Source organism: Oceanobacillus bengalensis, from assembly GCF_003628445.1.
GTDB lineage: Bacteria > Bacillota > Bacilli > Bacillales > Amphibacillaceae > Oceanobacillus > Oceanobacillus bengalensis.
The window spans coordinates 57,672-106,267 of record NZ_RBZO01000013.1 but is presented as its reverse complement, the minus strand read 5'-3'; the positions used below and the strand labels follow the sequence as shown (position 1 = coordinate 106,267).

Here is a 48,596-nt window from a genome sequence, read left to right as displayed (position 1 = left end):
TGCGGGAAAAGCACGTGTCCGAAGACCAGGAAGAAGCGTTCTTGGCGTCACGAGGGGGCTGAGGCCGTGCCCGCGGAAAGCGTACTGCCCGCAGCGGAAATCAACACGCACTTACCGCGCAGTTTACATCAACTACGAATTAAATTTACAATAGAAAAATGCAACGATTTTTTAGAAAACAGGCGATTAATAACAACAATGAATAGAATTAAGGAAGAAGAGACGTGCACGTTTCTTCTTTTTTTGATGTTTTAAAATTAAACACTTTATACGGTTTTAGGACAAATTGCTCAATTTTATATAAAAAAAGTGTTGCAAATAACAATATATTAATATATTGTAGTATATTGTAAACGAAAACATACATAAATGTTTCATTTTGAAACGAATAGGGGGAAGTAACATGAAGATCAAAGCTACATTAGAAAGAATTCCTGGGGGAATGATGGTTGTACCGTTGTTACTTGCAGCGACAATTAATAGTTTAGCACCAGATTTACTTAGAATAGGTAATTTCACACAAGCGTTATTTGTAGATGGGGCAAGTACATTAATTGCATTGTTCCTACTATGTACAGGAGCACAAATCAACTTCAGAAATGTTGGAGTAAGTTTAGGTAAAGGTGCAACATTACTCGCAACAAAATGGTTAGTTGGTGCAATCGTAGGCTTACTAGCATTCATGCTTATGGATGAAAACGGTTTATGGATGGGTCTAGCACCGATAGCTATTATTGCTGCCATGACTAATAGTAACGGAGGACTCTATGTTGCATTGGTTGGTCAATACGGTGATAAAACGGACCGTGCAGCTTATTCTCTATTAGCATTGAACGATGGACCATTTTTCACGATGGTTGCTTTAGCAATTTTTGGTGCTATGGGATTTGTGGATGGAATGTTTTCTTTTGTCTCATTTGTATCTGTATTATTACCTATCATTGTAGGGATGATCTTAGGTAACTTAGATGAAGAAATGCGCAAGTTTTTAGATAAAGGTAGCTCAATGTTAATTCCTTTCTTTGCCTTTGCACTTGGAATGGGAATTGACTTTGGAAGTATTATCGAAGGTGGTCTTGCAGGAATCGTATTAGGTCTATTAACTGTTTTTGTTACAGGTACGGCAGGCTACTTTGTATTCAAAGCCTTTAAATGGAATCCAATTGCTGGAGCTGCTGAAGGTTCTACAGCAGGTAATGCAGTGGCAACACCTGCAGCGATTGCAGCGGCAAGTACTGCATTTGCTGCCAATGTAGAATTAGCTACGATTCAAGTTGCTGCATCAGTTGTTACTACAGCTATATTACTACCGTTTTATATTGGGTTTTTAGTAAAACGTTTGGAGAAAAAAGGCGTAAAAATACCTGATGACTATATTATCGAAGAATCATAATACCTCTAAAAGGAATTTAAAGTAGAAGAGGATGAGAAACAACATGAATAGAAGTATAGGAATTATTGCTGATGATTTAACAGGTGCAAATGACAGTGGGATACAGTTTACGAAAAAAGGTATGACAACATCTGTATATTTTCAGCTTCCTTCTAGTAATGACAACCTTGACAATAGCATTGTCATTGATACGAATTCACGTGCTTTATTAAAAGAGGAAGCTATATCTGCAACAAGACAAGCATCCTTGTTTTTAAAAAATGCAGGGTACAAACATATTTATAAAAAAATGGATTCTACTTTAAGAGGGCATATAGGCTCAGAGCTTATGCCATTAAGAGAAGTATTTCATCCTGAACTCGTTGTAATTGCTCCAGCATTTCCTTCTTTAGGAAGAACAACAAGAAATGGCATACATTATGTTAATGGAGAAGAAATAACAGAGACGGAATTCTCTAGAGATCCAAAACATCCAGTTACTACGTCCTATATTCCAGAACTAATACAAAATGAAACTGGAGAAGTTGTTGGTTTAATTACAAAAAGTATGCTTGAAGAACAGCTTTCAACATTCAGAGAAAAGATACAAGCATTTATAAATAACAAAGTTACCTTTGTTGTGTGCGATGCAGAGTCGGAAGAAGATTTGCTAAATGCTGCAATCAAAATTGATTCTGTAACAAAAAATGTTATTTGGGCAGGTTCGGCAGGTCTTGCAGAAGTTCTGCCTGAAGTACTTGGAATACATGGGAAAGTTGATAAACCTTCCATTTCGACTACTTCACAAGTAATGACGGTTTGTGGTAGCTTGTCTCAGGTTACTCAAAATCAAGTAAAATTTGCCATTAGTCAATCGAATGTTTCTGCTATTAGGATTGATACAACTCAAATTTTCCAGGAGAACTGGAAACAATATCAGAATGATTATATTAATGAATGCTTGAAAGAGTTAAAGATTGGAAAAGATATTGTTATCTATGTACCTTCAGATAATCAAGTAAGAGAATTAGTACAACAAATTGGTAAGGAATTGGGTTTGAGCGGGAATCAAATTGGTGAGCGAATTTCGGGAGCACTTGGACAAATAGTTACTGAGGTATACGAAAGTTATCAGAACATATCTGGTTTAGTATTAATTGGTGGAGATACATCAAAAGATACGTTGAAAAATCTAGGTGGAATTGGTATTCGACTAATTAAACAAGTAGAAGCAGGTATTCCACTTGGGTCATTAATTGGTATCAAGAGGGTATTAAATGTTGTAACAAAAGCTGGTGCTTTTGGAAAAGAAAATTCGATTTATCATGCAATGCAGGACTTGAAGGGAGTTAATAATAATGACTAAAAAACCAATTATCGGCATAACAATGGGTGATGCTGCAGGTGTTGGCCCAGAAATCATTGTAAAAAGTTTACAAAATGAAAACTTATATAGTCAGGCTTATCCAATCGTAATTGGTGATGCGAAAATGCTAGAAAGAGCTGCTGATATTCTAAAGGTAGACACAACTATTCGTAAAATAGGGATGGATGCTGATTTTACCGAAGTATCATATGGAGAAATCGCATGTGTGGATTTAGACATTTTACCTATTGATCTTCCTTTTGGAGAAGTATCTGCTCAAGCAGGTCATGCAGCTTTTGAATATTTACGAAGTGCGATTGAACTTGCTAACAATAATAAAATTGATGCAATTTGTACTGCACCTTTAAATAAGGAAGCATTACATAAAGGTGGACACTTGTATCCGGGGCACACAGAAATCTTAGCTGAATTAACTGGTACAAAAGATTTTTCAATGATGCTATCATCTCCTAAACTAAAAGTTATTCATGCAACGACACATGTAGGACTTCTAGATGCGATTAAGATGATAAACCCTGAGCGTGTATATAATGTAATAAACTTAGCCCACCAAACACTCTCTAAATCTGGTATTACATCACCAAAAATTGGTGTATGTGGCATAAATCCTCATGCAGGAGAAAATGGATTATTCGGTTATGGTGAAGAAGAAGAAAAGATTATTCCTGCTGTTGAACGTGCACAAGAAGAAGGAATTAATGTGGAGGGTCCACTACCTGCGGATACATTATTTTTCCGTGCGCAACGTGGAGACTTTGATATTGTAGTTGCTATGTATCATGACCAAGGCCATGGTCCAATTAAAGTGTTGGGTCTTGAAGCAGGGGTTAATATTACTGTAGGTCTTCCAATTATTAGAACAAGTGTTGACCATGGTACAGCATTTGATATCGCTGGAAAAGGTATTGTAGATGAAAGAAGTTTATTGGAAGCACTTCGACAAGCAATTGAATTAGCACCTGAAAGATAATAAGTATATAATAGGTGATGGTGTAGTACACTGCCACCTATTATTTTGGTTAAATTTATAGGTGAAAAAGGAGATAGTTTAATGAGCAACATCTTAATAATCAAAGGACCAGAATTATATAAGAACAAGTATATTAGTAGCTTACGAGAAAAAACAGAGCATTCTATAAAAACCCTGAATTTTACAACGATTAATAATCAGGTTCCTACCGAAGATAATAATCCTGATTTAGTATTAGTAGATTTGGAAACGAATATTAATCTACCGCAGTTGATACATTATTTTAAGGGTAAGAAAGTAAAAATAGCAGTATCTGCGTCTGATACTAGTGAAGCAAGTATAAAGGATCTGTTTATGTTAAATATACAAGGTTATTTATTTCATAAAATGGAGATAAGTGAAGTAAATGATGCATTTGATTACATCCTAAAGGGGTTAACATACGTCCATCCTAATTTATCTACAATCCTACTAAAAGATTATAGGAAAATGATGGAAATAAATAGACCCGATGATCTATTGTCTCAACGTGAATGGGAAATATTAGAGTTAATTACGAAGGCGCACACAAATAAACAAATGGCAGATGAATTACATATATCAGATAGTACAGTAAAAAATCATGTGAATTCTATACTTAAAAAATTTAATGTAAGTGATCGTACAAATGCAGTATTAAAGGCGATAAAAAATAATTGGGTCTCTCTATAATCGCTTTTCATTGAAAGAACAGCATCCCAATTCATAAAAAGCAAAGGGATGCTGACTGGTAATTGAAAGTCTTACAATAGGGAGGAAAAGCAGAAATTATACTACTTTCCTATCCCAATGGCGATGCTCTGCAATTGCCTGAACGAACGTTTCGACAAATGTATTGCCATTTCCTTCAACAATGCCAGGATTTCCGAGCATACTATTCTCCTCTAGCCATTTTACTCCGTCAAATGAAGCACCGATCGGCTTATAGTGTTTAAAAGCTTCCTTCACAAAGTAATTTGCCTTGTTGTAAAACGTATTGTCGATATCGTCGCCACCGATGATATAGATTCCATCGTATAATACTGGATCTGTAGTTGTAAATGTGTGATCTACCATGAGATCTACATTATTTTTCCCAGTTACGACCCCTTGTTTACCGCTTATAATTTCATACGCAACTCCTGCTAGGTTCAATCCTTGCAATATATCTTTCACTTCTGCATCATGAAAGCCATTGTGTAAAATGACACCAATTTTTCGGCCCACTGCTGTCTTAATGGTATTTTCTTGGCTTAGTGCTGGTGATGCTTTTGTAACCGTGGATTCTTTGCCGGTTGGAGGAGTTGCTCCTAGATTGTATGCGATTTTGGTTGCCATATTTAAGTCTACATTTGCGAACATATCTACCACTTGCTGACGGACCTTCTTATCTTTTACATGTCCTACCTCAAAGCTAAAGGCATCAATAATATGTTGTTTTTCATTAGGGCTCATACTATTCCAAAACAATTTTGGCTGGGAGAAGTGATCACTGAAGCTTTCACTTCGAGACTGAACAATACTTCCTTCGACTTTCTCCTGGTAATGAACAAAGCCTCCCTCTTCCTCTGTCGCTGGAGCTGGAGTATTGGCTGCTAATGAATTGTTGTGATAGGCAACTTTTCCGACATTAATGGTTTGCCTATGGTAGCCATCGCGCTGGTTATTATGAAATGGACATACGGCCTTGTTGATCGGGATCTCGTGAAAGTTTGGACCACCTAATCGAATAAGCTGTGTATCTGTATAGGAAAATAAGCGTCCCTGTAATAATGGATCATTGGTAAAATCAATTCCTGGAACAACATGTCCAGGATGGAAAGCAACTTGCTCCGTTTCTGCAAAGAAATTATCAACATTGCGATTTAGCGTTAATTTTCCAATAATCTTTACTGGAACATCTTCCTCAGGCCAAATTTTGGTCGAATCAAGAATATCGAAGTCGAAAGCAAATTCGTCTTTCTCTTCAATAATTTGCACACCTAATTCAAATTCTGGGAAATTCCCCATTTCAATAGCATCATATAAATCCTGACGATTAAAATCCGGGTTCTTTCCAGCAATTTTTTGCGCTTCATCCCATACGAGGGAATGAACGCCAAGCTTTGGTATCCAGTGGAATTTTACAAAATGGGCTTTGCCCCCGTCATTCACAAAACGAAATGCGTGAATACCGAAACCTTGCATCATCCGATAGCTTCTTGGGATTGCCCGTGGAGACATTAACCACATCACTTGATGTGCAGATTCTTGATTGTTTGCAACGAAATCCCAAAATGTATCATGTGCACCAGATGCTTGGGGGATCTCATTATGTGGTTCAGGTTTAATTGCATGAACGATATCTGGAAATTTCATTCCATCTTGAATGAAGAAAACAGGCATGTTATTCGTAACTAAATCATAATTTCCTTCATCTGTATAAAATTTTGTAGCAAAACCACGCACATCACGAACCGTATCCGCCGAACCACGAAATCCAACTACTGTTGAAAAACGGACAAATACTGGTGTTTTTACGTTCGGGTCCTGTAAAAATTTAGCCTTTGTATAGGGCTTCATGGATTCGTACACTTCAAATTCCCCATGTGCAGCAGTACCTCTTGCATGTACCACTCGTTCTGGAATTCGTTCATGGTCAAAATGAGTCATCTTTTCTCTGAAGTGAAAGTCTTCCATCAATGTAGGGCCACGCCTTCCAGCAGTTAAAGAGACCCCGTCCTCAGATACTTTAAGTCCTTGATTAGTTGTTAGTTTCTTGTTTGCATCATTAACGCGAAATTGTTCTAGCTGTTGGTGTTTTTTATTATTTTTATTCCCTATAGGTTTTTCACTCATCGACAATTTCCTTTCTTTTAGCAGTTACTATGTAACTTTCCCAAATAGTGGTTTTTTATGAAAAATATAAAGTTAGTTTTAAGGTTATTAATGTATTGTTAAACAATTGTTCTGTTTCTGTAAATTTAGATTATTCCGCAATGAATTATGGTTAAATAGCAAATGTAAAGGAGGCTAGGACATGGGGCAGGTTGAATTGATGAATATTTCAAAGTCCTACGATAAGCAAAAAAACGTATTGAATGAAATTAATTTATCCATTGAAGAAGGAGAATTTTTTGTACTAGTTGGACCTTCTGGGTCTGGGAAAAGTACATTGCTTCGAATGATTGCAGGGTTGGAGGATATTACAGCTGGTACATTGAAGATTAGCGATCAGGTTGTGAATCACCTCCCGCCGAAAGATAGAAATCTATCGATGGTTTTTCAAAATTATGCGTTGTATCCACATCTTACCGTAGAACAGAATATTCTATTTGGATTAAGAGCAAAGAAAGTACAGAAAGAGGAGCAACAATTAAGACTAACCGAAACTGCTGCAATGTTAGGGCTAAGTAGTTTGTTAAAGCGGAAGCCTAAAGAACTTTCTGGCGGACAGCGTCAACGAGTAGCACTAGCTAGGTCGATTGTTAGTCATTCACCGCTTTGTCTAATGGATGAACCATTGTCTAATTTGGATGCAAAACTTCGTGCAAATATGCGTGTTGAAATAAGAAGATTGCAGAAGAAATTAGGATTGACGATGGTTTATGTGACACATGACCAAGTGGAAGCAATGACGATGGGAGACAGAATTATGGTTCTTAATGATGGGAAAATCCAACAGGTTGGAAAACCAATTACGCTATATAATGAACCTGCAAATGTGTTTGTCGCTTCTTTTATTGGTTCACCTAAGATGAATATGGGTAAGGCGAATTTCTCTTCAGATATGAAACAATTAGTAATAGAACATGAGCCACATATTGATATAGACCCTGCAACCGTTAGTAAAAGACTAAAGGAAGCAAGTATAACGATTGGAATAAGGGCGGAGCATATATTTCCAGGTACACCAGATAATACGACACATCATGTAGAAGTTGTCAATGTAGAGCACTTAGGGAATGAAACGACGATTGCTTTTGAAATAGCATCTGATTTATGGACTGCGAAATGGCCTGGGCAATGGGCAATAAATGTTGGGGATAACGTTCCAGTTAGCATTACAGGCGAATATCTATGTTTTTTTGATACTGAATCAGGTGATTTAATAAGACCAGCAATGGCAGGGAAGAGCCAAGAGGTTATTGCGATATGAGCATGAATAGTGTAGCAATCAGGTCTCATGAGTCTATGGAACTTATCTTTGAGCAAGCGAAAAAGAGACAACGGATGAAAAGCTGGATAAAAGGAATGCTTTTTCTTTTACCTTCAATTGTTTTATTTGGTGTATTTTTGTTCTACCCTTTGTTACGGACGATTTATTTAAGTTTCTTCTTAACGGATGCTAGTGGAGAAACAACCGTATTTGTTGGGTGGCAGAACTATATGAATATATTTACCTCACCAATCTTCTTGCAAAGTATGAAATCAACCTTTCTGTTCGTACTTTACACGGTACCTATTACGGTATTCATTAGTCTTTTCTTGGCCATTATTGCGAATGAGAAATTAAAAGGGACGGGCTTCTTTCGGACAATCTTTTCCTCATCAATGGGAATATCGGTCGCTGCAGCATCTGTTTTCTGGCTATATTTATTCAATCCAACGATGGGTGTTTTAAACCGGATATTAGAGTTCTTTGGAATGGATGCGATTGGGTGGTTAACCAATCCTGACTGGGCACTATTAGCGGTTTCTGTAACAACCATCTGGATGAATATTGGTTTTACCTTTTTGATATTACTTGGTGGGTTACAGTCGATTGATTCCTATCTTTATGAAAGTGCTGATATTGATGGTGCAGGCTACTTTTATAAATTAAGAAGAATTACGATTCCGATGCTATCACCAACATTGTTCTTTGTTGTGACGGTAACAATCATTAATGCCTTCCAGACTTTTGGCCAGATTGATATTTTAACACAGGGTGGACCTCAGAATGAAACGAATTTAATTGTTTATTCCATTTACAGGGAAGCTTTTGTGAATTATCAATTTGGATCTGCAAGTGCACAGGCGGTTGTGTTATTTATTCTAATTCTCTTAATGACCGCATTGCAGTTTAAATTTGGTGAAAGGAAGGTTCACTATCAATGACCATGTCAACCGGAAAGAAAGTTGTTTTCTATGTATTGCTTATTCTTTCAGCCACAATCTTGTTTGCTCCAACAATCATGGCAATTGTGATGAGTTTTATGACAAACCAAGATATTTTAACTGGAAGTTTCCCGAAGACATTAACATTGGACAACTATGTCAATGCATTTGAACGATTTCCTTTATTTCAATATTTATTTAATAGTTTTGTCGTTTCCATTATGATCATGCTTGGTCAGTTAATCTTATGTAGTTTAGCTGCGTATGCATTTGTTTTCTTAGAATTTAAAGGTAGAGACCTATTATTCTATGTATTTATTGCAACGATGATGGTTCCTTTTGAAGCATCTATTATACCAAATTTCCATATCATCCGTGATTTGGGATGGATAGATAGCTATCAAGGTCTTACCGTTCCATTCTTTGCCATGGCATTCGGTACTTTTCTGTTAAGACAGAACTTTAAGATGATACCAAAGGAATTAAGAGAGGCAAGTCAAATTGCCGGCATGGGTGATTTTCGCTTTTATCTAACGGTTGTGCTACCAGTGGCTAAAACTAGTTTAGTAACGTTAGGTGTATATGGATTTCTTACATCTTGGAATATGTACTTGTGGCCGCTTTTAGCTACGACGAATGATTCGGTGCGTACCGTGCAAATTGGATTAAAACAATTACAAACCCAAGAGCAATTAAACGAATGGGGTGTCATTATGGCGGGAGCTGTTATCGTAATTATCCCTACTTTAATCTTATTGTTCCTAGGTCAGAAACGACTACAGCGAGGTTTAGCAGAAGGTGCTTTGAAGTAATGATTTAGCAAATAAAAAAAATAGGGAGTGTAAAAATTTATGAAGAAGCTATTCGTATTACTAATGTTAGGACTTTTATTGTTCGTCGCTGCTTGTAGTTCAGAAGGGGCTGCATCTGAAGGGGAAACAGATGATAGCGAATCTAATGGCACAACTGCTAATACTGACACAGCAGAAGAATCTAGTGAACCGCAAGAAAAGCAAGTAGTTACATTCTGGCATTCGATGGGTGGCGCTGGACAAGAGGCTCTAAATGCAATTGTTGAAAGTTACAATAACTCTCAAGATAAGGTGCAAGTGAATGCAGAATATCAAGGTTCATATGATGAGGCATTAACTAAGTTTAATGCTGTTGCAGGTACGGATAGTGCACCAACAATGATTCAAACCTTTGAAATTGGAACCATGTCAATGATTAACAGTGGAAATATCGTGCCAATTCAGGAATTTGTTGATGCAGATGGTTATGACATGAGTGGGCTAGAGGAAAATATTGTAAATTATTATTCATTAGATGGTGAGTTTTATTCGATGCCATTTAACTCATCAACACCTGTAATGTACTATAACAAAGATGCATTTGAAGCAGCCGGATTAGATCCAGAAGCGCCACCTGAAACATTTGAAGAAGTAGAAGCAGCAGGTAGAGCAATTGCAGAAGCTAATCCAGATATGAAAGGTTTTGCACTGCAGGCATATGGCTGGTTATGGGAGCAGCTACTTGCAAACCAAGGTGCATTATTATTGAATAATGACAACGGGCGAACAAACACACCGACAGAAATTGGTTGGACAGAAGAAGAAGGAAAGTCCATTTTCCAGTGGGTGGAAAACATGGTAAATGATGAAACATTTGCAAACTATGGTACGAATGGTGATAACATGGTTGCTGGTTTCTTAGCTGGTGATGTTGCGATGTTCTTACAATCTTCCGCAAGCTCTAGAGATGTCATTGATAATGCACCATTTGAAGTAGGGATTGCATTTTTACCACATCCTGAAGATAAAGAACGCAGTGGTGTTGTCATTGGTGGAGCGAGTCTATGGATGATTGATGGGAAACCTGAAGCAGAACACGAAGCGGCATGGGATTTTATGAAATATTTGCAGACACCAGAAATTCAGGGCCAGTGGCATGTTGGAACGGGTTATTTTGCCATCAACCCAAGTGCGTATGATGAACAAGTTGTCATTGATGCTTATGAGGAAATGCCACAATTACAGGTAACGGTTGATCAATTACAAGAAACACAATCTTCCTATGCAACACAAGGAGGACTCATGGATATGATTCCCCAAGGACGTAAAATCATGGAAACTGCACTTGAAACGGTTTATAACGGTGGTGAAATAGATGAAGCATACGATGCTGCTGTTGAACAATTTAATGCAGCTATTGAGCAAGCGAATGCAGCTCGTGGTGAATAACTGGTAGAAGTCGAAAGAGAATCGGGCAATTCCTTGCTTTATTCTCTTTCACAATTACATCGTATAGGGAGGAATTATCAATGACAGAAACAAAAATTTACGGTCACCGAGGTTGTATGGGAACGTATCCTGAAAATACATTATTAGGTTTTAATCAGGCGATCCAGCAAGGAGTAGATGGGTTAGAATTTGATGTGCATATGACAAAAGATGGGGAAATTGTTGTCATTCATGATGAACGTTTAGAACGAACAACAGATGGGAAGGGCTTTATAAAAGACCTTACATTGGAAGAGATTAAGCAGTACAGTGCGGGTTCAGTTTTCGCATCTTTTCCAAATTATATGGCGGAGTGGGACCTAGAACGTGTTCCTACGCTTCAAGAAGTTTTGGAAAACACCCCACCTCATATTGAACTAAATATAGAATTGAAGACATATTTGGTTGAGTATCAGGGAATAGAAGAAAAGGTGCTTTCCATTGTGAAGCAAAATGGTAGAGATCGGAATGTAATATATTCTTCCTTTCATTTACCAAGCTTGTTACGTATGAAAAGGTTTGACCCAACAGTTAAAATTGCTTGGTTGTTGAACCAAAGAATATTGCATCCTTATGATTACATGGAAACATTTCAGATGGAATCATTGCATTTATCAACAAAGAGTGTTTTAGCAAATGTCCATGAATTAAAACCTCTTTTACAGCAAATACGTGTATGGACAGTAAATAGTGATGATGAGATAAAGCAATTGTTAGATTTACATGTTCAATCAATTATTACAGACTATCCAGAAAAGGCTCTATTTTTTAGAAGTGAGCGGAAGTCATTTGTTTAAGAAAACGAGACTTTTCCCGTTAATTGCTGTTTTGGTCGTTTTATTATCAGCATGCGATACACCTGAACGTGAAGAGGAAAATCGTTCAACAATGTCTTTTGTTGCCAATTCCACGGATGTTGAAGACCTAGTTGGAGCCCCGATGGTTATTGCACATCGTGGGGCGAATGATCGTTATAATGAAAGTACGATTACCGCGTATAAAATTGCAGCGCGGGATGGTGTTGACGCGCTGGAAATTGATTTACGGATGACAGCAGATGGTAGATTGATTGCCATGCATGATGAGACAATAGATCGAACGACGGATGGGAATGGTAAGGCAGAAGCGTATACATTAGAAGAAATAAAGGAATTTGAAACGGTTGAAGTGTTTAATAATCAAACGACAGTTGAAGTTATTCCTACACTTGAAGAAATCATTGATACCTTTAGAGATACAGAGCATTATTATATTGAAACTCGTTTAGTTGATGGACAACCCGTAATGGAGGATTATCTGGTTCGTCTATTGGATGATTATGAATTAATTTCACAAGGACTTGTAATCATTCAATCGTTTTCAAAACAAAGTTTAGAAAAGGTATATAACCTTGAGCCTAGTATTCCGTTAACGCTATTGTATAGGAAGGGTAAATTTAATTTAGAGGATGCAAAATCTGTTCCTTATCCGTTTATCGGTATTGAATCTACGGATGTATCACTAGAAGTTGTAAATGAATTGCATGAAGTAGGGAAGAAGGTACATGTATATTTTACGAATAATGATACACAAAAAGCAGAGCAAAAAAGAGTAAAAGCATTTCAGGTGGATGGTTATTTTACGGATTATATTGAATATACGAAGGAATTGCTTGAAACAGAAGATAGCTAGTAATGGAATACTAAATATGAAATCCTTACCATCTCTACTTTGTAGTAGGGATTTTTTTCCTGTTTTGGAAGAAGCTTTTAAGTCTATTATCTCTATGAAATATATTTGTAACATTACACTAACAGTCATGACATTTGTTGATGATATACTACCTATACTAGAAAATGATATAGACTTTAACCAATTGGATTTTCCAGTTGTGTGAAGTGGAAAGTAGGAGAAGTATGAAAAAGACTGTAGTAGTAATGATGATATTTACTATAATTTTGGGTAGCATATCTTTTGGTATTCCAACTAGTGCAGAAACTTCAACTAATCTAGATTCCATTCAGAATGAACGAGCAGGAATTAAAGAAAATCTATCAAAAGCTGAAAGTGAAGTTAGTGATATTTTAATAGAAATAGAGAATTATAATGTTGAAATTGACCGCCTTAACGAGGAACTTGCGGCGAATGAAGCGTTGGTAGCGGACACGGAAAAGGATATTGAGGATACGATTTCTGACGTGAAACGATTAGGGGAAGAAATTGTAGCCTTAGAAAATGCAATAGCAGAGCGCTATGATATATTAAAGAGTCGTGTTGTTTCCTATCAACAATCAGGTGGATCAATCAATTATTTAGAAGTTATATTTGGAGCAAATAGTTTTGGTGAGTTTATTAGTCGGGTATCTGCGGTGAATCGGATTGCTGAAGCTGATGCAAATCTGATGGAGAAACAAGAAGAAGACAAGAAAAAGGTTCAGGAAAATCAAACAATCGTTATGGATAATTTGGATGAATTAAATGGATTAAAACAGCAATTAGATGATACGAGTGCACTAATCAAAGAACAAAAGGCTAAAAACACACAACAAAAAGCAGCACTTAAAAATAAAGAGGAAGAACTAACGACGAGAATTGCCTCTTTAGAAATGGAAGACAGTAAGTTGTCCAGACTTGAGGCTGATGCTAAAGCAACAATAGAGGCAGAAGAAAAGAAAGCACGTGAAAAGGAAAAACAGACAGAACTTGTGCAGCTAAGTAAAATAGAGAAAAAGGACACGCCTAAAACGGAGAAAAAAGAAGAAGGACCAGTAGTCAAAGATTCTGAGAAGGGTACGACTTTTTCAGTTGTTTCTACAGCGTATACTGTTGATAGTGCGGGAGGATCTGGCCGGACATATACTGGAATTAATTTAATCAAGAATCCGAATGCAAAAGTGATTGCTGTTGACCCGAAAGTTATCCCACTAGGAAGTGTTGTACATGTTGAGGGATATGGTTATGCCGTAGCCGGTGATATTGGCAGTGCGATAAAAGGAAAGAAAATCGATGTTTTCGTCCCAACAGCGAAAGAAGCAGCAAACTGGGGTGTTCGCACAGTTAATGTGACTATTTGGTAACAAGCACTAAAAAAACAATGCCAGGCATCTTATGTGTGCCGGGCATTGTTTTTTTAGTTGTGCATATGTTGATGGGAGTGCACTTTATTCTCGTGCTTTTGTTGACATAAGATGGAGTCTTCATGAGAATGTTCTGCACTTTCCATCTGGATGGTTACATGCCCAATTCCTTTATGTTCTAGTTTGTGCTCAATCGTTCGAAGCAATGCCTGACACTCTTGTATCGATAAATTGTTATCTACCACTGCATGGCAGGAAAGTGCATTTTGCCCGCTTGTAATACTCCAAACGTGGAGATCATGGATACTATCGATTTCAGGAGTGCTTTCAATAATGGAAATAATTTCTTTGATTTCGATGTTCTTTGGGGTACCTTCCATTAATACTTGAACGGCATCTTTTGTCACTCGCCACCCGCTTACCAAAACAAGTAGGGCCACAATAACACTTGCAAGTGGATCAGCCCAGCCCCATCCAAAAAACATGATTACGAGTGCTGCAACAACTGCCCCAACCGAACCTAACATGTCACCGATAACATGAAGGAAGGCCGCACGTAAATTTAAATTCTCTTTCGTATCTCCACCGCGTAAGAGTATCCAAGCAACGAGGATGTTAACGAGTAATCCGATGAATCCTATCACTAACATTCCAGTTGAAGCAACCTCAGGGGGATTAGTGAAACGATGAAAAGCCTCATAAAAAATAAAAAGTGCGATAATGATAAGTGTGACACCATTAAAAACAGCTGCTAATATTTCAAAACGTTTGTACCCATAGGTCTTGCTGTAATCTGCAACCTTTTCCCCCAATGTAAAGGCTAATAACCCGACACCAAGTGAGATTGCATCACTAAGCATATGTCCTGCGTCACTTAAAAGGGCTAGACTATTTGTTAAAAATCCGCCGATTGCCTCGATAATCATATATGTCGTAATAATGATAAAGCTTATCATTAGTGCTTTTTTATTGGCATGATGTGTATGATCATGACTGTGGCTGTGATTGTGTCCCATAATTATACCTCCCCATATAATTATTTATATTAGTATATATTCATATAATAATATTTGAGTGCTTGTTTTTATACAGTATTATAGGTGACTAGCATGTTCGATGGTTTTGTTTAAGGGTGTTCATTACAGGCTCATCATGATGAGAATAGTGTTTGTGACACAATAAATAGTGTTTCTTCGTCTAAGTTATTATGATTTACTTTTCCCTCCATTATTAATCCCTCATTTTTATGTATCGATATATGAGCATCTTATCATGTATTGATGTAAATATCAAGGTGCTCAAACAATTCGAAGCACCTTTATCCTTTTACAAACTTTCAATTAAAAGACTTACCCCAGTAAAAAGTAAGATAACATAAATAATCTTTTGGAAAAGGCTTTGATTTATCCATTTAAAAATAAGTTGTCCTAGATTTAATCCTATTAATACCAATGGTAAAGCAAGCCCACTTGAAATCCAAACGGTTTTGCTTGTTCCAACAAAGAGCACCTGGATCACTAAACTGACAGAATAGATGAATAGATAAAAGGCCAGCGTAGTCCCTCTAAGTTTCGCCTTTTCTGTAGAAGTTCCTGAAAAATAAAGCAATAAAGGAGGACCGGGCATCCCGATACCAGTTGTTAATGCTCCTGATAATCCCCCTACCATAAAATCCCGGCTCTTCGTTTGGTTCATTCGAAATTGTAACATCAAAAGAATCGTTAACAATAAAATGATAATACTAATGCCGAGTTTTAATTTAGTAATATCTACTAATAAGAAGATGATTATACCTATTGGTAAGCCAATCCAACTGCTAACGATCAATCGTTTTAAAATAACAAAGTCGATATCTTTCTGAATTTTAGCTATCAATGCCACAGAGATAATAAGAGAAGCAAATAAATTAATCTGTATTGCTTCTCTTGGTTCAAATATCATAAGTAAGAATGGTGTAGCCAAAATCGAAAAACCAAACCCTGTACTCGTTTGCAGAATAGATGCAATCAAAATGATAAAAACAAATAGAAACATATCCAAAAAAGCACCAACTTCCGGTGCCTGTCACCTGTCGAGAATTGTTGTGAAGTGTCGAAATATGGACGATGCCAGGCACCCTATTCGATGTTGTTTTCTTTTCTCTTTTGTTCTTCAATTATTTCATCGTCCTCAGCATTGTCCCGTGTTACTTTTTGTGTTAGGATTGCGCCTACTGCTACCAATAGCATAACTGCCACATAGTAGCCTTTCTCATGTAACTCCATATCAGCGTTATAAAGTCCAACTAAAAATAAGGCAACACCAGCTGCTAAAGTAAAATACGATAAAAATGTAAAGGCTGGTGTATTTCTCCTTCTGTGTCTTGTCATGATAAGACCTCCCAATAGTTTACCATAAATATATACTTATTAACCGAAGAAAAAAGAACCCAGAGCAATGTAGTTTATTACGATTTATGCCGCTTATAAAATGTGATTTTACTGTGTCATATTATAAAATTACTGTAAAACGGAAAAATACGATAGTAAGAGATACGTAAACAAAAATGCTTCTGTTATAATAAGATAACAATAATAAGGGAGGTGCCTGTCACTTGTCGATAAATGTCGAAAACGCAAGCGGTGAAAGGCACCTTAAAAGGAATGATAGGATTGGCTGAGACACATACCTTCTCAAAGGGTGAGGAAATTGCAAATGCAACAATCCATGGAATAGGAGCGGCGCTAAGTATTGCTGGATTAGTCGTATTGATTGTGTTTGCTTCGATACATGGAACCGCTTGGCATGTGGTTAGTTTTACGACTTTCGGAACGACGATGTTTCTTTTATACACATCATCAACACTTGTTCACGCATTACCAAAAGGGAAGGCAAAAGATTTATTTGAGATATTTGATCATTCTTCCATTTACTTATTTATAGCAGGTTCTTATACGCCGTTTACATTAATTGTCATTCAGGGTGCATTAGGGTGGACGTTATTCGGAATTGTATGGGGGCTTGCGGTTGCTGGAATTGTTTTTAAGTCCTTTTTTGTTAAAAAGTACCTCTTCACTTCAACGATTCTTTATGTTGCAATGGGCTGGTTAATTACAATTGGATGGAAACAGATTGTGGCAAATTTACATCCAGACGGGGTCGTTTTACTGGTAGTTGGTGGACTTTGTTATACGATTGGTGCAATATTTTATGTGTGGCGCGCGTTCAAATACCATCATGCAGTATGGCATCTGTTCGTACTTGCTGGAACAATTGCACACTTTTTCTGTGTGTTGCTTTATTTGTTACCAAGATAGACCTAGATAAAAATAGGAACAGAAGTTATAACAACTCTGTTCCCTAACTTAAAAAAAGGAGGTCGTCATTATGCAAGGAACAAAAAGAGATAATATTAAGATAGGACTAAAAGTGAGCGTGGTGCAAAAACAGGATCAACGCAGTGGGAAACTGACAGAGGGTGTTGTTTCTAGAATACTTACAAATTCTCCCACACATCCACATGGAATTAAAGTGATGCTTGAAGGTGGGATTGTTGGTAGAGTGAAGGAAGTAATCGAATCAACCAAATAAATATACACGGATTGAAGGCCACTGCAAGTACATTACTTCGTAGTGGCCTTTTTTCTTGTATCTGTTTCGATTTCAACAGGTTGATCAATAAACTTAAAATAAGGTAACAGAATCCCAATTATGGATACGGAAGTAATAACCGTACCAATAAACAGGTACAAAGGTCGAACTCCCCAAAGTACACTAAGTGTTCCACCAACTAATACTCCAAGTGGCATCATTCCTCTAATGATCAATAGACGTACGGAGAGAACTTTTCCCATTAAATGGTTTGGTACGGTTTGTTGACAAATAGTTAAATTATGGATATTGAAAATTGCCATGACAATACCAGCAATTATCTCTGTTGAAATTGCAATAACGATAGAATGAGTGATTCCTAGATTGATATAGGTAAGGCCACCAATCAATAGTGAACCAAGCATAAGTACTCTTCTGCTATGCAGTGTTATTTTTCCAACAAGTAAGGTGCCAATGACATAGCCCAAAGGGAAACCAGCCATGAAGTAACCATAGTAGGCATAGTTTCCACCTAGTACATCAGTAATATATGGGATGTTGATTACCATTGTGACACCAACACCAAACTGTACAAAAGCAAGAAAAATACCTAGCCATACCATTGTTTTTTGACTAAAAAAGTAGTGAATACCTTCTGTAAATTGTTCCAACCATGTTTTCCGAACATCTTGCATCTTTCTTTCTTCTTGAATAAATAACAATAATGTCCCACTCAAGGCTAAAAGGACACAAACGAGAATCAGAGTAATCGTTACACCGATGTATTCGATAACGATTCCAGCTACTATGGGTGCCATAAAGGTCATTAAACGAACGGTGCCATCTACATATGCATTTGCTTTACTTAGCTGGTTCTTGGCAATGATGCTTGGTAAAATGGCGTGATTCGCTGGAACGTATAATGGTGTGATTAATCCAACAACAAGTTGTACCGCATAAATGTGCCAAGGAACTAATGTACCAGCCAAATATCCTATAAGTGGAATTAGGAAAATTCCCCCTCGCCCCCATAGGGCGAAAATCATAATCCATTTTCTGCTCCATTTATCGATAGAAGGGCCAATGAACAATTGCAATAGGAGGGAAGGAACAAAATATAATAACCACATGCTCCCCAGAGCGAATGTTGAACCAGTCAATTCATAGATTAGAAGAGAGTTGCAGAACGTTCCAAATGCCCCTCCAAGTTCTGATATAGCATTACCTAACCAAATATATATGAATGAACGATTTTTAAATATACTCAAAATAGCACCAACTTATTTTAACTTTAGGTCTAAACTTGGTGAAGGTAAGTATCTAATTCTTTTGCCGCTGATTTAATTGCTTTCTTTTTAAGGACATATTTTGAATCCTTTATTTCTACTAACTGTGCGGATCTCAATATTTTCAAATGATGATGAATCGTTGACTTTCCCATATCTAAGTTTTCTGTAATCTCTTGAAGTGTACGACTATTTTCGAACAACAATTTAACTATTCTTAATCTAGTCTCATCCCCTAATGCCTTGTATTTTAATATTAGAAAGTTACTTGGTAGATATTTATCGTTTGGTGAGATACTGTCATTGGATACTGGATAATAATAAACCCTAGTCCCTTCTAAATCTGCAACGATATTCCATGGTCGGTAAATATAATGTGGAATTAATAATACGTTGTGTACACTCGGTTCAGGAGTATAGGCAATACCAGATGTTGCCCATTCTACCAATTCCTCAGGTTTCATTTTCTTTTTCATATGAATTTTCACCTCTGCATCCGTTTGCAAGATGTTCAGTAATTGTTCGGATTCGGGTAAAATTATTTCCTTATACCATCCTGTCATCACATGAATTAGGTGGTTTTTCAAGGAATTTGTATCTGCATTACTGATATATGCAATATATTTAGGAAAAAAAGGATTATCTTGCGTTAGCTTTGTTAATTGCTTTACTGCTTCCTTATCTTTGTTAGCAGCACGTTCTCTTAATCGTTGATGTGAGTCACCTAAATACGGCAAGCATATGAATTTCAACTCATTTGTAGAGAGTTCTTGTATGTAAGAAGTGAATTCATCCAAGGATGAGAAATCCTTCTGATGTAGTAATTGGAGTAAGGCTTTCCATGTATTATTTTTTTCTACATCATCCAATTGTTTACGTAATTCGGGAGATATGGAATCCTTCATCCCTTGAAAGTAACTTAGTGGCTTCTCTAAAGAGTCTAATAAAGGGTTATTTGTAATAGCAGCTATCCCTAATGCACTTTCCCATAACGTTGAGTATTTTACTTCAATAGAATAAGTTTCGCGTTCTCTACTTGTAGTACTAAAAACATCCATCAATTTACACCTCGCTTTAGTTAAGTTAATTCTATATTAATAGAATGATAAATTCAATATATTTCGAATAATAAACTTTAATTATCAGTTCTAATGATTTTTATTAATTTGTATAATAACCATCTTTCTTATAAAATGAAGATAAATCATAAATTTCTGTATATGGAACCTAAAAGATGCTCTGTTGTTATTATTTAGCAGGGGCAAAGTTAGTGACTGCAGGATATAACAATCACATTTATCTTTCTAGGGAAATGAGGGTCTTATATGAGCTATATCAGTCTTGTCTTTATGGAAGTCATATTACCGATTTTACTATTAATGACAGTTGGGGCAGTAATGCAAAAAAGGTTCCAATTTCAGCTCAGGCCGATAGCAAATCTTATCACCTACTGTTTCATGCCTGCAGCCATTTTCTTGAATATTTACCAGGTAGAATTTGATTATCAATTACTGGGTCAGTTATTGTTCTATTTACTGTTGTTTTCATCCAGTTTAATACTCTTAAGCACAGTTTTATCGAAGGCATTTAAGATTGAGGGAGCAGAGCGTACGGCTTTAAAAAATAGCATTTCCCTGATAAATTCCGGCAACTACGGGCTGCCGGTCAGCCAGCTTATTTTCAGTGCGAATCCTTTAGGTGTTTCTGTGCAAATTATTGTGCTTGTTTTTCAGAACTTGCTTACCTATACATACGGGTTATATAACTTAATATCTACTTCAAAATCTGTCATAGATATATTGAAATCATTCCTCAGGCTACCTATAATTCATGCATTGGCTTTAGGGGTGATTTTCCAGGTTTTCTATGTTCCGCTACCAAAGTTTGTTCTGATTCCTTTAGAACAACTTGCCGGTGGCTTTGCATCCCTGGCACTGCTCCTTTTAGGTGCGCAACTTGCCAATATCCGTTTTACTTCATTTCACCGAGTGATTGGCTTGAGCATACTGGGAAGGCTAATTGGAGGTCCGATGTTTGCTCTTGCTTTTATTTTTATATTGGGGATTGAGGGGGTCATCGCTCAGTCATTACTTATTGCGAGTTCATTTCCAACTTCAAGGAACACAGCTACCCTTGCACTCGAATACCAGGTGGCACCGGAATTACATGCACAGATTGTACTATTTTCCACCCTTCTAAGCAGCATTACAGTAACGGTTGTTATTTATATGTCGATGCTATTGTTTTAACACGATGACTCATGTGCTTAGTAAAAATTAAGTTGGTTTATCCTGTTGAATGAACAAATAAGCAAGCGCTAAGTTTGAACGATAAACCGCTTCTCCTCTTAATGGCAACTATTATTTTCAGCTTACTAGTTGGATGTGCTGCTGTGAAGGCGATGGGGAATTGTACTTTGTTTAGTACTAAAAACTAAGAATTTGTAACTTGATAAGCTCTCTCAAGTTGAAGCATTTCCAAAGCTTATTTATGCTTAGGCTTTATTTTGTTGTGCTAACGGGAAAAGTCAAAAAGCTTGAGGTTTGAAAATTCCCTCAAGCTTTTTTGTATGCTATTTGCATTGTTAATTGTTTAGCTAATGTTACATATCCTGTGATTTAGGATTTTTTTCACGTTATCTGAACGATTTATGATATAATTTAATCCTCTTTTTCTGGTCTTTTCTTAGAAAGACGCATTAGTAAGAGCTAATCTCAACTAAAAAACTTTCGTCGTCCAATCCTCACAATTCCATTTATCCGTTACAATTCCTTCATAGAAGTCAGGTTCATGGGAAATAAGCAGGACACTTCCTTTGTATTCGTTTAGCGCACGTCTAAGTTCTGCTTTTGCATCAGGATCTAAGTGGTTCGTAGGTTCATCAAGCACGAGTAAATTGGTTTCATTGTTCAATAATTTACATAGACGAACTTTTGCCTTTTCTCCACCACTAAGTACCTGTACCTTACTTTCAATATGTTTTGTTGTTAAACCACATTTTGCTAAGGCTGCACGTACTTCATATTGTGTGAAATGCGGGAATTCATCCCAAATTTCATCAATACAAGTCTTTTGGTTTTCTACTTTAATCTCTTGTTCAAAATATCCAATATGAAGATGTTCACCTAACTGTACGGAACCTGATACAGCAGGAATTTCTCCAATAATACTGCGGAGTAACGTCGTTTTACCGATACCATTTGCACCATATAATGCAATTTTTTGCCCACGTTCCATTGATAAGTTAAGTGGGCGAGATAAAGGTTCATCATAGCCAATGACAAGGTCCTTCGTTTCGAAAAGATACTTACCAGGCGTACGTGCTTGTTTGAAGTTGAATTCTGGTTTCGGTTTCTCAGCGTCAAGCTCGATGACGTCCATCTTATCCAACTTTTTCTGACGAGACATGGCCATTCTGCTTGTTGCGGCATTTGCCTTGTTTCTCGCAACAAAATCTTTTAGATTAGCAATTTCTTTTTGTTGTTTTTTGTACGCTGCTTCAACCTGTTGTTTCTTCATCTCGTACACACGTTGGAACTCATCATAGTCACCTGGATAGCGTGTTAGTTGTTGGTTTTCCATATGATAGATTAGGTTAACGACACTATTTAGAAAAGGAATATCATGTGAAACGAGAATAAACGCATGTTCATACGCCAAAAGATAATTTTTTAGCCACTCGATATGCTCCACATCAAGATAGTTTGTTGGCTCGTCAAGAAGTAGGATATCAGGTTTTTCCAGTAACAATTTAGCAAGCAATACCTTCGTTCGTTGTCCACCGCTTAAGTCATGGACATCACGTTCTAAGCCTAATTCATCAAGACCAAGTCCGTTTGCAACTTCTTCTGCTTTTGCATCGATAATGTAGAAGTCACTATTTGTTAAAGCATCTTGCATTTGCCCAGTTTCCTCAAGAAGTTTCTCTAATTCATCAGGGCCAACTTCGCCCATTTTTGCGAAAAGCTGATTCATTTCTGCTTCCATATCATACAAATATTGAAAAGCAGTTCGTAGTACATCTAAAATGGTCATCCCTTGTTTAAGAACGGCATGCTGATCTAAATAACCGACCCGTACATTTTTAGCCCATGTTACATTTCCAGCATCCGGTTCTAATTTTTGTGTAATTATATTCATAAACGTGGACTTTCCTTCACCATTTGCCCCGATTAGTCCAATATGTTCTCCTTGTAATAAACGAAATGAAACATCATCGAAAATGGCACGATCTCCGAATCCGTGACTTAAATTTTTAACAGTAAGTAAACTCATGTATCAAACACCTTTTCCTTCTAAAAGTACATTCTGTTCTATTATATAGGTCATTACCAGAAAGGGAAAGTCATGATTCATTGAAACTTACTATAATAAAATTAGCACCTAATACTAATACTTGGTATAATCCGGGTTTCCTTGTATAATCATAATAAGCAAGGTAAATAGGGAGGAGTGGGGCGTATGACAAAAAAGAAGGTTGCTTTTGTAACAGATAGCACAGCATATTTAACGGAGGAATTACGAAATCACCCAGATATTTATGTTGTGCCAATTGTACTGATCTCAGAAGGTCGTGAATATGAAGATGGTGTGGACCTAACCTCTGACGTGCTTTATGACATCATCCGAAATCAAAAAGAAGTACCGAAAACTTCGCAGCCATCTGTTGGGAAATTTGCGGTTTTATATGAGGAATTAAAAAAAGATTATGATTACGCGATTGCTATACATGTCTCTCAAAAGCTGAGCGGGACGCTTTCAAGTTCAACAAATGGGAAAGACCAAGCAGCATTTGATGTAGAAGTAATTGATTCGCTATCATTATCCTATGCAATTACGAGTCTTCTCTATAAAGGACTAGATTTGGTTGAACAGGGGATTGAGAAAAAAGAAATTGCGAAACAATTACGAGAAGATGCGAAAACATCAAAAAATCTAATCTTGTTAGGCAGCTTGGAACAGTTATATAAAGGTGGAAGAATGTCCGGTGCACAATTTCTACTTGGTAATTTTTTGAAAATCAAGCCGATCCTTTCTATTAAATCAAGTGGTGAGCTTGACGTATATGAGAAGGTGCGCTCAGAGAAAAAGGCAACAAATCGGATTGTAGAATTACTGAAACAGTCGTGTGAAGAGAATAAAGTAGCGCAAATAGGGATTATGCATGGTAATGCAATCGGAAAGGCAAGTGAATTGAAACAAAAAATAGAAGAAGAGATTCCAGGATTAGACACAATTATCGGGGATATCAGTTCTTCACTAGCTGTTCATGCAGGCGAGGGAACAGTTGCCGTGTTTTGGAATGTATAGTTAGTTGTGTAGGAAAAGTGCATTGGAAAGGATGATCCATTGCACTTTTTTGATAAATCATACGATAGCCAATACACCATCCTCGATTTTATCCTCATCATTAAAACTACCAACTGGAAAAATAAAGGTCCAAGGCATACTTGTTTTTTGTTTAACCAAAAGGGAAGGGTGGGTGAAGGTATGTTTTGCAATTGTTTTTCCATTAGCCGTAAAATAAATTTCCTTTTCATAAAAAGCGAGATCGTCATTGGTGGGATTATGAATAAGGACAGTCACCAATAACTCTCCTTTATAATTCCTTGCAATGGTTAATGTTGTAAATTGTATAGATAAATGAAGAGATCTACTCGTATCTTGAAAGATGTTCTGGATTCTTTCGCGATCAATCTTTGCAATGGTTCTATCCCAAGCTGATTCAAAAACAAGCGTTTGTGTCATTATTTTCCTCCTTTTTTAATGTAAGTTAATTATTTCCTCTTTCGTCTATCTACCATACTACTATCATTGAAGAAGTAGAAGCAAGCATGCTTATTTCATTAGCCCCATTTCCATTAGAAGATGAGATAAAATACCAATTGCTGATGAAATGATTTTCTAGTATCATTATACGTTGTGAACTTATATACTAAAGGAGTTAATTATGCAACAAAGAGCTAAAATAGAAACGTTATTACATGAAGAGACGCGGACAACCATATGGTTTTTATGGATATTTTATACGATTTATCTTGTTTATGATATAACTTATTACTATATTTTACCTGAAACTCCTTGGGGATCAGGAACCCGACCTGGGTTGAATCTATTTATCTATATTATCATGTTGGGTCTCTTGCCTATATCTATTTCTTTAATGAAAAGACAGTATCCATGGCCAATAAAGTACATTTATTTTATAATCTTTCTTTCTTTAAATATATTAAATGATCTATGGATGTACTGGGGAATGGAAACGACATATAGTAGTGGTAATGTAATTGAAATTGTTATTGTTTTATTTTCTCCTATTTTTGTAAATAAAAGGTTCTTCTGTTTTGTGTCATTGGGAACAATTTTCAAATATGCTATAGTAGGTATAGCACTACTAGAACCATTAGTTGCTTTCCCGATAGTGATAGTAGTTGTATTGTCATTGGTGGCTTACATCCTGTTAAATCGATTTTATGGTTACGTCGATGCTATTAAGAATTCCTATGATAAACAACTAGAGGGTATCGTAAAAGGTATTATTGCCGCTTTAGAATTAAAAGATCCGTATACACGTGGTCATAGTGATAGGGTAGCAGGATATGCTATGATTTTAGCGAAGGAAGCTGGGAATTATAAAGAATTTGAGTTAAACACATTCTATTATGCATGTTTGCTTCATGATATTGGTAAGATTCATATCCCTGACGCTATTTTAATAAAACCAGATAGGCTAACTGATGAGGAGATGGATATTATTAAATCACATCCAGTTGTAGGTGCAGAAGCAGTGAAAGAAGTGGAAGGAATAGCAGAGCATATTGATGTAATTTCTCACCATCATGAGCGTTGGGATGGGAAAGGATATCCGAGCCAGTTAAAGGGAAAAGAAACACCTTTTCTTGCTAGAGTTACTGCGATTGCAGATTCGTTCGATGCGATGACTTCTACGCGTTCTTATCGAGCGGCATTACCTTTAGATGAAGCTTTTAAGAGGATAATAGATGGGAAGGGGACACAATTTGACCCTGAATTGGTTGATGCTTTTACAAAGGTATATCCTGAGTGGGTTAACTTTTATTATAAGCAACACCATCAAGCTATAGATAATCAGGAGAAGATATTACAAGGGGGGTGAACTTTATGAAAATCCGTAAACTTAAAAAGATTAAAGTAACTTGCTGGTGGTGCCCGTGGGTGGGACGCTAAATATTAAGATAAAGAGGCGAGGCCAAACAAAAGCCTTCCGCTATAAAGACGAACGATTATAGGATAGGGAATTTAGAATGTTAATCCATAGTTGATATAAAGTGTTGATTTCTTTAATTCAGTATAATGAGAAGTACGTCGTTCCGGAAACACACTTCGCTTTCCGCAGGCGGCTGATGAGCCCCCTTCGTGCTGACGCACTACGGTGTCTCATCTAGGCCTCTCCTCCTGCAGGAGTCTACGTGTGTTTCCTCCACTAAGATTCTGCTATACTTGATTTCCACTAAAAAAATGCTGCTTTTGCGAGGAAAAACTGCCCAAAACGTGATTTTATGTTCAATAGCTTTAATAACATCTAGAGCACTTAACATAGCGTAGGCAGAATGCGTAGACTCCTGCGGGAATAGCACGTGTCCGAAGACCCCGCAGCGGCGTTTTTTCCGCGAGGAGGGCTGAGGCCGTGCCCTAAGGTCCGCGAAGCATTCTGCCGCAGCGAATTGTAGCACATAGCATTAATAAGTGTAAGCGAGAACTAAACTATACTGAATTAAATAGATCCGAAGTCTATATAAGATGCGAACTAATTTGAATTGTATTGGCAGATTTTGAGGTATCGTTCGGATCTTTCAATAACAAATTACTTTTGTTCCAGCCTCTTTTACTCGTTTTAAAGGCGGTGTCATATGAATCTATCACAACAATCTCATATAAAGCTTTACCCCCTAACGATTCGTAAAGATAAAAGACATTATATTGTGGAAGATAGTCTTTCTGGAGATTATTTTGAAATGCCAAAAATATGTATCGAGGCAATTAATTTAATGAATAAGGGGGAATCTTTAGAGGAAATAGAAAAGAAACTAGTTGCAACGTTTCCGGAAGAAGAGGTTGATATGGTAGACTTTACAAGCCAACTTATCGAGCTTGGACTTGTTAAAGAAATTGATGGAGAAATAGTGCAGATTACGAAGGAAAACCAATCTCCTGCTAGTTTTATAGGGATTTCACCTAGGGTTGGGAAGTTTTTCTTTAATAAAGTAACAATAATACTTTTTATAGCAATCTTTTTTATGAATATTTTTTTATTTGCGATGGATCCTGTGTTATTACCTTATTATCAGGATCTATTTTTATTTGATACGATGATGTTTAATATGCTTACTTTTATGGCTATTACATTATTCCTGATTTTTATGCATGAATTTGGACATGTATTGGCGATGCGGTCTTATAATTTACCTGCAAAACTGAGCATCGGACATCGCTTGTTTTTTGTAGTATTTGAAACAGATTTGACACCGGCATGGAGATTGGAACCAAAGCAAAGAAATAATCTATATCTTGCGGGTATGTGCTTTGATCAAATAATGCTGTTTATTGCGCTATGTATAAAATTGGCTTTTCCAGAAGATAATACACTACTTACTGGGATAGCGGGGATCGTTATTCTTGATATCTTTATTAAATTTATTTACCAGTGCAGTTTTTATATGAAAACGGATATGTATTATTTATTTGAGAATATTACAGGATGCTATAACGTAATGGAAAATGGGAAACAATTTTTAAGCAAAGGCCTCCCATTTTTAAAAACGGATAAAACGACAGAGATGTTTGACGGAGAAAGAAATATTGTACGGTTGTACAGTTTGTTTTATATTTTTGGTATTTTGTTTACAATTACTTTATTTATCTTTTATTTTCTTCCACAAGGAGTATTTGCTCTTTCGCAAACATTACCAAACTTATTACGCCCAGTTGGAAGCATAGCGTTTTGGGATGCAGTTGTTTTTGTGGGCCAATTCGTATTGCTAATTTGCTTCCTCTGCTATTCATGGATGAAAAATAGATAATAAGCTTGCCTGTCACTGTTCAATTTTCGACAAATCCCGACAAGTGACAGGCACCGGCCTATTTTGCTATTAAAGTTTTTATTTGTTTTCCTGGGTGATGTTCTGGTAAATAGTCTCCATTTCCAAATAGGTTGTCTCGTAGTGTTGTTCCCTCATATTCTTTACGTACCAAACCTCGCTGCTGTAATACTGGTACAACTAAATCTACAAAATCATTAAATGTTCCCGGTGTAATCGCATAAGCAATATTAAAGCCGTCGACATCTGCCTCATTTAACCACCTTTCCATCTCGTCAGCAATTTGCTCAGGTGAACCAACGGCAGAAGCTCCCATGCCACCAATGCCAATGGCGTTTATAATATCCTCAACCGTTGATGGCCTGTCAGGGTTAACCTTTGTGAAATTTTCAAGTGCTGATCGAATGGAATCATTTTCAATATAGCTAATAACTTGATCAGGTGCATAGCTGGATAAATCGATTCCAGTCCAACCGCCGAATAATGCTAATGCACCTTCCTTACTAATATAGTTTTTATAATCGTCATATTTCAATTTGGCTACTTCTTCCGTCTTAGCAACTATTGGAATAAACATCGTAAGGATTTTTACTTCTTCAGGTGATCTTCCGGTTTTTTCAACATCCATACGAATTTTATCGACCGTTTCTTTAGCTGTGGCAATATTCGGTGCACCAATAAATACTAATTCAGCATTCTCTGCTGCAAATGCACGCCCTTTGGTGGATGCGCCAGCTTGATAAAGTACAGGGGTTCGTTGCGGTGAAGGTTCACATAGATGTGCTCCAGGTACTTTAAAATATTTTCCGTCATGGTTTATATTGTGAACTTTATCTGGATCTGTATAAATGTTGTTCTCTTTATCCACCTTAACTGCATCAGCTTCCCAGCTTCTCTCCCAAAGCTTATAGCAAACCTCTAAATATTCCTCAGCAATTGCATATCTTTCATCGTGTTTAATTTGATCTTCTAATCCCATATTAACTGCAGCACTTTTTAGGTAGGATGTGACGATATTCCATCCGACACGGCCTTTTGTTAGATGGTCCAATGTACTGATTTTACGTGCAAATGTATACGGATGTTCATGTGTAATGGATGCTGTAACACCAAATCCAAGATGTTTCGTAACTGCAGACATTAACGGTACAATCAGAAAGGGATCATTTACTGGAGATTGTACACCACCTCGTATTGCTGCGTCCCTTGACCCTTGATAGACATCATACGTTCCTAATACATCTGCAATAAAAATGGCATCAAATTTACCCTTTTCTAAGGTCTTAGCTAATCGGGTCCAATAATCACTATCTTTATAGCGATGTGATTCATCATCCGGATGTGCCCATAATCCTGGGGACTGATGTCCTGGTGTGTTCATATCAAATGCATTTAAAAAAATTCGCTTCTTTGTCATGTTACTTTTCCTCCTTAAAATTAGTAAACGGCTGAACCAACTTCAATTGGATTATTTATTAATTTAATAAAATAGTGGAGTTGTTTTTCTGTACGGTGTAGGAGCTCATTATCTGTAATTGGATTTTTGCTTTGCTTATCAATTTGTTCATCAAGCATGTATAATCCTTTTAAATTATGTGCTTTTAATGTTGCTAAGACAGGCTTTAATGTGTATTCAACAGCTAGTAGATGGGACGGACTTCCACCAGTCATAATGGGGAGTACAGGTGTATGTTTGAACACGTCTTGTGGCAGTACATCAATTAATGCTTTTAAAACCCCTGAATAGGCTCCTTTGTATACGGGTGAACCAACAATGACGCCATTCGCCTTTTCAATCAATGCTGTAATATTTTTAATAGCAGGACTGTTAAAATTACCTGCAAATAAATCCTCTAATGGTACATTTTTTATAGAAATATGTGTGATAGAAACACCTTTCTCTGAAAGTAACTTCCCTAAAAATTTCAGTACCTGTTCAGATCCGGAAAAGACGTTAGGGCTACCGGAAATAATGACGACCTCACTCATTTGTGCTCATCCTTTCTTTTAATGTTTTGTAACGGAAAAACCCCTCTTTTCCAATAAAAAGAAAAGAGGGGTAGTATCTTATTCCGCTCTTATCTTTCAAGAAAAAATCTTGCTGGAATTAGCACCTTTCTGACTCTGTCAGAGGTTGCTGAAGCTTCACTGGGCCAGACCCCTCAGCTTCTCTTGATAAGAATATTTAATTGTTGAGTACATTCTATTTGAAGTATTCCGATAAGTCAAGTGCGATTTTTCTTATTGACATCTTTCCTATATTCCTCTATTATGGAAATAATTAAATAATTCTTGTTATTTATCTATCTAGAGAGGTGGAGGGAAATGGCCCTTTGAAGCCTCGGCAACAGGTTCTTCATATAAGAATACTGTGCCAATTCCATCAAGCAAATTGCTTGGAAGATAGGAAGAGTAGAAAATCATGTTGTATGAACTCTTTTCCGAATCTTGGGGGAAAGGGTTTTTTTAAATTTTAGAAGAGGGTGGAAGTCATGAAATACGGATTTTGGTTACCGATTTTTGGTGGGTGGCTCAGGAATGTAGAAGATGAAAAGATGCCACCAACTTTTGATTATGCAAAGAAAGTGGTCCAGTCAGCAGAAAAGTGGGGCTACGACACAACGTTAATTGCTGAATTATATTTAAATGATATCAAAGGTACAGAGAAGGACTCAATCGAAGCTTGGTCAACTGCAGCAGCATTAGCTGCGGTAACGGAGAAAATCGAAATCATGACAGCTGTACGTCCGATCTACCATAATCCTGCTGTAACAGCAAAGATGGCTGCAAATATTGATCATATTAGTAATGGTCGTTTTACGTTAAATGTTGTATCTGGCTGGTGGGCAGAAGAGGCAAAACAGTATGGTGGAGATTTTACCGAACATGATGAACGTTATGATCGAACGAAAGAGTTTATCGAAGTTTTAAAAGGATTGTGGACAGAGGAGACGTTCTCCTATGATGGTAAGTTCTATCACATCGAAAACACACAACTTTCACCAAAACCAGTGCAACGTCCTAATCCTGTATTATATGCAGGTGGAGAAAGTGAAAAAGGAAAACAAGTTATTTCATCGCTTTGTGATGCTTACGTTATCCATGGTCATACAGTTGAAGAGGCGAGGGCCAAGATTGATGACATGAAGAAGCGGAGACAGAATGCTGGCCATGATCCTCTCCATACATTTGGAATGGCTGCATATGTCATTTGTCGCGATACAGAGGAAGAAGCACAGGAAGAACTGAAACGCATTACATCGGTAAAAGATTTAAGTGGTTATGCTGGATTTAAGGATTTTACATCGAAGTCACAGTTGGAACAACAAGTTCAGTTACAGGATTATTCCGTTTCAAATCGAGGAATTCGTCCAAATCTCATTGGAACACCAGAACAAATTGCCAAACAGATATTAGCATTTGAAGAGGCAGGGGTTGATTTACTATTATTACAATGCTCCCCGCAACTAGAGGAATTAGAACGTTTTTCAGAGCAAGTGATGCCAAAAGTGGAAGAAATACGGGCATCATTAACGAATATTTAATGAGGAGTGGACGGTTTGAGCAAAATTTATGTGATTCATGAAAATAGTGAATGGACGGAACATCTAATTAATAGGTTTGAACAATTACATGTACCTTACGGAGATTGGTTACTTGAAAATGGTACAGTGGATCTTACTTCTACTCCGCCAGAGGGTATTTTTTATAATCGTATGAGTGCTTCTTCTCATACACGTGGTCATCGATTTTCACCAGAATTAACAAATGCAGTACTTGCTTGGTTGGAGCATCACGGTCGAACGGTAATTAATGGAAGCCGTGCATTACAATTAGAAGTTAGTAAAGTATTACAATATATAGAGCTTGAGAGATTTGGAATAAAAACACCGAAAACAATAGCTGCAGTAGGAAAGAAAGAAATCTTAAAGGCTGCAAAAGTATTTGAGGGAAGGAAATTCATAACGAAGCACAACCGAGCAGGTAAGGGACTTGGTGTTCAATTGTTTACTTCTGTTCAGGCATTAAAGGATTATGTAGAAAGTGAACGTTTTGAAGAACCTGTAGATGGAATTACACTCATTCAGGAATACATTGAGTCACCGGAATCATTTATCACACGTTGTGAGTTTGTTGGGGGTAAATTCATCTATGCAGTGCGTGTAGATACTTCAGATGGATTTGAATTATGTCCAGCAGATGCTTGTAGAATTGACGATTTGTATTGCCCTGTAGGTGAAGAAAGTTCAGCACCAGCCATGTTTGAAATAAGAGAAGGGTTTGAGCATCCAATTATTGAAAAATATGAGCAAATGCTTGCTGCTAATGATATCCAAATTGCTGGTATTGAATTTATTGAAGATAAAGATGGGAATCTTTTTACGTACGATATAAATACAAATACAAATTACAACAGCGAAGCAGAAGAAAATAGCGGTAAATTTGGTATGCTAGAAGTTGCGAAATACTTAAGCCATGAACTCGAAAATATCAGTTAAAATTGGTGCCTGTCACTTGTCGGAATATGTCGAAAACCGAACGGTGATAGGCACCAAAATTTAAATTCCTCGTGATTCGCAATAGTCTTCAACAATTTCGTCTATTTGACCAGGTTCTGGAAATTTCCCTGAAAAGGAAAATCTCACTTCTTCTACAAATTCCCCTTGTTTATATATGTGAATAGCTCCATTTTGTTCAATTACACTGTATTCAGGTTCAAATCTATATCCACCACGTTCAATCGCACCCAATATGAAAACAACTCCTTCGTTAAAAGTTTCTCCATTTCATATTGTTCGCAGTTTTTGGGATAAAAACCATTTGATATTACTTTTCGCCCACAATAAGACTCCCACCTTACGTGATTGTAGAAATCAAATTCGACAAAATTCGAGGAGTGACAGGCACCTTATTTCAAGAAGTCTTTTACTACGTTAATATATTCTTCCGTTTCTTCAAGGTATGGTGTATGTGCGCTATTTTCAAAAATATGCAATGTACTATTCGGTGTTAGGCTACTGAAAAATACTGTTGATTTGGGTGTTGCTTCATCATATCGGCCACAGGTATATAGTGTTGGAACAGTGATGTCTTTAAGTTGTTCCGTACAGTCAAAGTCTTTTAAATTTCCTGTTACATGAAATTCTGATGGCCCCCACATGATGTTATAAACTTCTGGATTTTTATATTTTGCTCCTTCTTTCAGAATAGTAGGCTTTGGATCGAGTCTACATACAAAGTATTTATTGAAGACCTCTGTTGCTTTTTTGTATTCTTCAGAGTCTGTTGTACCAAATCTCTCACATGTATTTAATGTAATTTGAACGTCGATTGGCAATTGCTCACGATTACGCTTTTGGTCCTCTGCCCACATTGGTGCACTTAAGCATGGACTTGAAAAAATGATACTTTTTACACCTTCTGGATGTGCGAGAGTGTACGCTGCAGCCAATGTTGTTCCCCATGAATGACCAAGAATATGGAATTCTTCAAGATCAAGTGCTTCCTTTATTTGTGCTAATTCTTCTACAAAGCGATTAATATTCCATAATGTGGTGTCTTTAGGGCGATCAGATTTACCACAACCTAATTGATCATAAAAAATAACCGGTCGATCTCGAGCAAGTACCTTTAGTCCCTGTAAGGAATGATGAGATGAGCCTGGACCACCGTGCAAAACAATAACAGGTGTATGAGTTGATCCGTTATCATGCTTCTCGTACCATACCTTCCCACCTGTTACTTCAATGTATCCTTCTGTTATAGTCATGTTTTTTCCTCCAAACTTAAGCGCTGACACGCACTCTTGTATTACTATCATACCATTAAATTACAATTGATAGCTTATTCAGTCCTTTGTGGATAGCAAAGATGTGAAAATAGTAAAAATCCTAAGCGATGACAGACACCTTACATAATCTATCTATATTGTGGAATGGTAAGAGAGTAATTATATGTATGCATAGAGGTACAAGCTTTATAGCGCGTTTGGAGGTGCTCGAATTTGCTACAAAAATTGTTTCGTGGGAAGAAAGAAAAACGTGCTTACAATGGCTCTAAGCTAGATGGCGATATGTCTAAGGATAATTCCGAAAAAATTGACAGCGAATTGACGAAGACGGTAAACATATTCAAAACGATTTACTCCTATCCAGACAATCAAGATGTCACTATTCGTAATATACATATTAATGGACTCAATAAGGACGGAGCACTTCTTTTTATAAGTACAATTACGGATACGAAAGTGATTGATGAGTACGTTATCGAACCTTTACTTAAAAATCAAGATTCAGAGGTTAAAATAGATGACCTAGTTTCTGTCCCTTCCATTTCTAAAACAACCGCAATTGCAGACATATGTACAGAGGTGAATAATGGGAGTGCAGTGCTTTTTGTTGATGAGGAGACGCAGGCCTACATATTAAATGCATCAAACTTCGAAAGCAGAGGTATTGAGAAGCCAGAAAATGAAACCGTTGTGAAAGGTCCAAAGGAAGCGTTTATAGAGAAAGCATCGACTAACATTTCCTTAATTAGGAAGCGTATTAAAAATGAAAATTTAGTTGTAGAGACGCAAACCGTATCCAAACGATCAAATAATGTAGCCTACATTGTCTATATTAAAAACGTAACGAATGACGACATAGTGGACAAAGTAAAAAGTAGATTACATACGATGGATGTAGATGCCGTTCAAAATCTATCACTCCTAGAGCAATATATAGAAGAAAGTCATGTATCCATTTTTCCGACAGTACTAAATACCGAAAGGCCGGACAGGGCTGTTTCGTTTTTGGAAGATGGTTATGTTGTGCTATTAATGGATAATTCTCCTGATTCTTTAGTAGTACCAGCAACGTTTTGGTCCTTTTATCATACATCTGAGGACCATTATTTACGGCTTCCATATGGTAATTTCACACGGGTATTACGACTCTTTGCCTTATTTGTTACGTTATTTACTTCGGCACTTTATGTAGCTGTTGTAACCTTTCATGTTGAAATGATTCCACCTGATTTACTGTTAGCAATTGCTTCAACGAGGGAACTGGTACCATTTCCGGCTTTATTTGAAGTGTTACTCATGGAAATTGCCTTTGAACTAATTAGAGAAGCTGGATTACGTGTCCCGTCACCAATTGGACCAACCATTGGAATTGTTGGTGCACTTATTCTAGGGCAGGCAGCTGTTGAAGCGAATATCGTTAGTCCAATTGTTGTCATTGTAGTGGCATTAGGTGGGCTAAGTTCATTTGCGATTGGCGATATTAGTATGAACTTTGCGATACGATTAAGTCGCTTTATATTTGTCATAGCTGCAGGGGTTTTTGGAATGTACGGGATGGTAGCTTTGTTCACGTTAGGTGTATTTTACCTTGTATCAATTAGAACATTTGGTGTGCCTTACTTAGCTCCCATGACTCCTACCTATAAGTCATCAAAAGATACGATATTTCGGAAAATGTTGCAAAATGAGATTTTTAGACCAGGTTATATGAAACCAAAAGATATGAAGAAGAAATAAGGAGATTTTTTAACATGGAGCAACCACAGGGTAGAACAGGTGGGAAAATTGGAATAAAAGAATTTGTGGCCATCGTAGTGATTATGATAGGGACAAAAATTACCGATGACACGACAGCGTTACTATTTAAGCCATTGTTAAATGCGGCTTGGATGGTACCCGTTATAAATGGAATATTAGCGATTATTCCAGTCGCTCTTTTGATGAAGGTTTCGACCCATTATGAAAACAAGGATCTGATAGATGTTTCTTACCATTTGTTTGGAAAATATATCGCATTTTTTGTTTTGTTTATCCTCTGGTTTATTGGTTTTTGTTTTATTGTTGTTGATACGGCAATATATACCGATATTATTGGAACAATGTATTATTTAAGGACCCCATCAATCGTAATTTATGGGTTATTAATGTTTGTCTGTGCTTATGGTGCTAGAAAGGGATTAGAGAATATTGGCTCTGTTGCTTGGACTGTGTACCCGTACCTCCAAGCTTCTCTGTTTGTTACATTGTTAATAACTTTTAGCCAAGGAAGCACAAATTTCCTTTTTCCTCTATTTGGACCAGGAGCCTTGGAAGTGATAAAAGAAAGTAGCTTTACAATATCCATTTATATGGATATCTTATATGTCTTTATTTTATTTCCATATGTCAATAGGACAAAGGATTTTAAAAAAGGTACATGGATTGCATTCGCTCTTATTGCTATAAATATGGCACTAGCATTGATAAGCTATATCATGCTTTTTGATTATCATTCTGTTGCCATGCAGAGCTACCCTTATCATGAAGCGCTAAGAACCATAAATTTTGCCTTTCTAACAAATTTAGAATCGTTTATCTTTCCATTTTGGTTAATTGGATCGTTTGTTAAATTTACAGCTTATCTCTACATTAACCTATTGCTATTTGCCAAATTGGTAAAGATTGAACAGTTTAAATACCTCATCCCGACATTTGCAACGCTAATTGTTTTTCTTGGCTTAATTGCAGAAAATCCAGCGGTAACCATGCATCAATTAAAACAAACAATCGCTTACATTACTTCTCCAATGTTCTTTGCGCTACCTATTCTATTCTGGATTGTCGCGAAGTGGAAAGGAGAGTTCAAAAAGTGAAAATAGTAAATCTCCCATGTAAACTGGCTCTGTTCTCCCTTTTCTTTCTTTTGCTCACTGGGTGTTGGGATCAGACGGAAGTGGAACAGTTAGCCTATGTTGTTGCGATCGGCTTGGACAAACCTGAGGATGTAAAGGAAGGCCTTGTTGAGATAACGTATTTAATTGCGAATCCACAATCGGGTGCAAAAGTAGGTGGAGACGAACCTCCAAGGGAAATTATAAGCTTTTCAGTTAATGATTTTATTAATGCAAGAAACTTGGCTAATACGGTTATAGCAAAACAAATTTCTTATGATTTGTTGCGATTTATTATTGTTTCAGAGGAATTTGCAAAAGATGATGATTTTATTAAATGGATGTATGATGCAACGAAAGCGACAGATTTTCGAAGGGATCTAAGAATTTTAGTGAGCAAAGAGTCCCCAAGTACGTTTATGCAAAATAATGAGCCGCTTGTTGACAAAAGACCACATAAATACTTCGATTTGATTTTTAAACGAGGGAAAGAAACAGGGACAATTCCGCCTGGGGAGTTATTTAGCTTTTATCGAATTACTGAATCAGATGCAAACGTTTTCTTAGGGGTATATGCTACAACGGAACAGGAGGAAGAAGGAGCTAGACAGGAGGACTCGGATCAAATTATTGCAGGAGAATTTGACAGTTCAGGAGAAACAAATACGACGCAATTTGCAGGGTCTGCTGTTTTTAAAGAGGGGAAAATGATTGATACGTTAACAATAGAAGAAACTCGTCTTTCTTTTCTATTGAGTAATATTTTTGAAAAACCTCGTGAAATATTGACAGCAATGCCTGATCCGTTCGATGAAGATTATCAACTCACAACAAGAATTCAAAGAGACGGTAATATTGACATGAATATGGACCTGGAGAAAGAAAAACCAACAATCGATGTTACTGTTCCGATAGTATTAGAGGTGATGACGAACCATAGTATGAATAATTATTCAGATGATGTTAAGAAAAGAGAAAAGTTAGAGGATTCTCTTGAGGACACGCTGACACAGAAGTTTGAAGATCTCATTAAAAAAACACAGGAAGAGTTTGGTGCAGAACCTTTTGGATGGTCACTCATTGCTAGGAAAGAATTTTTGAGTATTCCTGAATACGAGGAGTTTAACTGGATGAAAACATATCCTGAGATGGAAATAAATGTGAACGTAAACCTTAGAATTGATAAGTTTGGAAGACAGATAAGATTGCCAGATTTAGATGAGGTGAGGGACTAATGGTTGTTATGTTGTGGATTGTTGCTATCAGTGTTTTTGTTTATACTTTTGGATTTGGTATTTCGTTATGGAAGGATAAGAATCGATCTGGATCAATCGTGGTATTTATACTGGGAATTGCAGTCGTTATCGTCCCATTTTTTTCGAATATAATATGAACGGTTTAGGGTGCCTGTCACCGTTCGGTTTTCGCCATCATTCGACGAAATTCGACGGGTGACAGGCGCCTTGTATGTATGATATAATTTACATAATGTTAGATATATTAGTCTTTGGGGTGGTTGATATGACGAGTAAAATGAAGCTAGCTAGAATTGAAAAAGGGCTTACACAGGAGCAACTTGCCTCAAGGGTAAAGGCGACAAGACAAACGATTGGATTAATTGAGAAGGGAAAGTACAATCCTAGTTTGCACCTTTGTATTGCAATTGCCAAGGAATTAGACAAAACATTGGATGACTTATTTTGGGAGGGTTCTTAAACAATGATACGTTCTTTTTTAAACTTTTTACTGCCTGATGATGAATACAAACGTACTAGAATCATATATTTTTTGGCAGAAGCGGCAGTGCTCTTAACAGTCATATTATTTATATTTTCTTTTTTTAGTAGTTGGTTAGAATGGGATATTGATAGTAACACTATCCACCCGATAATCGTTATTGGATTTATATCGTTTTACACGTTAATACGATATATTTTCTCTGGTATAGAATTCACAGATGTTTCAACCAAGGAGCAATATGTAAAGCAGAGGCGTTCAAATATAATACAGGCGTCAAGTGTTGGATTCTTCTTTTTTATTTTTCATGGTATATTTGAAGGATTTCCATCAGACTTTGAGAGTGCCATAGACATCGTTGGCCCAACATTATTTTTTGTCTTCTTTTATTATCTGGTAATATATTTATCACTCAAACGTTCCTATAAAAAGAACAGAGAATTACTTGATGACTAGAATGGAAGCAGTGCAATTTTCTTGAAGTTAGAATGAAAATAACTATTTTATTTGTTCTGAAAATTTGTTACAATAAATTTGTTGATAATTGCACGGAAGAGGAGGGGATTCACATGAAAAATACAAATTGGATATGTTTAGAAAAGAAATACGGTGGCTCTTTTCTCTCGAAAATAAATCTCAATAAATTGAAATAGTGAATGTATAAGGACCTTCGTGTTATGCGGTGGTCCTTTTTCTATGAAAAGATTTCCACTGAAGTGGTTGGTGAAATAATAAAATGAAAAGAGGAGACTACGATGGAAATTAGAAATTATCATGTAAATGATGAAACTGGTTGGCTTCGTTGTAGGGTTTTAGCATTTTTAGATACGTCTTATTATGATAATGTGTTGACACAAAAGGAGAAGTATGAAAATCCAGCAATTGAGTTGGTTGCAGTTGAAAATGGGGAAATCATTGGGCTCTTGGATATTGAATACGAAGAGGAGGAGCGCACCGTTTGCTCAAGAGGAACTGGATTAGGGGGCATGATATGGCATATTGCTATTCATCCAGATCATCGCAGAAACGGAATAGGGAAGTTGCTACTAGAGGAAGCAGAATATCTTGCGAAAGAAAAGAAGTTAAATCGGTTTGAGGCTTGGACCAGGGATGATGATTGGGTAAATCGATGGTATAGAAAGAATGGATTTGTTAATGTTCGTTCGTATTTACATGTTTATCTGGAAGATGAGATACAGGGGAAAATAAAAAGTGAAGTCCCTGATTTATTTCCTGTACACGTATTTGCACATTATGTGGGTGAAGATACAGATACGATTAGAGAATGCTTTAGTCGAGTCCATGAGTGTGTTTGTTACGAAAAAATGCTGGAATAGATTTTTTATATTGTTCAATTGTTCAATTGGATGTGAAGGATAGAAAGGGAATTCTTATTAGAGTTCTCTTTTTTTGTTGGAAGAATCGTAAACAACACCTAAGCCTCTAGTCTTATATAAAAATCAGCCCTAGGCGTAATGTTTATAATATTTAGATAGATTAAACTAGTTATAGTAAATGATGCCCGTCACCGTATATTTTCGACAAGTTTCAACGTAATTCGACAAGTGACAGGCACCTATATGAACTGGGGGAAGGGTTTTGCTTAATTTTATTGTGAGGCGGAAGATTTTGGTAAGTCTGGTTACTGTGTTGGTACTTATTCTAGGTAGCTATGCACTAACAAAGCTTGATGAGGAGTTATTGCCAGAAGTGGATTTTGATGGTGCGTATGTGACTGTTAGTGCCGGTGATATGGCTGCCATTGAGGTGGAACGGTCAATTACTACACCACTAGAACAACAAATCTTTGGGATTGATGGGGTTGAGGATATCTATTCAACAACAACGATTGGCCAAAGTAGTTTGCAAATCATGATTGAAAAAGGACGAGGAGAAGAAGTGTCAAAAGAAGTGGAGTCTGTTGCAAACTCCATTACCTCAACGGTCTCTGGAATTACGGAAGTATTAGCAGATCAAATGAGCGTGAGTGCAAGCTATGAATTTTTCATGGATGTGTCGAATGGTGATATGGACGAAATGACTGCATTTGCCGAGGATATTCTTGAACCACGCTTAGAGGAACTGCCCGAAGTTCGGGATGTTTCTCTCATGGGCATCCAAAAATACGAAGTAACGATAGAATTTGACCGAGACGCAATGTCTGAGAATGCGCTTGATATATCGCAAGTTCGTGGGATTATTCAGCAAGCAAACATGGAAGCAACATTAGGGGAACTAAAAGCTGAAGAGGAACAGCCATCACTAAGATGGGAGTCTCGATTAGAATCGGTAGAAGATGTGGAGATCATACAGATTCCTACACAGTCAGGTTTTATTGATTTAGATGAAGTTGCTGATATTTCATTACAACCCTTGGAAAGTTCATCTTACGTTTGGAAAAATGGAACAAAGGATTTTATCTTTGTTCAAATTGGAAGTGCATCTGATGTAACACAAATTGATATGGCAGAAGCAGTACGTGAAGAAATCGAAAATATTCGAGATGAAGGATTAGTAGGAGATTTCGAACTAAATGAACTCGTTGCGCAAGCAGATTATGTAAAGGAATCGATTGATGGTGTTACGAGTAATATTCTGATAGGTGGTATATTGGCAATTGTTGTTTTACTCGTTTTCTTACGTAATGTAAGAGCAACAATTATCATCGGCATTTCCATCCCTACATCTATTTTGCTAACCATCCTGTCGATGTGGATATTGGATTATAGTCTTAATATGCTAACCTTAATTGCTTTAGGGTTAGGAATTGGAATGATGGTGGATGCTTCTATTGTTATATTGGAATCCATTTATAAGAAGAAAGAACAAGGAATTAAGCCTTTAGTTGCTGTAATTGATGGGACAAAGGAAGTTGCATCTGCAGTTATTGCCTCCATCTTAACCACCATCGTGGTGTTCGTGCCAATCGGATTAATGGGTGGTGACGTGGGACAGTTCATGGTGCTCTTGAGTGTAGTTGTAGCGATAACATTGGTAAGTTCTGTCATTGTGTCGTTTACATTAATTCCAACTTTATCAGAAAGGTTCCTGACACTACGCAGAAAGAAAACTGGAAAAGAAGGACGATTTATACAGGGATACGGCAGGTTTATTTCATGGGTGATAAAGAAAAAAAGAAATAGTTTAGCGATGATTGTGCTTTTCTTCTTCATGTTTGTCGGTTCATTGTTCCTTGTGTTTAAAATACCAATGACAATTATGCCAGATATCCTTAACCGTTACGCAGAATTAATAATTGATTTGGAAACAGGGGTTTCGATAGAAGATAAGGAAGACATTGCCCTGAAAATAAGTGACACATTATCTGAAATAGAAGATGTAAAATCAAGTTACATTATTGATGATGGCTCTATGTTCTTCATGCTTATCAATATGACGAAGGGCGAAGAGATTACAACAGAACAAAAGGAAGTAAACGAAGAAATTTTAAGCTCGCTACGGGAACTTGATGAGGATTATCCGATAAACAGTGTACAAAGTGCGATGTCTGTTAGCGTTGGCAGTCCGATTCAAATACAGATTCAAGGAGAAAATTACGAGGAACTTCAAACGATTGTTCATGAGTTTACAAAAGAGCTCGATGAAATTGAAGGAATTGTTGGTATAAACAACTCTATTGAACGAACCTCCATTGAAAAGGTTGTAGAATTACAGGAGGAAGCTATTAAGGATGCTGGATTGTCGGAAATGCAGGTTCGAGAAGGTATTGGGGAAGCATTCATTAACATGCCAATCGATGAGCTTGATATAGAAGAAGAAAGCGTTCCTATCGTAATGAAATGGGATGAAAAGGTTGAAGACGAATCCGCCTTACTTGAGTGGAAGCTCCCTACAATTGATGGTGATAAAGCCTTGTCTACATTTATTAAACTGAAAAGTGTAGATACGCCAAATGAAATTTCACACAGTAATGGTGAACGATTTATAACCGTTTCTGCAGATATCGAAAATACAGATTTAGGCACGGTTAATCGTGAAGTACAAGGTCTAATCAGCAATTTTGAAACACCTAAGGGCTACACGATTTCTGCTGGTGGAGATCTTGAATCACAACAAGAACTTATTTTCGATATGATTCTAATTTTCGTCATATCTATGTTCCTCGTATACCTTGTGATGGCTGTACAATTTAATCATCTTGCACATCCATTTATCGTGATGTCAGTGATTCCAATGACGATTGTCGGTGTCATTCTTGGATTGTTTCTCACACAACGTGAGTTAAGTGTGATGTCTGGAATGGGCATTATCATGTTGATTGGAATTGTTTTAAATAATGCCATTCTCTTGATTGATCGAACAAACCAATTACGCAAAGCAGGATACACAGCTAATGAAGCATTACTGCAAGCGGGTAAGGACCGTATCCGCCCAATCTTTATGACGACGTTAACAACAATAGGTGGAATGTTGCCACTTGCACTTGCCGCAGGGACGACAGGGAATTATCAGGCGCCAATGGCAACAGCGATTATTTCAGGCCTATCGTTTGCAACAATCATCACATTAGTCTTAGTACCTTCCGTTTATCGTATTTTTAATGCAATCGGAAATGGCTTTGGAAGAATTTTTAGGAAGAAGAAAAAGGAAGACAATGAGCCAGCGGAAAGTGTAAGTTAGTAGATTGAATCCCTTCCAATAGTTGGAAGGGATTCTTGATTAAACCTAGTAGTTTAGTTTAGAATAAAATGTATAGTATAAAATTTAGTTGAGGTGTTAGACAAGAAGTTGGTATTGTATTAAATTGTTGTGAGGGGGAGATTGGATGAATAAGGTTGGAATTGTTGGGGGATTGGGACCTGAGTCAACGGTCGATTATTATCAACAAATTATCTCCAAATATCAGGATAGATTAGGAAGTAAAGAAGTGTTACCTGAGCTGTTTATTAACAGCATCAATATGTATAAAGTTTTTCATTTAATTGATACGAACCAAGTAGACGGTTTGGCTGATTATTTAGTTGATGCAGTTAAGAAACTAGAATTGGTTGGGGCAGATTTTGCGATCATCTCTGCAAATACGCCGCATATTGTGTTTGACCAGGTCCAGCAGCAGGTTCAAATTCCGATGATTAGTATTGTAGAAGAAACATATAAAAAGGCAGAAGCTTTCGGTATAGACAGAATTGGCTTAATTGGAACGAAGTTTACGATGGAAAATGATTTTTTTAAGACACCATTTATCTCAGGTAACAAAGAAATATTCGTACCAACTCACTCAGAACAGCAATACATTCATCAGAAGATTGTTGAGGAATTAGAGAACGGAATTGTTAATGTGGAAACGAAGGGAAAATATTTGGAGATTATCAAACGAATGACCCATGAGGATAAGATCCAAGGGATTATCTTAGGCTGTACAGAATTGCCGATGATTATAAAAGATGATGATCTAGATATCCCGCAGTTTAATACAACAGAGATTCATGTTAATAGTATTGTAGATACAATCTTTCTAGATAAGAACTAAGTGAAAGAACTTGCCATACGCCTCCAAACAGCAGGAAGAAGAATGCCTGACTTAGGGGGTGTTTTTATGGTTTAATTAAAAGAGAACAATTTTCTCAGGAAGGGAGTTGAACCTGTCACCACACGATTTTATTGACAAAATTCGACAAGTGACAGGCACCTATGTTTAAGATTATGTTAATTGAAGATGATGTGTCGTTATTTGGTGAAATAAAAGATAGACTTACACAGTGGTCTTATAAGGTGTATGGTATCGGTGATTTTGGTAATGTGATGGAGGAATTTACAAGCGTAAATCCTGACTTAGTTGTTATTGATATTCAATTGCCGAAATTCGATGGATTCCATTGGTGCCGGATGATTCGCACATACTCGAATGTGCCGATCATTTTCTTGTCTTCCCGTGACCACCCAACAGATATGGTCATGTCGATGCAGCTTGGAGCAGATGATTTCATCCAAAAACCATTTCACTTTGACGTGCTGATTGCTAAGATTCAAGCTATCCTAAGGCGTGTATACAATTACAACGTGACAGAGCAGACAAGTTTAAAGACGTGGAATGGTGCAACAATTGATTACGAGAAAAATACGGTTGAGAAAAGTGAAACAACACTGGAACTTACGAAAAATGAAATGTACATATTAAAGATACTAGTGGAACATAAAAATAGTATTGTAAGCCGAGAGGAAATCATAAAAAGCCTATGGGATGACTCGCGCTTTGTCAGTGATAATACGTTGACAGTAAATGTGAATCGTCTTAGAAAAAGGCTAGGAGAAATCGGTTTAGGTAGTCATATCGAAACTAAAGTCGGACAAGGCTATTTAGCAAAAGAAGTGGATGCCTTCCATGGTTAAAAAGTATCTGATAGAAAGGCTTCATTGGATAGTGTTATTTTGCTTTTTCCATTTATTACTGCTATTTATCGGATTTATTGACCCGACAATTAACATATCATCCATCTCATACTTTGTGTTCTTATCTACAATCATTTTCATCGTGTTTCTGTTTGTTCAATATCATCGAGAGGTGAAATACTATAAGAGTATAGAAGAGTGGCATCCTAGTATGGATATAGAGAGTGTCAAGCTGGCCAGCAGTCCTTTTGAAAAAATATTAGAGGAATTTGTCACATTGCAAAACGAATTCTATAAAGAAGAAACAAATCGAAGTCTAACAGCTATTGAACAGGAAAAAGATGAATTGCTTTCCTGGATTCATGAAGTAAAAACACCACTAACAACGATGCAGCTAATGATCGAACGTATAGAGGACGAATCACTAAGGGTCAAGCTTCAGTATGAGTGGCTTAGAATTCACTTACTACTTGACCAACAATTACATCAGAAGCGGATTCCGTTTATGGAAAATGATTTGTATATTGAGAAAGTTGAACTAGAACCCCTTCTTTTTAATGAGATTCGAGAATTAAAGTCTTGGTGTTTTCAAAAAGGGATTGGCTTTGATGTAGAACTAGATGTGAAAGAAGTTCTTTCGGATGCGAAATGGTTAAGTTTTATGATTAGACAGGTACTAACAAATGCGGTGAAATATAGTGACGCAGCTGATATACAAATTATTAGTTTTCGAAAAAAAGGGCTAGCTCAGTTACAAATTACAGATGCTGGTCGTGGAATTGATGGGAAGGATTTGCCGCGAATCTTTGAAAAAGGTTTTACGTCTACGAGCAATCACAAAGATAATGCTGCAACTGGAATGGGGCTATATTTAACCAAGAAAGTGGCAAAGGCTTTGAAAATACATATTGATGTTGCCTCAACACCTGGCGAAGGAACAACCTTCATACTAACTTTTGCGGCGAAGAATGACTTCGTAGCTATTAGAAGCATGTGACAACTTTGTCACATGCTTCTCTATTTTGTTCGATGAATCGAAGGAAAATGAATCGTGCATCCTTTATGATAGAGGTAGATTAAAGGAGATGAAAGCTAATGAACATTTTAGAAGGGCATAAAATTCATAAAAGTTATGGAAACAAGTTTAATAGACAGGAAGTTCTTAAAGGAATTGATATCGAAGTTGAAAAAGGAGAATTTGTCGGAATCATGGGTGCCTCCGGTTCTGGTAAGACAACGCTCCTGAATGTGTTGTCCTCCATTGATAATGTTAGTCATGGTTCGATTAAAATTGAAGGAAAAGAATTTACAACGATGAAAAATAAAAAACTTGCTGAATTTAGAAAACATCACTTGGGGTTTATTTTTCAAGAGTACAACTTGCTGGATACGTTAACCGTCAAGGAAAATATTATGTTACCACTTACGGTGAAAAAAGTACCAAGGAAAGAAGCGCAAGGCATTTTTGAAACGGTGGCGAAGGAATTGGGAATTTATGAATTGAAAGATAAATATCCAAATGAGATTTCAGGTGGACAGAAACAGCGGACATCTGCTGCACGTGCCTTCGTTCATAACCCGAGTATTATTTTTGCGGATGAGCCAACAGGAGCGCTTGATTCGAAAGCAGCATCAGACTTATTGAATAAATTAAGTGATTTAAATGATAAGTTAGATGCAACGATTGTCATGGTTACACATGATCCACTAGCAGCAAGTTACTGTAATCGTGTGGTATTTATAAAAGATGGTCAAATTTTCACCCAGTTAAATAAAGGAGAAGAGCGTAGGCAAGCATTCTTTAACGATATTATTAAGACGCAAGGTGTACTAGGTGGGGTGCAACATGAGCTTTAATCAACTCATTCTTCGTAATTTGAAGAAAAACATAAAGAATTATTATCTCTATGTTTTTGCACTTATCTTTACGGTTGCTTTGTATTTTGCCTTTGTCACGTTGCAATATGATCCAGCAATGGATGAAGTAGAGGGGTCGATAAAAGGTGCTGCTGCAATTCGGGCAGGTTCCGTTATGTTAATCGCGATTGTGACAGTATTTCTTGTCTATGCGAATAACTTATTTATCAAGCGAAGAAGCAAGGAAATTGGGTTATTTCAATTAGTTGGAATGACAAAAGGAAAGATTTTTCAGATACTTAGTATGGAAAATTTAATGCTATATTTTGGATCAATGATAATTGGTATTTTAATGGGATTTGCTTCTTCTAAGCTGATGATGATGATTCTCTTAAAGGTAATTGGGATAAATGAAGTGGCTGAACTTAGGTTCTCGGGTGCTGCTTTCGTTCAGACGGTAATTGTTTTTGCAGCAATTTATGTGGTAATTATGCTTATGAATGCATTCTTTATTAAAAAGCAACGTATTTTGTCCTTATTTCAAGTGCGTTCCACAACCGAAGGGAAACGTCAGCGAATTACGGCACTGGAAGTTATCATTGGAATCCTAGGACTTGCACTAATTGGTTTCGGTTATTTTTTATCGACCAAATTATTTAGTGGAGACTTGGTTGGAATGAATGAATTATTTATGGCTATGTTCGCTATTCTAGGATCTGTCATCTTTGGTACCTATCTTTTTTATAGAGGATCGATTAGTTTCATCTTTAATCTGATTCGCAAAAAGAATGCAGGCTATTTGTCCATAAATAAAGTGCTGTCATTATCATCTATTATGTTCCGAATGAAATCCAATTCCTTGTTGTTAACTGTGATTACAACTTTGTCAGCATTAGCGATAGGTTTATTATCACTGACATACATTTCCTATTATTCGGCGCAAAAGCTTTCAGAAGAGACAGTTTTAGATGATTTTTCTATACCTAATCTAGAGCATGCAGCATTGTTTACAGATGCACTTGAAAAAAATGATATTGGATATTCTAAGACCGAGATGGATCTTCTGACTGTGAATGCCAACATATCGAATCTTATAACTGGTTATGATGAGATGAATTTAGCATTTGATCCAGGTATGACAACGATGGTGGTAGTTACGGATGAGTGGGTAGACGATGTCGATTTATCTGAGAATGAGAGTGTCTTTGTTAATTCTAATGAAGTGATGGAGCAATTCTTGTCTCTGAAAAATTCCGGGGAAATGATGTTATCGGGAAAAGATGAAGATGCTATAGAGTTAAACTATATTGGAATAGAAGAGAAAAAAATCTTACCGACACGTTTAGCAGGTGGTGGATTTTATGTTGCAGTTGTTGATGATGATATCTATCAACAATTGGCAGAAGATAAAGACCCATCCATTCAAGGGGATTTCTCGGTATATGTTGGTGTGAATATTGATAAGAGTGGGGACGTAGAAGAGGCCAATAATATCTTTCAGGAGTTAGACTTAAGCAAATGGGCTGGATATGAATCACAGTTAGAAACTTTTAATAACCAAAAGCAAAACATGGGTATGATTATGTTCATTGTAGGCTTCTTAGGCTTAACGTTCTTAGTTACTTCAGGTTGTATTCTATACTTCAAACAAATGGATGAAGGCGAAGAGGAGAAAGCAAATTATACAATTCTACGGAAATTAGGCTTTACAAGAGATGACCTTGTGGCTGGAGTGAAGGTGAAACAATTGTTTAACTTTGGTATTCCACTGTTAACGGGATTATGTCATAGTTATTTTGCAGTAAAATCGGGATGGTTCCTTTTTGGAACAGAGCTATGGGCACCAATGATTATTGTGATGGTATTGTATACCGTGTTATATTCCATTTTCGGAGT

The 48,596-nt window shown here is 36.9% G+C and carries 45 protein-coding genes and 2 riboswitches (1 of these 47 only partly in view); of the genes, 33 read left to right on the top strand and 12 right to left on the bottom strand.

Annotated features, from left to right (window positions below):
• The first annotated feature begins 403 nt into the window (after nt 1-403).
• The 4 genes from D8M05_RS10045 (at nt 404) to D8M05_RS10030 (ending at nt 4,440) form a co-directional block, all read left to right on the top strand.
• Entirely contained in the window at nt 404-1,393 is a 990-nt protein-coding gene (locus D8M05_RS10045; RefSeq protein WP_121131378.1) for a 2-keto-3-deoxygluconate permease, read from the top strand.
• A gap of 43 nt (nt 1,394-1,436) precedes the next feature.
• The gene (locus D8M05_RS10040; protein ID WP_121131376.1) at nt 1,437-2,738 is read left to right on the top strand and encodes a four-carbon acid sugar kinase family protein; all 1,302 of its coding nucleotides are present in this window, start codon (nt 1,437-1,439) and stop codon (nt 2,736-2,738) included.
• Nucleotides 2,731-3,729 (top strand): 4-hydroxythreonine-4-phosphate dehydrogenase PdxA, encoded by a 999-nt coding sequence (gene pdxA, locus D8M05_RS10035; RefSeq protein WP_121131374.1) that lies wholly within the window; start codon nt 2,731-2,733, stop codon nt 3,727-3,729. The genes D8M05_RS10040 and pdxA overlap by 8 nt, the downstream gene beginning before the upstream one ends.
• 81 nt (nt 3,730-3,810) lie before the next feature.
• Complete coding sequence (locus D8M05_RS10030; protein WP_121131372.1) at nt 3,811-4,440, top strand: response regulator transcription factor; 630 nt, start codon at nt 3,811-3,813, stop codon at nt 4,438-4,440.
• A 96-nt stretch (nt 4,441-4,536) separates the two neighbouring features.
• On the opposite strand, the gene D8M05_RS10025 is transcribed toward D8M05_RS10030, so the two are convergent.
• Nucleotides 4,537-6,585, bottom strand: coding sequence for a catalase (locus tag D8M05_RS10025; protein WP_121131370.1), 2,049 nt, complete (start codon nt 6,583-6,585; stop codon nt 4,537-4,539).
• Nucleotides 6,586-6,766: 181 nt separating this feature from the next.
• On the opposite strand from D8M05_RS10025, the gene D8M05_RS10020 reads away from it, so the two are divergent.
• The 8 genes from D8M05_RS10020 (at nt 6,767) to D8M05_RS09985 (ending at nt 14,161) form a co-directional block, all read left to right on the top strand.
• Nucleotides 6,767-7,885: an ABC transporter ATP-binding protein gene (locus tag D8M05_RS10020; protein WP_121131368.1), complete on the top strand. Its 1,119-nt coding sequence runs from the start codon at nt 6,767-6,769 to the stop codon at nt 7,883-7,885.
• A 35-nt stretch (nt 7,886-7,920) separates the two neighbouring features.
• Entirely contained in the window at nt 7,921-8,826 is a 906-nt protein-coding gene (locus tag D8M05_RS10015) for a carbohydrate ABC transporter permease (protein WP_245985282.1), read from the top strand.
• Complete coding sequence (locus tag D8M05_RS10010; protein WP_183072763.1) at nt 8,823-9,638, top strand: carbohydrate ABC transporter permease; 816 nt, start codon at nt 8,823-8,825, stop codon at nt 9,636-9,638. The genes D8M05_RS10015 and D8M05_RS10010 overlap by 4 nt, the downstream gene beginning before the upstream one ends.
• Nucleotides 9,639-9,677: 39 nt before the next feature.
• Nucleotides 9,678-11,066 carry an ABC transporter substrate-binding protein gene (locus D8M05_RS10005; RefSeq protein WP_121131365.1) on the top strand — a complete coding sequence of 463 codons (1,389 nt, stop codon included), beginning with the start codon at nt 9,678-9,680 and terminating at the stop codon, nt 11,064-11,066.
• Between the two features lie 80 nt (nt 11,067-11,146).
• A complete protein-coding gene (locus tag D8M05_RS10000) occupies nt 11,147-11,902 on the top strand; it encodes a glycerophosphodiester phosphodiesterase (RefSeq protein ID WP_121131363.1) in 756 nt (251 codons plus the stop codon).
• The gene (locus tag D8M05_RS09995; RefSeq protein ID WP_183072762.1) at nt 11,895-12,776 is read left to right on the top strand and encodes a glycerophosphodiester phosphodiesterase; all 882 of its coding nucleotides are present in this window, start codon (nt 11,895-11,897) and stop codon (nt 12,774-12,776) included. The genes D8M05_RS10000 and D8M05_RS09995 overlap by 8 nt, the downstream gene beginning before the upstream one ends.
• Entirely contained in the window at nt 12,757-12,981 is a 225-nt protein-coding gene (locus D8M05_RS09990) for a hypothetical protein (protein WP_121131359.1), read from the top strand. Before D8M05_RS09995 ends, D8M05_RS09990 begins: the two co-directional genes overlap by 20 nt.
• Before the next feature lie 19 nt (nt 12,982-13,000).
• The gene (locus D8M05_RS09985; RefSeq protein WP_121131357.1) at nt 13,001-14,161 is read left to right on the top strand and encodes a PcsB-like coiled-coil domain-containing protein; all 1,161 of its coding nucleotides are present in this window, start codon (nt 13,001-13,003) and stop codon (nt 14,159-14,161) included.
• 53 nt (nt 14,162-14,214) lie between these two features.
• Here the strand turns inward: D8M05_RS09985 and D8M05_RS09980 are convergent, their stop codons facing one another.
• From D8M05_RS09980 to D8M05_RS09970, 3 genes are all read right to left on the bottom strand, one after another.
• Nucleotides 14,215-15,177, bottom strand: coding sequence for a cation diffusion facilitator family transporter (locus D8M05_RS09980; protein ID WP_121131355.1), 963 nt, complete (start codon nt 15,175-15,177; stop codon nt 14,215-14,217).
• A gap of 310 nt (nt 15,178-15,487) precedes the next feature.
• Nucleotides 15,488-16,195, bottom strand: a complete 708-nt coding sequence (locus tag D8M05_RS09975; RefSeq protein WP_281271905.1) for a sulfite exporter TauE/SafE family protein — start codon at nt 16,193-16,195, stop codon at nt 15,488-15,490.
• Between the two features lie 83 nt (nt 16,196-16,278).
• Nucleotides 16,279-16,530 (bottom strand): YiaA/YiaB family inner membrane protein, encoded by a 252-nt coding sequence (locus tag D8M05_RS09970; RefSeq protein WP_121131351.1) that lies wholly within the window; start codon nt 16,528-16,530, stop codon nt 16,279-16,281.
• Nucleotides 16,531-16,812: 282 nt separating this feature from the next.
• On the opposite strand from D8M05_RS09970, the gene trhA reads away from it, so the two are divergent.
• Together trhA and D8M05_RS09960 are read left to right on the top strand one after the other, a co-directional pair.
• Nucleotides 16,813-17,457: a PAQR family membrane homeostasis protein TrhA gene (gene trhA, locus D8M05_RS09965; protein WP_121131388.1), complete on the top strand. Its 645-nt coding sequence runs from the start codon at nt 16,813-16,815 to the stop codon at nt 17,455-17,457.
• 70 nt (nt 17,458-17,527) lie between these two features.
• Nucleotides 17,528-17,731 carry a YwbE family protein gene (locus tag D8M05_RS09960; protein WP_121131349.1) on the top strand — a complete coding sequence of 68 codons (204 nt, stop codon included), beginning with the start codon at nt 17,528-17,530 and terminating at the stop codon, nt 17,729-17,731.
• Nucleotides 17,732-17,763: 32 nt separating this feature from the next.
• On the opposite strand, the gene D8M05_RS09955 is transcribed toward D8M05_RS09960, so the two are convergent.
• Nucleotides 17,764-19,002, bottom strand: coding sequence for an MFS transporter (locus D8M05_RS09955; protein WP_121131347.1), 1,239 nt, complete (start codon nt 19,000-19,002; stop codon nt 17,764-17,766).
• A gap of 26 nt (nt 19,003-19,028) precedes the next feature.
• Entirely contained in the window at nt 19,029-20,075 is a 1,047-nt protein-coding gene (locus D8M05_RS09950) for an ArsR/SmtB family transcription factor (RefSeq protein WP_121131345.1), read from the bottom strand.
• Between the two features lie 267 nt (nt 20,076-20,342).
• On the opposite strand from D8M05_RS09950, the gene D8M05_RS09945 reads away from it, so the two are divergent.
• The gene (locus tag D8M05_RS09945) at nt 20,343-21,266 is read left to right on the top strand and encodes an AEC family transporter (protein ID WP_121131343.1); all 924 of its coding nucleotides are present in this window, start codon (nt 20,343-20,345) and stop codon (nt 21,264-21,266) included.
• A gap of 469 nt (nt 21,267-21,735) precedes the next feature.
• Here the strand turns inward: D8M05_RS09945 and D8M05_RS09940 are convergent, their stop codons facing one another.
• A complete protein-coding gene (locus tag D8M05_RS09940; protein ID WP_121131341.1) occupies nt 21,736-23,292 on the bottom strand; it encodes an ABC-F family ATP-binding cassette domain-containing protein in 1,557 nt (518 codons plus the stop codon).
• A gap of 186 nt (nt 23,293-23,478) precedes the next feature.
• Between D8M05_RS09940 and D8M05_RS09935 the strand changes: the two genes are divergently transcribed.
• On the top strand, nt 23,479-24,327 hold the full coding sequence (locus D8M05_RS09935) for a DegV family protein (RefSeq protein WP_121131339.1): 849 nt from the start codon (nt 23,479-23,481) through the stop codon (nt 24,325-24,327).
• A 57-nt stretch (nt 24,328-24,384) separates the two neighbouring features.
• Here the strand turns inward: D8M05_RS09935 and D8M05_RS09930 are convergent, their stop codons facing one another.
• Nucleotides 24,385-24,765 (bottom strand): SLAP domain-containing protein, encoded by a 381-nt coding sequence (locus D8M05_RS09930; RefSeq protein ID WP_121131337.1) that lies wholly within the window; start codon nt 24,763-24,765, stop codon nt 24,385-24,387.
• A 202-nt stretch (nt 24,766-24,967) separates the two neighbouring features.
• On the opposite strand from D8M05_RS09930, the gene D8M05_RS09925 reads away from it, so the two are divergent.
• Together D8M05_RS09925 and D8M05_RS09920 are read left to right on the top strand one after the other, a co-directional pair.
• Nucleotides 24,968-26,152 carry an HD-GYP domain-containing protein gene (locus tag D8M05_RS09925; protein ID WP_121131335.1) on the top strand — a complete coding sequence of 395 codons (1,185 nt, stop codon included), beginning with the start codon at nt 24,968-24,970 and terminating at the stop codon, nt 26,150-26,152.
• Nucleotides 26,153-26,906: 754 nt separating this feature from the next.
• Nucleotides 26,907-28,076, top strand: a complete 1,170-nt coding sequence (locus D8M05_RS09920) for a peptidase (protein WP_121131334.1) — start codon at nt 26,907-26,909, stop codon at nt 28,074-28,076.
• Between the two features lie 58 nt (nt 28,077-28,134).
• On the opposite strand, the gene D8M05_RS09915 is transcribed toward D8M05_RS09920, so the two are convergent.
• Nucleotides 28,135-29,511 carry an LLM class flavin-dependent oxidoreductase gene (locus D8M05_RS09915; RefSeq protein ID WP_121131332.1) on the bottom strand — a complete coding sequence of 459 codons (1,377 nt, stop codon included), beginning with the start codon at nt 29,509-29,511 and terminating at the stop codon, nt 28,135-28,137.
• A gap of 20 nt (nt 29,512-29,531) precedes the next feature.
• Complete coding sequence (gene ssuE, locus D8M05_RS09910) at nt 29,532-30,083, bottom strand: NADPH-dependent FMN reductase (RefSeq protein WP_121131331.1); 552 nt, start codon at nt 30,081-30,083, stop codon at nt 29,532-29,534.
• An 86-nt stretch (nt 30,084-30,169) separates the two neighbouring features.
• Nucleotides 30,170-30,276, bottom strand: a riboswitch (SAM riboswitch).
• Between the two features lie 118 nt (nt 30,277-30,394).
• Nucleotides 30,395-30,504: riboswitch (SAM riboswitch) on the top strand.
• A gap of 82 nt (nt 30,505-30,586) precedes the next feature.
• Between ssuE and D8M05_RS09905 the strand changes: the two genes are divergently transcribed.
• Complete coding sequence (locus tag D8M05_RS09905) at nt 30,587-31,639, top strand: LLM class flavin-dependent oxidoreductase (protein WP_121131329.1); 1,053 nt, start codon at nt 30,587-30,589, stop codon at nt 31,637-31,639.
• 15 nt (nt 31,640-31,654) lie between these two features.
• Nucleotides 31,655-32,593, top strand: coding sequence for an ATP-grasp domain-containing protein (locus tag D8M05_RS09900; protein ID WP_121131327.1), 939 nt, complete (start codon nt 31,655-31,657; stop codon nt 32,591-32,593).
• A gap of 60 nt (nt 32,594-32,653) precedes the next feature.
• Here D8M05_RS09900 and D8M05_RS09895 read toward each other — a convergent pair whose 3' ends face one another.
• Nucleotides 32,654-32,845: a YbxH family protein gene (locus tag D8M05_RS09895; protein WP_121131325.1), complete on the bottom strand. Its 192-nt coding sequence runs from the start codon at nt 32,843-32,845 to the stop codon at nt 32,654-32,656.
• Nucleotides 32,846-33,003: 158 nt separating this feature from the next.
• Nucleotides 33,004-33,864, bottom strand: a complete 861-nt coding sequence (locus D8M05_RS09890) for a proline iminopeptidase-family hydrolase (RefSeq protein WP_121131323.1) — start codon at nt 33,862-33,864, stop codon at nt 33,004-33,006.
• Nucleotides 33,865-34,098: 234 nt separating this feature from the next.
• Between D8M05_RS09890 and D8M05_RS09885 the strand changes: the two genes are divergently transcribed.
• The 13 genes from D8M05_RS09885 to D8M05_RS09830 all read left to right on the top strand — a co-directional run.
• On the top strand, nt 34,099-35,622 hold the full coding sequence (locus D8M05_RS09885) for a spore germination protein (RefSeq protein WP_245985279.1): 1,524 nt from the start codon (nt 34,099-34,101) through the stop codon (nt 35,620-35,622).
• 14 nt (nt 35,623-35,636) lie between these two features.
• Complete coding sequence (locus D8M05_RS09880) at nt 35,637-36,737, top strand: GerAB/ArcD/ProY family transporter (RefSeq protein ID WP_121131321.1); 1,101 nt, start codon at nt 35,637-35,639, stop codon at nt 36,735-36,737.
• The gene (locus tag D8M05_RS09875; protein WP_121131319.1) at nt 36,734-37,990 is read left to right on the top strand and encodes a Ger(x)C family spore germination protein; all 1,257 of its coding nucleotides are present in this window, start codon (nt 36,734-36,736) and stop codon (nt 37,988-37,990) included. The genes D8M05_RS09880 and D8M05_RS09875 overlap by 4 nt, the downstream gene beginning before the upstream one ends.
• Nucleotides 37,990-38,148: a hypothetical protein gene (locus D8M05_RS20185; RefSeq protein WP_183072761.1), complete on the top strand. Its 159-nt coding sequence runs from the start codon at nt 37,990-37,992 to the stop codon at nt 38,146-38,148. The genes D8M05_RS09875 and D8M05_RS20185 overlap by 1 nt, the downstream gene beginning before the upstream one ends.
• 128 nt (nt 38,149-38,276) lie before the next feature.
• Nucleotides 38,277-38,471 (top strand): helix-turn-helix transcriptional regulator, encoded by a 195-nt coding sequence (locus tag D8M05_RS09870; protein ID WP_121131317.1) that lies wholly within the window; start codon nt 38,277-38,279, stop codon nt 38,469-38,471.
• A 3-nt stretch (nt 38,472-38,474) separates the two neighbouring features.
• Nucleotides 38,475-38,948, top strand: coding sequence for a hypothetical protein (locus D8M05_RS09865; protein ID WP_121131315.1), 474 nt, complete (start codon nt 38,475-38,477; stop codon nt 38,946-38,948).
• A 299-nt stretch (nt 38,949-39,247) separates the two neighbouring features.
• On the top strand, nt 39,248-39,829 hold the full coding sequence (locus D8M05_RS09860; protein WP_121131313.1) for a GNAT family N-acetyltransferase: 582 nt from the start codon (nt 39,248-39,250) through the stop codon (nt 39,827-39,829).
• Nucleotides 39,830-40,091: 262 nt separating this feature from the next.
• A complete protein-coding gene (locus tag D8M05_RS09855) occupies nt 40,092-43,133 on the top strand; it encodes an efflux RND transporter permease subunit (RefSeq protein ID WP_121131311.1) in 3,042 nt (1,013 codons plus the stop codon).
• A gap of 145 nt (nt 43,134-43,278) precedes the next feature.
• Entirely contained in the window at nt 43,279-43,983 is a 705-nt protein-coding gene (locus tag D8M05_RS09850) for an aspartate/glutamate racemase family protein (RefSeq protein WP_121131309.1), read from the top strand.
• Nucleotides 43,984-44,144: 161 nt separating this feature from the next.
• Complete coding sequence (locus D8M05_RS09845; RefSeq protein WP_121131307.1) at nt 44,145-44,843, top strand: response regulator transcription factor; 699 nt, start codon at nt 44,145-44,147, stop codon at nt 44,841-44,843.
• Nucleotides 44,836-45,840, top strand: a complete 1,005-nt coding sequence (locus tag D8M05_RS09840; RefSeq protein WP_121131305.1) for a sensor histidine kinase — start codon at nt 44,836-44,838, stop codon at nt 45,838-45,840. The genes D8M05_RS09845 and D8M05_RS09840 overlap by 8 nt, the downstream gene beginning before the upstream one ends.
• A gap of 98 nt (nt 45,841-45,938) precedes the next feature.
• Nucleotides 45,939-46,700 carry an ABC transporter ATP-binding protein gene (locus D8M05_RS09835; RefSeq protein WP_121131303.1) on the top strand — a complete coding sequence of 254 codons (762 nt, stop codon included), beginning with the start codon at nt 45,939-45,941 and terminating at the stop codon, nt 46,698-46,700.
• Nucleotides 46,690-48,596 carry the 5' portion of an ABC transporter permease gene (locus D8M05_RS09830; RefSeq protein ID WP_121131301.1) on the top strand. Its footprint extends 46 nt past the window's final position, so only the first 1,907 of its 1,953 coding nucleotides appear in the window; the start codon lies at nt 46,690-46,692; its stop codon lies off the right edge, out of view. Before D8M05_RS09835 ends, D8M05_RS09830 begins: the two co-directional genes overlap by 11 nt.

Excerpts from the sequence above, each read along its gene's own strand:
- D8M05_RS09865 (WP_121131315.1), top strand. The coding sequence starts at position 38,475 with ATGATACGTTCTTTTTTAAACTTTTTACTGCCTGATGATGAATACAAA.
- D8M05_RS10010 (WP_183072763.1), top strand. The coding sequence starts at position 8,823 with ATGACCATGTCAACCGGAAAGAAAGTTGTTTTCTATGTATTGCTTATT.
- D8M05_RS10025 (WP_121131370.1), bottom strand. The coding sequence starts at position 6,585 with ATGAGTGAAAAACCTATAGGGAATAAAAATAATAAAAAACACCAACAG.
- D8M05_RS09905 (WP_121131329.1), top strand. The coding sequence starts at position 30,587 with ATGAAATACGGATTTTGGTTACCGATTTTTGGTGGGTGGCTCAGGAAT.
- D8M05_RS09975 (WP_281271905.1), bottom strand. The coding sequence starts at position 16,195 with ATGTTTCTATTTGTTTTTATCATTTTGATTGCATCTATTCTGCAAACG.
- D8M05_RS09960 (WP_121131349.1), top strand. The coding sequence starts at position 17,528 with ATGCAAGGAACAAAAAGAGATAATATTAAGATAGGACTAAAAGTGAGC.
- D8M05_RS09985 (WP_121131357.1), top strand. The coding sequence starts at position 13,001 with ATGAAAAAGACTGTAGTAGTAATGATGATATTTACTATAATTTTGGGT.
- D8M05_RS09890 (WP_121131323.1), bottom strand. The coding sequence starts at position 33,864 with ATGACTATAACAGAAGGATACATTGAAGTAACAGGTGGGAAGGTATGG.
- D8M05_RS10005 (WP_121131365.1), top strand. The coding sequence starts at position 9,678 with ATGAAGAAGCTATTCGTATTACTAATGTTAGGACTTTTATTGTTCGTC.
- D8M05_RS09870 (WP_121131317.1), top strand. The coding sequence starts at position 38,277 with ATGACGAGTAAAATGAAGCTAGCTAGAATTGAAAAAGGGCTTACACAG.
- D8M05_RS09950 (WP_121131345.1), bottom strand. The coding sequence starts at position 20,075 with ATGGATGTTTTTAGTACTACAAGTAGAGAACGCGAAACTTATTCTATT.
- D8M05_RS10045 (WP_121131378.1), top strand. The coding sequence starts at position 404 with ATGAAGATCAAAGCTACATTAGAAAGAATTCCTGGGGGAATGATGGTT.
- D8M05_RS09850 (WP_121131309.1), top strand. The coding sequence starts at position 43,279 with ATGAATAAGGTTGGAATTGTTGGGGGATTGGGACCTGAGTCAACGGTC.
- D8M05_RS09915 (WP_121131332.1), bottom strand. The coding sequence starts at position 29,511 with ATGACAAAGAAGCGAATTTTTTTAAATGCATTTGATATGAACACACCA.
- D8M05_RS09860 (WP_121131313.1), top strand. The coding sequence starts at position 39,248 with ATGGAAATTAGAAATTATCATGTAAATGATGAAACTGGTTGGCTTCGT.
- D8M05_RS09840 (WP_121131305.1), top strand. The coding sequence starts at position 44,836 with ATGGTTAAAAAGTATCTGATAGAAAGGCTTCATTGGATAGTGTTATTT.
- D8M05_RS09845 (WP_121131307.1), top strand. The coding sequence starts at position 44,145 with ATGTTTAAGATTATGTTAATTGAAGATGATGTGTCGTTATTTGGTGAA.
- D8M05_RS10030 (WP_121131372.1), top strand. The coding sequence starts at position 3,811 with ATGAGCAACATCTTAATAATCAAAGGACCAGAATTATATAAGAACAAG.
- D8M05_RS09980 (WP_121131355.1), bottom strand. The coding sequence starts at position 15,177 with ATGGGACACAATCACAGCCACAGTCATGATCATACACATCATGCCAAT.
- pdxA (WP_121131374.1), top strand. The coding sequence starts at position 2,731 with ATGACTAAAAAACCAATTATCGGCATAACAATGGGTGATGCTGCAGGT.
- D8M05_RS09835 (WP_121131303.1), top strand. The coding sequence starts at position 45,939 with ATGAACATTTTAGAAGGGCATAAAATTCATAAAAGTTATGGAAACAAG.
- D8M05_RS09935 (WP_121131339.1), top strand. The coding sequence starts at position 23,479 with ATGACAAAAAAGAAGGTTGCTTTTGTAACAGATAGCACAGCATATTTA.
- D8M05_RS09880 (WP_121131321.1), top strand. The coding sequence starts at position 35,637 with ATGGAGCAACCACAGGGTAGAACAGGTGGGAAAATTGGAATAAAAGAA.
- D8M05_RS09930 (WP_121131337.1), bottom strand. The coding sequence starts at position 24,765 with ATGACACAAACGCTTGTTTTTGAATCAGCTTGGGATAGAACCATTGCA.
- D8M05_RS09940 (WP_121131341.1), bottom strand. The coding sequence starts at position 23,292 with ATGAGTTTACTTACTGTTAAAAATTTAAGTCACGGATTCGGAGATCGT.
- D8M05_RS10000 (WP_121131363.1), top strand. The coding sequence starts at position 11,147 with ATGACAGAAACAAAAATTTACGGTCACCGAGGTTGTATGGGAACGTAT.
- D8M05_RS09970 (WP_121131351.1), bottom strand. The coding sequence starts at position 16,530 with ATGACAAGACACAGAAGGAGAAATACACCAGCCTTTACATTTTTATCG.
- D8M05_RS09945 (WP_121131343.1), top strand. The coding sequence starts at position 20,343 with ATGAGCTATATCAGTCTTGTCTTTATGGAAGTCATATTACCGATTTTA.
- D8M05_RS10040 (WP_121131376.1), top strand. The coding sequence starts at position 1,437 with ATGAATAGAAGTATAGGAATTATTGCTGATGATTTAACAGGTGCAAAT.
- D8M05_RS20185 (WP_183072761.1), top strand. The coding sequence starts at position 37,990 with ATGGTTGTTATGTTGTGGATTGTTGCTATCAGTGTTTTTGTTTATACT.
- D8M05_RS10020 (WP_121131368.1), top strand. The coding sequence starts at position 6,767 with ATGGGGCAGGTTGAATTGATGAATATTTCAAAGTCCTACGATAAGCAA.
- D8M05_RS09925 (WP_121131335.1), top strand. The coding sequence starts at position 24,968 with ATGCAACAAAGAGCTAAAATAGAAACGTTATTACATGAAGAGACGCGG.
- D8M05_RS10015 (WP_245985282.1), top strand. The coding sequence starts at position 7,921 with ATGGAACTTATCTTTGAGCAAGCGAAAAAGAGACAACGGATGAAAAGC.
- ssuE (WP_121131331.1), bottom strand. The coding sequence starts at position 30,083 with ATGAGTGAGGTCGTCATTATTTCCGGTAGCCCTAACGTCTTTTCCGGA.
- D8M05_RS09920 (WP_121131334.1), top strand. The coding sequence starts at position 26,907 with ATGAATCTATCACAACAATCTCATATAAAGCTTTACCCCCTAACGATT.